Genomic DNA, 54,770 nt, shown 5'->3' with positions numbered 1-54,770 from the left:
CCCGGGCCCCGGCGCCCGCCGACCCCGCCCGCTGGCGCGGCTCGGTCAAGCCCTACCTGCGCCACCCGGGCCGCTTCCCCGGCCTCGCCCCCGGCACCTCGGCCTTCGGCGAGCTGACCCCGGGGCGGCGCGCGGCGGGCGTGGAGTACCCGCTGCTCGCCGACGGCGAGTTGGACTTCCTGCTGTACTGGCGCACCCTGCCCTGGGATCACGCCCCCGGTTCACTGCTGGTGCGCGAGGCCGGCGGCGTCTCGGCCCGGCTGGACGGCGCCCCCTACCGCGCCGACCCGCCGGGCGGCGAGGACGGCCTGCTGGTCGCCTGCGACCCGCAGACCTGGGAGCGGACCCGGGCGATCCTGCTGGGGCGTGTCTCGCCCTAGGCCTGCGGAACTGAGCCCGCCCCCGCCGGGACGGGCCCTAGTCCAGCTCCCGGCCGGTGCGGACCACCAGGTCGAGCAGCCGGGCCAGGTCCGCCTCTGTGGCCCGCGGGTTGAGCAGGGTGAGCTTCAGCCGCACCTGGCCCGCCGCCGTCCTCCCTCCCGCGCAGGGCAGTTCGGTGCGCCCCAGGACCGCCCGCCCGGTGGCCAGCAGCCGCCGGCGCAGCGCGGCGTTGAAGGCGTCGACGGCCGCCGGGTCGGCCCGCAGCAGCGGGTCGGCGGGCAGTTGGCGGAAGAGCACGGTGGTCAGCAGCGGGTCGCCGTGCAGCTCCAGCTCCGGCCTGGCCCGGATCCCGGCGGCCGCCGCCCGGGCCAGCTCGTGGCAGCGGTCGACCAGGCTGCCCAGGCCCGCGCGGCCCAGCGTGCGCAGGGTGACCGCGAGCGAGAAGGCGTCGGCCCGGCGGGTGGTGCGCAGCGAGCGGCCCAGCAGGCTCGGATAGCCCGCCTCCTCGTCGTCCGCCGGGTTGAGATAGGCCGCCCGGCGGGCCAGCGAGTCGTAGTTCTCGGCCCGCCGGACCAGGAACACCCCGGCGGCCACCGGCTGCCAGCCCAGCTTGTGCCAGTCCAGCGAGACCGAGTCGGCCCGGCCCAGGCCGTCCAGCAGCGGGGCCAGTCGCGCGGAGAGCAGCGCGCCGCCGCCGTAGGCGGCGTCCACGTGCAGCCATGCGCAGTACTCGGCGGCCAGGTCGGCGCAGGCGTGCAGCGGGTCGATCGCGCCGGTGTCGGTGGTGCCCGCGGTGGCGACCACCGCGAGCGGGCGCTGGCCCGCGCGCCGGGCGGCGGCCAGCGCCCGGGCCAGCGCCTCGGGGTCCATCCGCAGGTCGCGGTCGACCTCGATCGGCACCACCGCCCGCTCGCCGAGGCCGAGCACCGCGGCCGCGCGCTGGATCGAGAAGTGGGCGGCCCGGGAGGCGAAGATCCGCGGACGGCGGGCGGGGTCGACGCCGGTCAGCTCCGGCTGTCCGGGCAGCAGCCGGTCGCGGGCCAGCAGCAGGCCGAGCAGGTTGGACTCGGTGCCGCCGGAGGTGAGCACACCCGCCGCCCGGTCCGGCCGGTAGCCGACCAGCGCGGCCAGTTCAGCCAGCAGCTCGGTCTCCAGGACGGTGGCGGCCGGTGCCTGGTCCCAGGAGTCCAGCGAGGGGTTGAGCGCGCTGACCGCGAGGTCGGCGGCGACCGCGACGGCCAGCGGCGGGCAGTGCAGATGCGCGGCGCAGGCGGGGTCGGCGGGGTCGGCGGCGCCGTGGGCGAGCAGTTCGGTGAGCGCGCCCAGCGCGCCGGCCCCGCTCGGCGCCCGGACGGCCCGGGCCACCCGCTCGGCCAGCTCGCGCGGATCGCCGCCGGCCACCGGACCACCGCGACGGGCGGCGCCGGCGGCCAGCGCTTGCAGCACCTGCTCCAGCAGCGGGCGCAGCGCCGCCGGCCCGTCCTCCCCGCCGGCCAGCGCCGTCGGATCGAGGGCCAGTGCGAGAGTCTGACGATCCGTCAGCTCCGTCACGGCCTGGCCCCGGCCGCCGCCTCGATCGCCTCGGCCAGCCGCGTAAGGACCGCCTGCGCCTGTTCGTCGGTGATGGTCAGCGGCGGCAGCAGGCGCAGCACCGCGTCGTGCCGCCCGCCCAGTTCGACGATCAGCCCGCGAGCCAGGCAGGCCTCCCGGACCCGTACGGCCAGCGCCGGGTCCGGCGGGTAGGAGCCGATGGCGTCCGCCTGGCCGGCCGGGTCGACGAGTTCGACGCCGAGCATCAGCCCGCGCCCGCGCACATCGCCGATCACCGGCAGCCGCCCCTGAAGCGCCGTCAGCTCGGTCAGCAGCCACTGCCCGACCTGCTCGGCCCGGGCGGCCAGACCGTTCTCGGCGACATGGCGCAGGGTGGCGGCGCCGGCCGCCATGGCGAGGGTGTTGCCCCGGAAGGTGCCGGTGTGCGCGCCGGGCCGCCAGCCGTCGTACTCCGCACGGTAGGCCACCACCGCCAGCGGCAGGCTGCCGCCGATCGCCTTGGAGAGCACCATCGCGTCCGGGACGATGCCGCTGTGCTCGACGGCCCACATCGCGCCGGTGCGCCCGACCCCGGTCTGCACCTCGTCCACGATCAGCGGGATGCCGCGCTCGGTGGTGATCCGGCGCAGTTCGCGCAGCCAGGCGTCCGGCGCGGGCACCGCGCCGCCCTCGCCCTGCACCACCTCCACGATCATCGCGGCGGGCGGCACCACCCCGCCCGCCGGGTCGTCGAGCAGCCGCTCGGTGTAGACCGCGGCCAGCTTCTCGCCGGCCTCGCCGCCGACCCCGAACGGGCAGCGGTAGGAGTACGGGTAGGGCAGCCGGGTGACCTCGCCGCCGCTGGGCAGCGGTTCCTTGACGGCGACGTTGCCGGTCACCGCCAGCGCGCCCGCCGTCATGCCGTGGTAGGCGCCGGTGAAGGCGAGGGCGCCGCGCCGCCCGGTGGCGATCTGCATCAGCTTGAGCGCGGCCTCCACGGCGTCGGTGCCGGCCGGGCCGCAGAAGTGCACCCGGGCATCGGCGGCGAAGGCCGCCGGCAGGCTCTCCAGGAGCGCGGTGGTGAAGTCGTCCTTCTCCGCGGTGGCCAGGTCGAGCAGGTGCAGCGGGGCGCCGCTGTCCAGCGTGCGGCGGATCGCGGCCAGCACCACGGGGTGGTTGTGGCCGAGCGCGAGGGTGCCGGCGCCGGAGAGGCAGTCGAGGTAGCGACGGCCGTCGGCGCCCTCCACCGTCATGCCGCTGGCGCGCACCGGGACGATCGGGAAGGAGCGCGCATAGGTGCGGGCGGCGGACTCGCGGACCCGTTGACGGCGCAGGATCGCGTCGCCGACAGGGTGGGGGGACTCGGCTGTCAGGGTCACCGTGGACTCCAGGATGCGGGACGGTAAACTTAGGTTAGCCTAACCTAAGTTTACGATCCGTCAGTCACCGGCACGACGACGAGGGTCACCCTCCTGTCAACGACACTCCCGCCCGCAGGTCACGCCGACTTCTCAGTCGAGCAGGTCGAGCAGGTCGAGCAGCGGGGTCAGCCCGGCCGGGCGGCGCTCCACGGGCAGGTGGTCGACCAGCAGCAGCGGACAGCCGAGCGCCTCGGCGCCCGCATCCGCCACCCGGTGGTCGCCCACCATCAGCACGTCGGCCGGCGCCAGGCCGAGCCGGTCGCAGGCGGCCCGGAAGATCACCGGGTCGGGCTTCTGCACCCCGACCTCATAGGAGAGCAGGTAGGCGTCGACCAGCTCGTCCAGCCCGTGCCGGCGGAAGACCGGGCGCAGGTCCCAGCCGATGTTGCTCACCACCGCGACCGGCAGGCCGCGCCGGCGCAGCTCGCGCAGCACCGGCCCGGCGTCGGGGTAGGGCTGCCAGGCCTCGGGCGTCATGTGGCGGTCGTACAGCGCGTCGGCCAGCTCCCGCCCCGGCGAACCGGCCGCCCGGGCCAGCCCGGCGTACGCCGCCCGGTGCAGGTCGGCGCTCAGGTCCCTGGCCCCCCAGGCCTCGACGAGCTCGGGCGGCAGGGTCCGGGGCTCGGCGCCGCCGGGCAGCGCACCGTACTCGGTCAGCCGGGCCGCGCCCGCCGCCAGCTCCCCGGCCGTCAGCTCCCGGCCGGCCGCGGCCGCCACCGCGGCCAGCCACCGCTCGGTCGGCTCGACGCGGAACAGGGTGCCGGAGAAATCGAACATCACTCCCTTGATCATGCGGCCGATCCTGACGCAGCATCAGCTCCGCTGACAAGGCCACCGATCCCGGGCGCGGGAGGCGCCCGGCGAGGTGATGGCCGAGAGGCGCTCCCACCGATGAGCCGCCGTCAGGCGGCTCCGCCCGGGATCACCAGGCCGCTCTCGTAGGCGAGCACCACCGCCTGGGCCCGGCTGGACAGGTTCAGCTTGGCCATGGTCCGGTTGAGATGGGTCTTGACCGTGGCCACACTGACCACCAGCCGCCCGGCGATCTCCGGGTTGGACAGCCCCTGGCCGACCAGCCGCAGCACGTCCAACTCCCGGTTGGTCAACGGGTCCAGGCCGGACGGCGACGCGGCGGCCCGCCCGCCGGCACGGTGCGCGAAGGCCTCGATCAGCCGGCAGACCACACTGGGCGCGAAGAGCATGTCGCCGGCCGCCACCGTCTCGACCGCGGTCAGCAGGCGCTCCGGCGGGGTGTCCTTGAGCAGGAAGCCCGCGGCGCCGGCGCGCAGCGCGGAGTAGACGTACTCGTCCAGGTCGAAGGTGGTCAGGATGATGACCCGGGGCTTGGGCTCCGGCGCCTCGCTCAGGATCCGGTCGGTCGCGGTGATGCCGTCCATCCCCGGCATCCGGATGTCCATCAGCACGATGTCGGGGCGCTCGGAGGCGGCCAGCGCCACCGCCTGCGCGCCGTCGGCGGCCTCCCCGACCACCTGCATCCCCGGCGCCGCGCGCAGCAGCGCCGCGAGCCCGGCTCTGATCAGCATCTGGTCGTCCACCACCAGCACGCGCGTCACGCCCGGTCCCCCCATTCCGACCGCACACCTTGGCGGGCTCCACCCTAGAGGGTCCGCCGGCCCCCTACCGGCGGACCCTCTGAGAGGGTTGAGGTGTTGTGGGGCGGGGGGGGTCAGTCGTAGTCGCAGCCGCTGACCGCCCAGGCCAGGCCGGTGGCCGGGTCCTCCAGGGCGAGGTGCAGGTGCCAGACCTCGTCGGCGGGCTCGCACCAGGTGAAGCAGCGCAGCCGGGCCACCAGGGCGAGCAGTTCGGCGAGCGTGCAGTGCCCCGCCGGGTCGGCCATCGCCGCCAGCGCCTGCCAGACGGCGAGGCGGCCGCGGGCCGCGCCGCCGGAGCGGCCGTAGGCGCCGGCGCCCGAGCCGGCCCGGACCAGCGCGGGGTAGGCGGCGGCGAACGGGAGGTAGCCGGCGGTCGCCTCGGCGCGCAGCGCGGCCGGCGCGAGGAGTGCGGCCGCCTGCGGGGCGGTGCCGCGCAGGCAGCGCGCGTCCAGCCAGCCGCACAGGCCGCGCAGCGCGGCGGTGGCGGGCTGTTCGGGGCCGGGCAGCGGTGGCCCCGGCTCGGGCAGCCGGGTCGGGCCCAGGCCCTCGCGGCTGTCGGGCAGCGGGAAGTGCGGGGTGGCCGCGCCGTCCGCGCGGTAGGCGGTCACCCGGTCCACCGCCTCCCAGCCCGCCTGCTCCCAGGGCAGCAGGACCAGCGGCACGGCGGGCGGCAGGGCCTGCCCCGCACCCGGGTCACCGCCGGCACCCGGCGCCCCGAGCGGCCGTGGCACCGCCGGCCGCCCGCCGGTCAGATCCTCGCCGAGCAGCACCCGAGTGTGCGCCATCAGGGTGCGCACCGGCTCCGGCAGCTTCAGCCCGGCCAGCACCGCCCAGGGCTGACGGGCCGCCACCACCTCCCACAGCGGCCCCACCCAGCCGTCCGACTCCCCCGCCGCGCCGAGGCCGGCCACCGGGTCGAAGAGGGCGGCGGCCACCGGAGCCGGGGCGCCCAGGGCCAGTTCGTGGCCCAGGGCGGCGCTGCGCTCGACCGCCGCCCGCTCACCGCCGCACACGGCGGCGGCCGCGCGGGCGCGCCGGTAGCTGTCGAGCAACTCGGTCCAGCGGCGGTCGGCCCCCGGCGCGCGGCCCTTCGACTCCTCGTGCGTGATCATATTTGTCAGCGTACGGTCCATTCCGGGCCGACTCCTGACTTCGCGTCGGCCCGGTGCGTCGCCCCCACCGCACACCCGCCGCTACTCGTACTCCGTGCCGCCCTTGCGGGTCAGATACGCCCCGCTGACCACCTTGGCGATCGCCCGGCCGCCGAGCAGCGGGCTGTGCCGCTCCTGCTGCGGCCGCACCACCACACCCTCGCGCAGGTGCAGCGCCCGGCCCGAGACGGTCTCGCGGCCCTCGGCGTGGGCCAGCACCACGGCCGGGTCGAAGGGCCCGCGCCAGACCTCCGGCACCAGCGGCAGCTCGCCGGTGAGCAGCTCGGCGGCCGACAGCCAGCGCAGCTGACCCTCGATCAGGGCCGAGACGTCGAAGACCGCGTAGCCCGGCAGCTCGGTGCGCCCAGAGGCGCCGTACGTCAGGTCCTGCACGCCGGCGCCGAAGACCTCGCCGAAGACGCCGACGCTCTCGGCGCCCAGCTGCTCGGCCAGCCGCGCGGCCACCTCGGGCACGCCGTGTGCGCGCACCGCGCGCCAGTACAGGTTGCGCTCGTCCTCGCGCAGCGCCAGGTGCTGGGCGCCGATGCCCTTGGAGGAGACCTGCACCCGGCCGGTGGCGGCGTGGTAGGTGAGCAGGCAGCAACTGCCGTGCAGCTTCTCGGTCAGCACCACCGGCTCACCCGCCGCGAAGACTTCCGGGAAGCGCTGCAGGTTCTCGATGTCGACCCAGGGCAGCAGGTCGGGGGCCGCCTCGACCTCACCGTTCATCGCGGTCGGGATCGGCGGCTGCCACTTGGTGATGCCCAGGTGGCCGGCGAAGTCGCGGCCCTCGGCGGCGGCCGCGGCCAGGTCGGTGCCGGCCAGCGCGCGCGGGCGGCAGACGATGCCCTGGGAGAGCTCGCCGCGCAGCCGCACCGCGCGCACCCGGTCGGATGCGGAGCCGGCCAGCTTGCCGGCCAGGCCCAGCTCCTCGATCAGCGCGGCGGGCAGCACCGCCTGCTCGGGTATGTAGACGGCGTACTCGCCGGTGCGGTAGGCGCCCTTGGCGACGACCGCGCGGTAGAGGCCGACCTGGGCCAGCTCCAGTGCGTCGGCGTTCGGGTGCTCATGGATGGTCAGCCGCTCGACGGTGACCCGCAGTGTGGACATTGGGCAACTGTGCTGGTCGCGGGGGCCCGGCGGCCACCCGTTTTTCGGGTTCGCACAGCCAGGCGGGGGAACTTGGGGCAACCATGCTGTGCAAAGGCACAAGGGATTTCAGGCTTGCATCTGCGGCACTATGATCGCCACAACGACCGCAGATACGAGCACCGCAGACCCACCCGCAGCCTGGTCCAGGCCTCTCGGCAACCCCCGGCAGACCCCCGGCGAACGCGGCGGTGCCTGCCGCACGTGGCCGCAGGTCCAGGGTCGCCCCCTTCCGTCGCGCAGTGCGGCGGACCGGCCCGCACCTGACCGCACCGCCGGGCCCGCGTGGCCCGGCAGGAGGGGATTCCCGATGCAGTTCTCAAGCCGGACCCGCACCGCCGCCGTCGCCCTGGCCGCGCTCGCGCTGGCCGGGGGCCTGACCGCCTGCGGCAGCAGCGCGAAGTCGAGCGCGAGCGGCGGCTCCACGGGCTCCCCCGGCCCTGCCGTGAGCGGCACCATCAACGTCTTCGCCGCCGCCTCGCTGCAGGACACCTTCACCGATCTCGGCAAGAAGTTCGAGGCCGCCCACCCCGGCACCACGGTGAAGTTCAACTTCGGCGGCAGCTCCGCGCTGGCCCAGAGCATCGTCTCGGGCGCGCCGGCCGACGTCTTCGCCGCCGCCTCGCCGGCCACCATGAAGACCGTCACCGACGCCAAGGACAACGCGAGCGACCCCAAGGTCTTCGTCCGCAACACCCTGGAGATCGCGGTCCCCAAGGGCGACCCGAAGCACATCGCCTCGCTCAAGGACCTCGCGGCCCCCGGCGTCAAGGTGGCGCTCTGCGCGCAGCAGGTGCCGTGCGGCGCGGCCGCGGTGACCGCGCTCAAGGCGGGCAACGTCGACCTGAAGCCGGTCTCGCTGGAGCAGGACGTGAAGAGCGCGCTGACCAAGGTCGAGCTGGGCGAGGTGGACGCCTCGATCGTCTACCAGACCGATGTGAAGGCCGCCGGCGGCAAGGTGGACGGGGTCAACTTCCCCGAGGCCGCCCAGGCGATCAACGACTACCCGATGGCCGACCTGGCCAAGGCCCCCAACGCCACCGGCGCCAAGGCCTTCGTCCAGTACGTGGAGTCGCCCGAGGGCATCGCGGTGCTGACCGCCGCCGGGTTCCAGACCCCGGCCGCCGCCTCCTCCCCGGCGCCGTCCGCCTCGTGACGGCCCACCGGTGACGGGCGTGCGCCGCCGCGGTTCGGCCCGCATCCCGTTCGCCCTGCTGCTGCCGGCCCTGCTCGGGCTGCTCTTCCTGGTGCTGCCGCTGCTCGGGCTGGTGATCCGCGCGCCCTGGCGGGCGCTGCCCGGGCAGCTGGCCGGCGCCGAGGTCTGGCAGGCGCTGCGGCTCTCGCTGATCTGCGCCACCGCCGCCACGGCGGTGGCGCTGGTCCTCGGGGTGCCGCTGGCCTGGCTGCTGGCGCGCACCGAGTTTCCCGGGCGGCGGCTGATCCGGGCGCTGGTGACGCTGCCGCTGGTGCTGCCGCCGGTGGTCGGCGGCGTGGCACTGCTGCTGGTGCTGGGGCGCAACGGGATCGTCGGGCGCTGGCTGGACTCCGCGTTCGGCATCACGCTGCCGTTCACCACGCCCGGGGTGGTGGTCGCCGAGGCCTTCGTGGCGATGCCGTTCCTGGTGATCAGCGTGGAGGGCGCGCTGCGCGCCGCCGACCCGCGCTACGAGGAGGCGGCCGCAACCCTGGGCGCCTCCCGGCTGACCGCGTTCCGGCGGGTCACCCTGCCGCTGATCGCGCCCGGGGTGGGCGCGGGCGCGGTGCTGGCCTGGGCGCGGGCGCTGGGCGAGTTCGGCGCCACGATCACCTTCGCCGGGAACTTCCCCGGCACCACCCAGACCATGCCGCTGGCGGTCTACCTCGCGATGGAGAACGATCCCGAAGCGGCGATCGCACTCAGCCTGGTGCTGCTCGCGGTCTCGATCGCGGTCCTGGCGGGGCTGCGCGGACGCTGGATGAGCACACCGTGACCCCACAGCAGCCCGGCCCCGGCACGGGATCAGGTCTCGACGCCCACCTGCGGGTCGAACGCCCCGGCTTCACCCTCGATCTGGCACTGCGGGCCGCCCCCGGCGAGGTGATCGCGCTGCTCGGCCCGAACGGCGCCGGCAAGTCGACCGCGCTGCGCGCGCTGGCCGGCCTGCTGCCGCTGGGCGGCGGTCACCTGCACCTGGACGGCGCGGTGCTGGAGGACCCGGCCGCCGGGCGGCACACGCCCGCCGAGCGCCGCCCGGTCGGCGTGGTCTTCCAGGACTACCTGCTCTTCCCGCATCTGAGCGCGCTCGACAACGTCGGCTTCGGGCCGCGCTGCCAGGGCCGCTCGAAGCAGGAGTCGCGGGCCCAGGCGCGCGAGTGGCTGGAGCGGATGGGCCTGGCGGAGCACGCCGCCGCCCGCCCCGGCCGGCTCTCCGGCGGGCAGGCGCAGCGGGTCGCGCTGGCCCGGGCGCTGGCGGTGCGGCCCCGGCTGCTGCTCCTCGACGAGCCGCTGGCCGCGCTGGACGCCCGTACCCGGCTCGACGTGCGGGCCCAGCTGCGCCGGCATCTGGCCGAGTTCGAGGCGGTGGCGGTGCTGGTCACCCACGATCCGCTGGACGCGATGGTGCTGGCCGACCGGCTGGTGGTGATCGAGGACGGCGGCGAGGTGCAGTCCGGCACTCCGGCCGAGGTGGCGCGCCGCCCGCGCACCGACTACATCGCCCGGCTGGTGGGCCTCAACCTCTACCAGGGCACCGGCGAGGGCCACTCGGTGCGGCTGCCGGACGGGGTGGTGGTGGCGGTGGCCGAGGAGGTGTCCGGGCCGGCCTTCGTGGCCTTCGCGCCCGGCGCCGTGACCCTCTACCGGGAGCGGCCCACCAGCAGCGCCCGCAACGTCTGGGAGCTGACGGTGGCCGGGCTCGACCTGCACGGCGACCAGGTGCGCGCCGAGCTGACCGGGACGCTGCCGCTGGCCGCCGACCTCACCCCGGCGGCCGCCGCCGAGCTGGACCTCGGCCAGGGCGCGCGGGTCTGGGTCTCGGTGAAGGCGGCGCAGACCCACGCGTACCCGGCCTGACCAGGCCTCGGCGGCACGGCGGCTCAGCGGCTCAGCGGCCTCGGCGCAGCGCCGGGTGGTCGGCGACCACCGTGCACGAGCCCGGCGCGATCTCGGTGAACCCGGCGTCGCGCACCACCGGCAGGTCGCCGGAGGTCAGTTCCGCCCAGCGGTCGGGGTCGGCGGTGCGCACGGCGAGCGCGAAGCCGTTCGCGGCCCACTCCTTGCGCCGCGTCCCGTCCAGCTGCCACCAGGCGAGCTGGGCGGCGTGGCCGGTCTGCGCCATCGTCTTGCCGGCGCTCATCTCCAGCTCGGGGTTGAGCCAGAGCACCGGCAGCTCGGGGTCGGGGGCGGGCGGCTGCCAGTCCTCGGGGTCGCTCAGCTCGGTGCCGGAGACCTGGAGCTTGGCCAGCTCCTTGGGCCAGCCGTCCAGCGGGATCGGCGGGAAGACCCGCACCTCGGCGCTGCCCCCGGTGACGGTGATGCCGGGCAGCTCACCGGCCTTGCGCCACTCGCCGCCACGGGCCCGTCGCACCACCTTGCGGATCCGGGCGTCCTCCCAGGCCGCCACCGCCTCGGCCCACTCGCCGTCGCCGCTCACCCGCTCGTCGGCGAGGAAGGTGAGCACCGCGCGGGCCGAGGTCGCCAGGGCGTCGGTGCGGGCCGGCGGCTCGCTCTTCTCCAGCCGGACCACCAGCGGCAGTACGTACTGCGGCCTGGCGTCGCGGTCCACGGGGTCGGCGGCGGGGCTCGGGGCGTCGAACGGTGAAGTCACCCCGACAGGCTACCGGCGGTAGCCGCGGCCGGGCTCCCGCTCCTCGGCCTCCTCGTAGGGCAGGAACCAGCCCTCGGGGTGGGTGGCGGACAGCAGCGTCTCCAGCCGGGTGCCGCTGTCCTCCTCCGCCTCCTGGCCGGCCAGGTCGTAGACGCCGAGCAACTCGTCCGCGCAGCCGTCCCAGTCGTAGTCGTACAGGTCGGCGGGCAGGTCGCCCATCAGGTCGGCCACCGCCTGGGGCTGGGCACCCAGCAGCGAGCGGGCGTCGGCCAGCGCCAGGCGCAGCGCCAACTCCTCGCCCGGGCAGCGCGGCAGCGGCCACTCGCCGAGGCCGAGGTCCTCGGCGAGGTCGTCGAAGGCCCGGGCCATGGCCCGGCGCCAGGACCGGTGCATCCGCCAACTGCGCTGCGGCAGGCGGGCGAAGACGGCCCAGTCCTGGTCGTCCTCGTCGGTCACCGGCTCGTCGGTGTGCTCGTCCAGGTCGTCGTAGGCGGCGTCGGCCAGGGCGAGCAGCTGGGTGTGCAGCAGGCAGGCGGTACGCGGGGTGAGGGTCCAGTCGCCGGCCTCGCCGTCCTCGCCGTCCAGCGGGAAGAGCTCGGCGAAGTCCGGCGCGAAGTCCTCGGTGGCGCTGATCTCCAGCGTGCCGCCGAGCGCCTCGATGCCGGGCAGCGAGCCGACCAGCCGGTCCGGGTGCAGCAGGGCGCCGAGTGCGGCGTGCGGGTCCTCGGAGACCTCGCGCAGCAGTGCCAGGCGCTGGGCCGCCGGGTCGATCCCGGCGAAGTCGAGCTCCTCGACGGCAGCCATCGCGGCGGCGCGCAGCGCCGGCCAGTCGGTCACCCGGATCCCGAGGACCACGGTGGCCTCGACCTCCAGCGCCCCCGGATTGTCCGTCGCGCCCGGCCCTTGTGGATGATCACGTCGCTCGCCCATGCGCCTACGGTACGGCTTTTCGCGTCGCCGCTCACCGGTGCGGCTCCAGGTTTTCGGGCGCGGCTACCGGACACGGCCCAACCCGGCGTGCAGGATGACGAGATGAGCAACCTTGACGAATATGGCGGCGGCCCGCAGGCGAATGCGGATGTGCTGGTGGTGACGACCAATGAGGTGCCCGGCCACCGGGTGGAGCGGGTGATCGGAGAGGTGTTCGGCCTCACGGTGCGCAGTCGGCACCTGGGCACCCAGATCGGGGCCTCCTTCAAGTCGATGCTGGGCGGCGAGCTGAAGGGCCTGACCAAGACCCTGGTGGAGAGCCGCAACCAGGCGATGGAGCGGCTGGTCGAGCAGGTCAAGGCGCGCGGTGGGAACGCGGTGCTGGCGATGCGGTTCGATGTCACCGAGGCTGCTGATCTCGGAACCGAGATCTGCGCCTACGGCACTGCCGTGGTGATCGGTCCGGCCGCCTGACGAGGGGAACAACCGGTCACGCCCGTGATGTTTTACGGGCGTGACTGTTGATTCCGCAACCAAAGCGCCCGCCGAGGTCGACGTGGTCGTAGTCGGCGCGGGCCAGGCGGGCCTCTCCGCCGCCTACCACCTGCGCCGGCGGGGCTTCGCGCCGTACCAGGGCTTCGTCGTGCTGGACGCGGATCAGGCGCCCGGGGGTGCCTGGGCGCACCGCTCACCCTCGCTGCGGATGGCCACCGTGCACGGCTTCCACGATCTGCCCGACTTCGAGCTGCCAGCGCCCGACCCGGCCGCGCCGGCCCGCGAGGTGGTCCCCGGGTACTTCGCCGCCTACGAGGCGCGGCACGCGCTGCCGGTGGTGCGCCCGGCGCCGGTGCGGGCGGTGCGCGAGGGCACCGGCGGACGCCTGACGGTGGAGTCCTCGGCCGGCACCTGGTCGGCCCGCGCGCTGATCAACGCCACCGGCACCTGGACCAGGCCCTTCCTGCCGCACTACCCGGGCCACTTCGGCGGTCGGCAGCTGCACTACGCCGACTACCGGGGTCCGGCCGAGTTCGCGGGGCGGAAGGTGGTGGTGGTCGGCGGCGGGGCCTCGGCGATCCAGGTGCTCTCGGAGGTCGCCGAGGTGGCCGGGACGATCTGGGTGACCCGGCGCGAGCCGGTCTTCCGCGACGGCCCCTTCAGCCCCGAGGCCGGACGGGCAGCCGTGGCGCTGGTGGCGGAGCGGGTGCAGCAGGGCCTGCCGGTGCGCAGCGTGGTGAGCGTGACCGGGCTCGGCCCCTCGGTGGCGCTGCGCCGGGCCGAGCGGCTGGACGCGCTGCACCGGCAGCCGATGTTCGACCGTCTCACCGAGCACGGCGTGGCCTGGGGGACGCGGGAGGTGGCGGTCGACGCGATCGTCTGGGCCACCGGTTTCCGCCCCGAGGTCGGACACCTGGCGCCGCTCGGGCTGCGCGAGCCCGGCGGCGGCATCCGGCTGGACGGCACCGAGGCGGTGGCCGACGCCCGGGTGCAGCTGGTCGGCTACGGACCCTCGGCCTCCACCGTCGGCGCCAACCGGGCCGGGCGGGCCGCCGTCAACCGGATCGTCGCGTTGCTCGGCGCCCCGGCCCAGCCGGTGTCCCGGGCCTCGTTGTCCCGGGCGTCGTGGTCTCAGGCGTCGTGGTCTCAGGCGTCGTAGTCCACCGTCACCTTGTCGGTGACCGGGCGGGCCTGGCAGGTGAGCACGTAGCCGGCCGCCAGCTCCTTCTCCTCCAGCGCGAAGTTGCGGCGCATCGTCACCTCGCCCTCGGTGACCTGGGCCCGGCAGGTGCCGCAGACCCCGCCCTTGCAGGCGAACGGCAGGTCGGGGCGGGAGTGCTGGGCGCCGTCCAGCACGCTGCGGTCGCGCGGCAGCCGCAGCGTGCTGCGCCGCCCGTCCAGCACCACGGTCACCTCGCTGGTCCCCTCGGCGCCGAGCTCCTCCTCCGCGCGCTCGGAGATCGGCTCGTCCTCGGCGTGGAACAGCTCCTGGTGCACCGTCCCGGGCGCGACCCCGAGGCCGGCGAGCAGCGCGCGGGCCTCGGCGACCATCTGGAACGGGCCGCAGAGCCACCAGTGGCCCACCGCCGGCACGTCGACCAGCGCGGACAGCAGCGCCCGCACCCGCTCGGCGTCCAGCCGCCCGCTCAGCAGCTCGGCGTCCCGGGCCTCCCGGGAGAGCACGTGGACCAGCTCGAAGCGCTCCAGGTAGCGGTCCTTCAGGTCGGCCAGCTCGTCGGCGAACATCACGGTGTCGCTGCGGCGGTTGCCGTAGAGCAGGGTGACCGTGGACTCGGGGTGGGCGGCCAGCACGGTGCCGGCGATCGAGACCATCGGGGTGATGCCGGACCCGGCAGCCAGCAGCACGTGCCGGGCCGGGCTGTCGAGGTCGGCGGTGAAGGCGCCCGCGGGCGGCAGCACCTCCACCGTGTCGCCGGGGGCGGCGCGCCGCACCAGCTGCTCGGAGAAGAGCCCGCCGGGCACCTCGCGCACCGCGATCCGCAGCGGCCCGCCGACCGGGGAGCAGATCGAGTACGAGCGCCGTTCGTCGCCGCCGTCGCCGAGCTGGCGCAGGGTCAGGGTCTGCCCGGCCTGGAAGACGTACTCCTCGCCGAGCTCGGCCGGGACCTCGAAGGTGACGGCCACCGCATCGTCGCAGAGCCGCTCCAGGGCGGCGATCCGCAGGGGGTGGAACTGCGCACGGCGGGGCGCCATCAGATCTCCTTCATGCGTTCGAACGGCTCGCGGCAGGCGCGGCAACGCCAGAGCGCCTTGCAGGCGGTGGAGCCGAACCGGGACAGCTCCTCGGTGTCGGACGAGCCGCACTGCGGGCAGTCGACGGCGAGCCGGGTCCGCCCCAGGTGGAGCAGCCCCGAGGACGGCGGGGCGATCCCGGCGGCGGCGAGCTTGGCCCGGCCGGCCTCGGTGATCAGGTCGGTGCTCCAGGGCGGGTCCAGCCGCAGCCGCACCCGCACCTCGGTGAAGCCGGCCGCACGCAGCCGCAGTTCGACGTCGGCGGCCATCTCGGCGACGGCCGGGCAGCCGGAGTAGGTCGGGGTGAGCCAGACCGTCACGCCGTCCTCGTGCTGCTCGACGCCCGCCAGCACGCCCAGCTCGGCCAGGGTGAGCATGGGCAGCTCGGGGTCGGGGACGGTGCCCGCGATCCGGGCGGCGTCCGGCACGGCCAGGGTGCTCACCATGTCGCCCCCGGGTGCTCGCGGGCCACGCACTGCAGCTCGGCCAGCAGCGGGCCCAGCGCCTCGGTGTGCACGCCCTCCCGGCCGGCCCGGCCGCCGATCCGGGCCAGCGGCCCGGCGCTCGGCACGCTCAGCCCGGCCTCGGCGATCACGGCGGCGAGCTCGGCCAGCACCGGTTCGCGCAGGTCGGCCGGGTCCAGCCCGAGCCGCAGCTCGACCTCGTGCCCGGTGAACAGCTCGTCCAGCAGCGGCCAGACCGCGTCCAGGCCGGCCTGCATCCGGGCCGCGGAGTACGCGGTGCCGTCGCCCAGGCGCACCGTCCAGGCGGCGGCGTACTCCTGGTGGTAGGCCAGTTCCTTGACGCCGCGCGCGGCCACCGCCGCGAGCACCGGGTCGGGTCCGGCGGCCAGCCGCTGGTAGAGGGCGCGGCGGGCGGTGGCGAAGAGCAGCAGGCGGGCGATCGAGAAGCCGAAGTCGCCGTTGGCCAGCTCCACCAGGCGCACGTTGCGGAACTCGTGCTCGGCGCGCCAGTAGGCGAAGTCGTCCTCGGTGCGGCCGGTTCCGTCCGCCTGCCCGGCCCGGGTGAGCAGCAGGCGGGCCTGGCCGAGCAGGTCGAGGCCGAGGTTGGCGAGCGCCACCTCCTCCTCCAGCTCGGGCGCCCGGGTGCACCACTCGATCAGGCGCTGCGCCAGGATCAGCGCGTCGTCACCGAGCAACTGGCAGTAGAGCGAGAGGTCGGCTCCGTCGACTTCCGGCGGCACGGTGGTGTCGACGCCGAGCAGCGGGTCGGCGAAGCCGGTGCCGTAGGCCCAGCGGGCCTCGGCCTCGTGATCGCCTTCGGCGAGCGTCAGGTAGACGTGATCGTCCGTCATCGGGTCCCCCGTCAGATGTGCGGGACATCCTCGGGGATGTCGTAGAAGGTCGGGTGGCGGTAGACCTTGTCGCCGCTGGGCTCGAAGAACGGGTCGCGCTCGTCGGGCGTGGAGGCGGTGATGGCCTGCGAGCGGACCACCCACAGGCTCACCCCCTCGTTGCGGCGGGTGTAGAGGTCGCGGGCGGCGAGCAGTGCCATCCGGTCGTCGGGGGCGTGCAGCGAGCCGACATGGACGTGGTTGAGGCCGCGCCGCGGACGCACGAAGACCTCGTAGAGCGGCCAGGACTGGTCAGACATGGGACTCCTTGTGCTTGCTCGCGACGGCACGCTTCCTCGCATAGGCCACGGCGGCCTCGCGGACCCAGGCGCCCTCCTCGTGGGCGGCCCGGCGGCGGTCGATCCGCTCGGTGTTGCACGGCCCCTGGCCCTTGATCACCTGCCGCAGCTCGGACCAGTCGGGCTCGCCGAAGTCCCAGCCGCCGCGCGCCTCGTTCCAGCTCAACGCGGGGTCGGGCAGGGTGACGCCGAGGTGCTGGGCCTGCGGCATCGTCATGTCGACAAAGCGCTGACGCAGCTCGTCGTTGGTGTGCCGCTTGATCCGCCAGGCCATCGACTGCGCGGTGTTCGGCGAGTCGCCGTCCGGCGGGCCGAACATCATCAGCGAGGGCCACCACCAGCGGTCCACCGCGTCCTGGACCATCCGCCGCTGGTCCGGGGTGCCGCGCATCAGGGTCATCAGCAGCTCGAAGCCCTGGCGCTGGTGGAAGGACTCCTCCTTGCAGATGCGCACCATCGCCCGCGCGTACGGGCCGTAGCTGCAGCGGCAGAGCGGGACCTGGTTGCAGATCGCCGCGCCGTCCACCAGCCAGCCGATCACCCCGACGTCGGCGAAGCTCAGCGTCGGGTAGTTGAAGATCGAGGAGTACTTCTGCCGGCCGCTGATCAGCTTCTCGGTCAGCTCCGCGCGGTCCACGCCCAGCGTCTCGGCGGCCGCGTAGAGGTAGAGGCCGTGGCCCGCCTCGTCCTGGGCCTTGGCCAGCAGGATCGCCTTGCGGCGCAGCGAGGGGGCCCGGGTGAGCCAGTTGCCCTCGGGCTGCATGCCGATGATCTCGGAGTGCGCGTGCTGGGCGATCTGCCGGATCAGGGTGGCCCGGTAGGCGTCGGGCATCCAGTCGCGCGGCTCGATCCGCTGCTCGGCGGCGACCACCGCCTCGAAACGCTCGGCCGGCTCGCCGGACGCCCCGGGCTCGGCCGTGTCCACTGCCACCATGAGAAATCCTCCCGACTGACCGTTCGGTCGGTTCCATTGTGTAGCCAGTGACCTACGGATGACAAGCACGGACCTGGCCCGCACACACCCCGAGGGCGGGCCCGGTGGTCCGGACCCGCCCTCGGGGGTGTGTGGGGTGGTCGGTTCGGCTAGCGCGCGCCCAGCCGGGGCAGCGGCATCGCGAGCAGCCCGGTCAGCAGCGCGAGCCGCGGCGCCAGCTGGTCCAGCTCGATGTGCTCGTCACGGGCGTGCGGCCCCGCGCCGACCGCGCCCAGGCCGTCCAGGGTGGGCAGCCCCCGGGCGCCGGCCAGGTTGGTGTCCCCCGCGCCGCCCGCCGGGGCGCCGTCCAGCTGCTGCCCGAGCACGGCGGCCAGCGAGCGCACATGGTGCAGCAGCGCGTTGTCGCCGGCCCGCTCGGGCCAGGCGGGACGGCTGGAGAGCACCTCGGTGCGGACCAGCGCGCCCGGCCGCAGCGCGGTCAGGTGGGCCAGGCTGTCCAGCGTGCTGCGCTGGGCCTCGGGGGTGGAGAAGCGCAGGCCCAGCTCCGCCTCGGCCTGACCGGCCACCACGTTCGCCCGGGTCCCGCCACGGATCCGGCCGGTGTTCAGTTCGGTGCCCGGCTGGTGGGCCAGGTCGCGCACCGCGACCAGCTGGTCCACCAGCTCGTCCACCGCCGAGGTGCCGTCCTCGGGGTGGTTGCCGGCGTGCGCCTCATGGCCGGTGACCGTCAGCCGCACCCGGGTCGAGCCCCGGCGCGCGGTCTTCAGCCGACCGTCCTCGTGCGGCGGTTCCAGGCCCAGGACGGCGGCGGCGCCGGGGAGCTGGCGCTCCACCACACGGCGGCCGTCCGGGCTGCCGACCTCCTCGTCCGCGGTCACCACCACCCGCACCGAGTGGTACGGGCGCAGGCCGAGGTCGGCGAGGAGGGCGAAGGCGCCTTCGAGGAGGGCCAGGCCGGCCTTCATGTCGAGCACGCCAGGTCCGCTGAGCACGCCGTTGTGCTCGCTGACCGGCCAGTCCGCCAGCGTGCCGGCGGGCCAGACGGTGTCGTGGTGACCGACGAAGAGCAGATGCGGAAGGCTCTCGTCCTGGCCCCGCCAGTGCAGTTGGAGATGGTCGCCGGCCGCGCCCGGAACCCGGCCGACCTCGGCGCCGGTGGCCCGGTAGCCGGCCGACAGCTCCTCGGCCAGGTTGTTCAGGCGGGTCGCGTCGCCACTCGGCGACTCGATGGCGGCCAGCGCGGCACACCGGCGGCGGACACCGGCGGAGCGCGCCTTGGCCTGGGCGGCGAGGGTGCTCGGCAAGCCGGGCAGTGCCTCGGCCCTGGAGGCGGGGTCGGCCGGCGGCGTCGTCACGCGTTGGCTCACCGGGCACCTCCGCGGCGGCAGTCCGTACTCAGCGTGCCGCTGACCGACGTGGCACGCCGAGTGGTTGGTGGCCGAAGGACCCCTGGTGCGGCTGAGCAGTATGGTGCGGCGGAACGGCTGGTCGGCATACGTCCTCCTCGCTCGATCCGGCGGCCCCGCGTCTGCGGAACCCCCGTGGACACCGGCCTCCAGGCAGGGGAAGCCGAAGTGAGCCTAGAAGAACGCGTCGCTTTCCGGCGAGGTGGCCCTTACCTGCGGCCATCTCCCACGATGGACCCGCCGGGGCGCTTCGGCATGGCGAATCGCCAACGGCGCGGGAAAGACCGAGCGGGAGAGGCCGAGCGGAAAGGCCGAGGGGCCGGGCCACGGGGAAGTGGCTCGGCCCCCTGCTGCCGGACAGGCCCGCGGGCTTGTCCGACAAGCACTAGCCCACCGGCGCGAGTTGCCAGCCCTGGTTGCCGCCGCCGTTGGCCGGCCACTGGATCACCGGGGCGCCCATGGTCAGCGAGGCGCCCTGGACGTCGGTGCGGTCGCCGTCCGAGCGGGACTCCAGGGTGTAGCGGCCACCGCCGGCCGGGACCACCAGCCACTGCTGGCCGGTCCCGCCGTTCGGCGTCGACAGGTCGAGCTGGGTGCCCGGCACCGCGGTGCCGTTCGGCACGTCCAGCGCCTTGCCGCTGGCCACGCCGGTGATCGTGTAGTAGCCGTCCCCGGTGCCGGTCAGCCGCCACTGCTGGTTGGTGCCGCCGTTGCCGGGCCACTGGATCACCGGGGTGCCGTCGGCGGTGCCCTGGTTGGCGGCGTCCAGCAGTTGACCGCTGTAGCCGTTGACCAGGTGGTAGGTGCCGTCCAGCGGGGCGGCGGCGCCCGGAGTGATGGCGAGGTTGCTGAACTGCGCGTTGTAGTAGCCGCCGGTGCCGAGCGCGATCTGGCCGGCGCCGTAGGAGCCGTCGGTGACGGTGCCCAGGGTGACGCCGTCCAGTCGGGCGGTGATGGTGCTGCCCTGGAAGCTCAACTCGACGTGGTGCCAGGTGTTCAGGCCGAGCGCCGGGACGCTGCCGGAAGCCAGCGTGGTGAAGCTCCAGCCCTGGCCGTCCTTGAGGATCGTCCAGGCGCCGTTGTCGCCGACCCGCAGGTTGTAGGCGTTCAGGCCGCCGTTGTTGCGGCCCTGGGTGCCGACCCGGCCGAGCAGTTCGGCGGTGCCCGACTGTTCGAGCAGCACGTCGGCGCTGACCGTGTAGTTGGACCAGCTCAGATCGCCCATGGTGGCGTAGGGCTGGTCGCCGGTCTCGTCGGTCCACCGGATCGGGGTGGCCGGGGCCTGCTGGCGCAGGCAGCTGCCCGGCCGGCCGCCGGCGCACGGCGCGGTCTCGAAGGCGCCGTTCATGGCACTGAAGTAGCGGGCCTCCTGGCCGGTCCCGGTGCCGGCGAGGCTGTCGTGGTAGGGCAGCGCGAGCAGGCCGCGCTGGGGGGAGGCGGCGGTGCCGGCGCCCGCCGCGGCCGTGGTGGTCACGGTGTAGACGTGGCCGGGCTGGAGGGTCAGCTGGTAACCGCCGGCGCTCGGCGTGAGGTCCGGGCCGGGGACCAGGTGGTCGGTGGCGGCGTTGGACGAGAAGTCGGTGGACCAGACGTGCAGCGCGCCGGCCGGCAGGCCGCCGGTGACCCGAAGCGTGACGGTCTGCGGCGCGGTGGCGTCCAGCGCCTCGATGACGGTGCTCCAGGCGGAGCGGTCCGGGGCGGCGTAGCTGACGTAGCTGCCGTTCGCGCGGTCGCCGCCGAGATAGCCGGAGGCGGTGTCCAGGTACTGCCAGCCGGGCGCGGTGAACTGGGTGGTCTGGGCGATCGCCCAGGTGCTGCGGCCCACCGCGTAGGCGCCGGACCAGGGCTGGTTCGCCGTCACCAGGCCCATCGTGTTGAAGCCGAGGTTGGGGTAGAGGGCGGCGACCACCGGCCAGTTGATGAAGGCGGTGAGCTTGGCGTCCAGGTAGCCGCGGTTGATCCCGCGCACGATCGGGGCGGCTCCGGTGTCGGCGTCCTCGGAGCCGTTCTCGCTGGCCCAGAGCGGTTTGCCGGTGGCCAGCGCGTCGGCGGTGCTGCTGCAGCTGGTCATCGCGGACATGTAGCCGCAGGGGTAGTGGGTGCCGACGATGTCGACGGCGTTGTCCAGCGCGCTGTCGGAGCGCATCGAGGTGGCGATCGCCCAGGTGTCGTCGGCGCCGACCACCTGGGTGGTGCCGAAGCCGTGGGCGGCGAGGGCGGCGTGCAGGTTCTCGTACCAGGCGGCGTTGTAGCCGCGCTCGTTCCAGCCGCCGAGGTAGTCGATGGGCAGGCCGTGCTGTTTGGCGCAGCCGAGCCAGCTCATCAGGTAGTCGATCATGTCCTGCGACCAGAAGTTCCCGTTGCCGATCCAGCCGGGGGCGCCCCAGGAGAGGGCGTAGAGCTTGATCGCGGGGTTGCGGGCCTTGGCCTGCTCCATCAGCCACCACTCGTAGCCGTTGTCGCAGTCGACGGTGCCGCGGGTGTGCTCGATGGAGGACTCGGCGCCGTCGGTGGAGTTGGTGTCGCCACCGATCTCGGCCTTGAGGATCTGCAGGGCGGCGCCGTAGCCGGGCTTGAAGAGGTAGTCGAGGATCTGGCTGCGCTGGGGCTCGGGGTAGTCGAGCAGCAGCCGGGAGTTGCCACCGCCGCCGCTGATGGCGCCGACGCCGTCGAAGGTGCGCCCGGGCGAGGTGCCGTCCACGGTGATGTCGGTGGGAGACAGCGCGGCGCGGGAGCCGGGGGCGGCGGGCGAGGCCTGGGCGGTCGGGGCCCGGCCGACCAGCAGCGCGAGGCAGAGCGCGAAGCACAGGGCGAGGACGGCGGCGGGAGCGCCCCGCCTCAGAGGGCGCGCGAGGTGAAGGGGCGGGGTGCGGGGGTCGGTGCGCATCAGGTGCAGTCCTCCCGTGGTTCGCCGTGATGGATTGTGATCGCTGCTCGCGAAAAACCAAACGCGACCGAGCAAAAGCAAACGGTAGGGATGCGCCGACATGGCGTCAAGAACTGTGCGCCGATCGACAGTTCCGCATGTCGGGAGAACGGATGACGGACTCTGCCAAACAGATGACGGATGACAGATATTGAAATCTGTCATCCGTCATGCCAAAGTTGTCCTCGAAGGCACCACACAACCCCCCCGCACGACCGCCCCGGAGGCACCCATGACCGCCATCGCCACCCGCAAGCTCGGCCGCACCGGCCCCGTCACCTCCGCGCTCGGCCTGGGCGCGATGGGCATGTCCGACCTCTACGGCCCCGCCGACGAGGCCGAGAGCATCGCGACCGTCCACGCCGCGCTGGACGCCGGGATCACCCTGATCGACACCGGCGACTTCTACGGCATGGGCCACAACGAGCTGCTGATCAACCAGGCGCTGCGCGGGCGCGACCGTGCCTCGGTCGAGCTGAGCGTGAAGTACGGCGCCCAGCGCGGCCCGGACGGCTCCTGGATCGGCGTCGACACCCGCCCCGCCGCCACCAAGACCGCCCTGGCCTACACGCTGCGCCGCCTGGGCACCGACTACGTCGACGTCTACCGCCCGGCCCGGCTCGACCCGAACGTCCCGATCGAGGAGACCGTGGGCGCCATCGCCGAGCTGGTCGAGGCCGGCTACGTGCGCCACATCGGCCTCTCCGAGGTCGGCGCCGCCACCCTGCGCCGGGCCGCCGCGGTGCACCCGATCAGCGACCTGCAGATCGAGTACTCGCTGCTCTCCCGCACCCTGGAGGCCGAGGTGCTGCCCACCGCCCGCGAGCTGGGCATCGCCGTCACCGCCTACGGCGTGCTCTCCCGCGGCCTGCTCAGCGGCCACTGGAGCGCCGACCGGGCGATGGACGGCAGCGACTTCCGCGGCCACAGCCCGCGCTTCCAGGGCGAGAACCTGACCCACAACCTCACCTTGGTCGAGGCGCTGCGCAAGATCGCCGAGGCCAAGGGCGCCACCGTCGCGCAGGTGGCGATCGCCTGGGTCGCCGCCCAGGGCCAGGACATCGTCGCGCTGGTCGGCGCCCGGCGCCGCGAGCGGCTGACCGAGGCGCTCGGCGCACTGCGGATCGAGCTGGACGCCGCCGACCTCGCGGCCATCGAGGCGGCCGTCCCGGCCGGGGCCGCCGCAGGCGAGCGGTACGCTGCCGCACAGATGGCCTCCCTCGACAGCGAGCAGAGCGCGCCCGGCGCGCACTGAGTCGAACGGCGGGCCCCGGGGCGCCCCGCCCCGGGGCCCGGCGGCAGCGGCCACCGCCACACCCGCCGGACCCAGTAAGGACGTAGCACTCCGTGACCCCCGAGACCACCCTCACCCCCGAGCAGATCCTGAGCGCGGCGGAGGACGTGCTGCGCCGGTTCGGCCCGGCCAAGGCCACCGTGGTCGACATCGCCCGCTCGCTCGGGGTCAGCCACGGCAGTGTCTACCGCCACTTCCCCAGCAAGGCCGCGCTGCGCGAGGCCGTCACCCAGCGCTGGCTGGACCAGGCGCACGAGAGCCTGCACTCGATCAGCATCGAGTCCGGCCCGGCCGGGGAGCGGCTGCACCGCTGGCTGACCACCCTGTTCGCCGCCAAGCGCAAGAAGGCGCTGGACGACCCGGAGCTGTTCGCCACCTATCTGACCCTGGTCGCCGAGCACAGCAACACCGTGGACGCGCACCTGCGGACGCTCACCGAGCAGATCGCGCACATCGTCCAGGACGGCGTCTGGCAGGGCGAGTTCAGCCCGGTTCCGGTGGCCCCCACGGCCCGCGCGGTGTTCCACGCCAGCGCGCACTTCCACGACCCCGGCTACGCGGCCGAGTGGACCGACGAGCGCCGCTCGACGGCGGACTTCGAGGCGCTGTGGGCGCTGCTGCACGCCGGCCTGCGCGGCCCCTGGGGCACCCCCGAGCCGAAGCCCCGCACCACCGGCAAGTGACGGTCAGTCATCGAGTTGATCGCGAACTAGTCCATTTGGCACATGAGTTGAGCGTTTCAAGCAGGTAAAGGATGCTGCCCGCACCTTGCCGCTTGACGTGAACGCGCACTAGCGTCTGCCCCACACCAGCCCAGCCCTGACCGGCGGGACAGGTGTGGGGCCTTCTTCTGTCATGACCGTGCCACCGAGCTGACCTCGGTCGGACCGACCTGCGTCGGACCGCCCCCGGAGCGGTGTCCGGCGCCGGACGGTCGTCGGCCCCTCGTTTCGCGCGCTCACTGCCCCACCCACGTGCCCGGTCCGCGGTCGGCGGCCCGGTGCGTCGTCCAGATCAGCGCGTTGCTTCTCCTCTGCGCCGCACACGGCATGCGCCCGTGCGCGGCGTACCCCCGGCTCGCGGCCACGAGTCGTCGAGCCGTCCGCACGTGCCGAGATCCACCAGCACCGGGCCCGCCCAACCGCCAGTCGCACCCCGGACCGGCCGGGCGACGCCCCGACCCCCACGGAGGGTTCAATCTTGCGCACAAATCCCACGGCCGGTCCACGCCCGCGCAGGCTGCGCGCGCTGACCGCCCTGCTCCCGTCGGCGACACTGGTCGCCCTGGGCCTGCTCGCGCCCGCCGCCCACGCCGCCGCCCCGACCACCACGAGCGACAGCGCCGGGGTCAAGCGGGTCTGCGCCGCGCCGACGCACCCGGGCCAGATGGCCTGTCTCGCCCTGGCGCGCACCAACGTGGTCGAGCCGCACGCGATCTCCCCGAACGCGGCTCCCTCCGGCTACGGCCCCAGCGACCTGGCCAGCGCCTACAACCTGCCGACCAGCGCCGGCTCCGGCCAGACGGTCGGGATCGTGGACGCCCAGGACGACCCGAACGCCGAGTCGGACCTGGCCGCCTACCGTTCCCAGTACGGGCTGCCGGCCTGCACCACGGCGAACGGCTGCTTCAAGAAGGTCGACGAGAACGGCGGGACCAGCTACCCGACCGGTGACACCGGCTGGGCCGGTGAGATCTCGCTCGACCTCGACATGGTCAGCGCGGTCTGCCCGAACTGCCACATCGTGCTGGTCGAGGCCACCTCGGCGAACATGAGCGACCTGGGCACCGCGGTCAACCAGGCCGTCGCCCAGGGCGCCAAGTTCGTCTCCAACAGCTACGGCGGCTCCGAGGACTCCACCGACACCAGCTCGGACAGCCAGTACTTCGACCACCCCGGCGTGGCCATCACGGTCTCCGCGGGTGACGGCGGCTACGGCGCCGAGTACCCGGCCTCCTCGCAGTACGTGACCGCGGTCGGCGGCACCTCGCTGACCAAGGACTCCAGCGCGCGCGGCTGGAGCGAGAGCGTGTGGAACACCAGCAGCACCGAGGGCACCGGCTCCGGCTGCTCGGCCTACGACCCCAAGCCGAGCTGGCAGACCGACAGCGGCTGCAGCAACCGCACCGTCTCCGACGTCTCCGCGGTCGCCGACCCGGCCACCGGCGTCGCGGTCTACCAGACCTACGGCGGCTCGGGCTGGGCCGTCTACGGCGGCACCAGCGCCTCCTCGCCGATCATCGCCTCGGTGTACGCGCTGGCCGGCACTCCGGCCGCGAACACCGACCCGGCCTCGTACCCCTACGCGCACACCAGCGCGCTGAACGACGTGACCAGCGGCAGCAACGGCACCTGCTCGCCGACCTACCTGTGCACCGCGGGCACCGGCTACGACGGCCCGACCGGCTGGGGCACCCCGAACGGCACCGCCGCGTTCACCTCGGGCGGCAGCACCGGCGGCAACACGGTGACCGTCAGCAACCCGGGCAGCCAGTCCACCGCCACCGGCAGTGCGGCCGGCCTGCAGATCAAGGCCAGTGACAGCGCCTCCGGCCAGACCCTGAGCTACTCGGCCAGCGGCCTGCCCACCGGCCTGTCGATCAACTCCAGCACCGGCCTGATCAGCGGCACCGCGAGCACCGCGGGCAGCTACTCGGTGACCGTCACCGTCACCGACTCGACCGGTGCCAGCGGCTCCACCACCTTCGGCTGGACCGTCTCCACCTCCGGTGGCGGCTGCTCCGGCGCCGGCCAGCTGCTCGGCAACGCCGGCTTCGAGTCCGGCAGCGCCTCGCCGTGGACCGCCACCGCCGGTGTGATCAACAGCGACACCGTCTCCGAGCCGGCCCACTCCGGCAACTACGACGCCTGGCTCGACGGCTACGGCGCCGCGCACACCGACACCCTCTCGCAGACGGTGACCGTGCCGACCGGCTGCAAGGCCACCTTCAGCTTCTGGCTGCACATCGACACCGCCAAGACCGGCAAGACCGCGGCCGACAAGCTGACCGTCACGGCGGGCTCCACCACGCTGGCCACCTTCTCCAACCTGAACGCCAACAACGGCTACGTCCAGGAGAGCTACGACCTCTCCGCGTTCGCCGGCAAGAGCGTCACGGTGAAGTTCAGCGGTGTGGAGAACTCCTCCTCCGCGCAGACCAGCTTCGTGATCGACGACACGGCGCTGAACGCGAGCTGAGCCACGAGCCTGATCCGGCGCTGAGCCGGCGCTGAACTCCGTGCCGATCCGGCCTCGGCACGGCACCACCACGGCGCAGCGGGGGCGGGCCAACTGGCCCGCCCCCGCTGTTGTGCGTCGGCAACTCGCGCTTCAGTTGCGCGAGTTGCCGAACAGCAGCCGGTAGATGATCAGCAGCACCAGCGAGCCCGCGATGGCCGAGCCCCAGGTGGCCGGGTCGTAGAAGTGGTGGGCGACCGACCGGTGCAGGAAGCGCACGGAGAGCCAGCCGCCGACGAACGACCCGGCGATGCCGATCAGTGTGGTGATGATGAGGCCTCCCGGGTCGCGCCCGGGCAGCAGCAGCTTGGCGATGGCCCCGGCCACCAGACCCAGCACGATCCAACTGATGACGCCCATGTTCCTCTCCCCCTTCTGTCCTCGTACGCGGCAGTCTGCCCACCCAGACGCCGGGACACCCGGCTCCGGTTGCGTCCGGCCTTCCTGAGAACGCTCTCATGCTGACCTGCCACGCTGGGCGGTCGCCCGGGCAGCCGGGCAGGCGTGACGCAGCACGCAGCACGCAGCACGCGCGACTCACGAGGAGAACACCGATGGCCGGCGCCGAGCCCCTGGGAAGAGTGCTGGTGGTCGACGACGACGACACCATCCGCCGCTCGCTGGAGCGCGGTCTGCGACTGAGCGGCTTCGCGGTGCGCTCGGCGGACGGCGGGCTGCCCGCACTGGAACTGCTCGCCGCCGAACCGCCGGACGTGCTGGTGCTCGACGTCTCGATGCCGGACCTGACCGGCACCGAGGTCTGCCGCCGGCTGCGCGAGCGTGGCAGCGACATCCCGGTCCTGATGCTCTCGGCCCTGGACGAGCTGGCCGACCGGGTGGCCGGCCTGCAGGCCGGGGCGGACGACTACCTGGTCAAACCGTTCGCCCTGGAGGAACTGGTACTGCGGCTGCGCGCACTGCTGCGCCGCCGCCCGCCGGTGGCCGACGACGGCGTGCTGCGGGTCGGTCCGCTCGCCATCGCCCCGCACACCCGCGAGGTGCACCGCGACGGTGAGCCGGTGCACCTGACCCGCCGCGAGTTCGAGCTGCTGGAACACCTGGCCCGCAACGCCAACCTGGTCCTGACCAGGGACCAACTGCTCGACCGGGTCTGGGGATACGACTTCGAGGTGCGCACCGACGCGGTCGACACCTTCGTCAGCTATCTGCGCCGCAAGCTGGAGGACGGCGGCCGCCCGCGCCTGATCCACACCGTGCGCGGGGTCGGCTTCGTGCTGCGCGTGCCCGCGCCGGGCGACGGGACGGGGGCGGCGCGATGAGGCTCGCCACCCGGATCGCGATCTGGGCCGCCGTGCTGCTGCCGCTGCTGGTGCTGGGCACCAGCGCGCTGCTGCTCGGCCTGGTCACCCATGACCTGCGCAACGAGCAGGATGCGAAGCTGCGCGACCGGGCGCAGGTGGAGCTGCCCTACGTCCGCGCCTACCTCGACGCCGACCACCAGGGCCGGACCAGGGTCGAGCAGAACCAGCACCAGAAGGTCCTGGGGGCCGCGCTGGACGTCGGCATCAAGGTGGCCGACGCGAGCGGGGCCCAGCTGCTGGCGGAGGGCCGGCTGCCCTCCGCGGCCGCCCTGCCGCCGGCCACCACCGACACCGCGGGCCCGGTGACCGTGCGCGCCGCCGGCCAGGCCTGGCGAGTACTGGCCCGCCCGGTGAGCGGCGCCGACCCCGGCACACTCTGGGTGGCCGCCCCGGCCTCCGCCACGGCCGCGCAGGTCAGCGCGGTACGCGGGCGGATCATCCTGGTCACCCTGCTGGCCGCGCCGCTCGCCGGTCTGCTCGCCTACGGGCTGGCCCGCCGGGCCACCGCCCCGCTGAGCCGGCTCGGGCGCCGGGCGGCCGCGCTGGACCCGGGGGCCGGGGCGGCCGGCTTCGACCACCGGCACAGCGGGATCGGCGAGGTGGACGAGCTGGCCGCGGCGCTGGCCGGCGCGCTGGCCCGCTACGACGAGCAGGCGGCGCGCACCGCCCAGGCGCTGGAGACCGCGCGCTCGTTCTCGGCGGCCGCCTCGCACGAGCTGCGGACGCCGCTGATGAGCCTGCAGACCAACCTGGACGTGCTCAGCGCCCACCCCGACCTGCCGCCCGCCGACCGCGCGGAGATCCTCGCCGACCTGCGCGGCGACCACCGCCGGATGCTCGACCTGCTCACCGCGCTGCGCACGCTGGCCCGTGGTGACCTGGTGGAGCAGGAGGCCTTCGGGCCCTTGGATCCGGCCGACCAGATCACCGCCTCGGTGGCCGAACTGCGTCGGCGCCGCCCCGAGTTGGAGATCGTCACCGAGCTTCCCGACCCGGCCGGGCCGACCGGCACCCCGCGGGTGTTCGGCTGGGAGGCGGGGCTGCGGATCGTCTGCGACAACCTGCTCGCCAACGCCGTCGTGCACGGGCAGCCGCCCGGCCGCCCGGGGCGGATCGGGGTGGCGGTGCGGCGGGAGGCCGACCAGGTGGTGCTGACGGTGGACGACGCGGGCCCGGGCATCCCGCAGGCCGAGCGCGCGGCCGTCTTCGACCGGTTCCACCGCCGGCGGGACAGCCCGGGCTCCGGCCTCGGGCTGACCCTGGTGGCCCAGCAGGTGGCCCTGCACCGGGGCTCGGTGACCGTGACGACACCGCCCTCGGGAAGCGGCTGCCGGTTCGAGGTCCGGCTGCCGCTGCTGGTCTCCCCGGACGCGCCGACGCTGCCGCTGCCGGCCCGCCGGGACTGGATCGGCGCCACCGGCTGACCGGCCGGGCTCGCGGCTCACAAGGAATCCACAAAGAGCCCCTCTACCGTCCTGCTCAGCCGGGCCGCCCACGGGCCCGGCGCCACGCCATCCAGGACCTGGAGGACCACGTCATGCTCTCCTACCGCAAGGCCGGCGCCACCCTCGGCGCCCTCGCGCTCGGCGGCACGCTGCTCGCGGCCGCCGCCCCCGCCCAGGCCGCGAGCTCGGCGCCGAGCGGCGCCCCCACCGGCGACGGCGCCAAGGGCATCTGCAAGCGGCTGCCGAAGACCGAGCAGCGGGTCCAGAAGTCCCTGGACCGGCTGAACGGTCCGGCCACCGAGAACGGTTCGGTCGCCCGGCTCCAGCAGCGGGTGGACAACGCCAAGAACGCCGGGCAGACCGCGATCTACACCTACCTCAACGACCGGCTGACCTACCGCAAGAGCCTGCTGCCGACCCTGACCACCCGGCAGTCCGACCTCCAGGCGGTGGCCACCTGGTGCTCCTCGCAGGGCCTGGCCACCCCGAGCGGCACCGCCCGGTGAGCCGGCCGCCGACGGCCCGGGCCCGGGCCCGGCGCACCGCCGCGCTGGCGGCGGCCGCCGTGCTCGCCGTGCTCGCCGTGCTGACCCTGACCGCCTGCGGCGGCTCCGGCGCGAACGCGGGGTCCGGCGGCGGCGCTCAGGTGCCGGCCACACCCGCGCCCGGCGCGACGGCCGGCGGCGGCACCCCGGCCGATCAGCAGCTGAAGGACATGCGGCAGAAGCTCGACGCGGCCGAGAGCGCCGTCTCCGCCGCCGACTCGGATGCCGCGCAGAACAACTGACCACCACTCAGCGCCCAGCCCCCGTTCACCGGGGCTGGGCGCCGGCGGCACATCAGAAACCGCTCACCCGGGTCAGAAGTTGATCGTCCCGTTGAAGTCGCGCCCCTGGATCAGCTTCGCCACCCTGGCGTTGCCCGACACCACGTTGGACACGCTGCTGTGGTCCTCGCTCCGGTCGTAGTGCACCGTCACGTGGAGCGCCGCGGCGTGCTCGCGGGCCCAGCCGGCCAGGTCGGCCGCGAGCCCGGGGTCCTGGCGCTGGTGCTCGACCAGGGTGGTGATCAGCTCGCGCACCTGCGGCTCGCTGGCCGGGTCGACGGGCAGCGGGACGACCGGCGCCAACTCGGCGGTCGCCGATTCGCCCGCCGCCGGCTCGACCGCGCCGCGGTGGCGGACCCGGCGGGCCACGGTCAGCAGCGCCTCCCAGGCCTGCCGCCCCACGGCGGTGCCGGCCGCTCCGGCGGCGGCGGTGATCGCCTCGGTGATGGTGCCGGCGGAAACGATGTCCACGGGAGTCCCCTCCTCGTCGCGAGCTCGGCCGCGTCGCACGGCGTACTGACACGATAGCCGTCCGCCATCGTCGGCGACCGTCCGATCGGGCAGGTCCATCTGTCAGGACCCGCCGTCCGTCGGCTTGACGTCCCGGTGGGCGATCTACCACTATCTCGGGCATGGACCACGGCACCGAGCTCGTCTGCCGCCTGCACGTCGATCTGCGACGCCAGGCGAGCGACATGTGTGCCTGCTGACCTGACGAGCCCGCGTTCCGGCGCGCTCCGCTTCGCCGCATCCAGCCCCGTGACCAGTTGCCGGGGTGTGCGGCCCACCACTCATCACCGTCATCGGGCCCGTCCCGCTCGTCCGTAGCCGCACCTTGGGCGGCCGCGGCTGCGGGTGCCGGCCGCCGCGCGCACCCCGAGCTTCCGTGAGGACTCCCCATGAGTGTCGAACTCGTGAGCACCGATCCCCCGTCCGCCCCGGCCGCCCCACCGACGGGCGAGCCCACCGCACTCGGCCCCATCGCACTCGACCCCGCCCCGCTCAGCCCCGCCGCGCTGCGCGCCATCGTCACCGAGCTGGCCGAGCGGCCGCAGGAGTGGATCCACAAGGTCCGCCTGTCGGTCGAGGAACGCTGGTACGAGCGGCTGAGCCTGACGGAGGACCACGAGGTCTGGCTGATCAGCTGGCTGCCCGGCCAGTCCACCGGGTTCCACGACCACGGCGGCTCGCGCGGCGCGTTCACCGTGGCGCTCGGCGAGCTGGAGGAGCTCTCGATCGGCGGCGCGGACGGTGAGCTGCGCACCCGGAGGCTGCCGACCGGCACGGCCCGCGCGTTCGGGCCGGAGTTCCTGCACGACGTGCGCAACACCGCGGGCGGCCCGGCTGTCACTCTGCACGCGTACTCTCCACCGTTGGACGAGATGTCCCGTTACGAACTGCGGGCAAGCGGCCTGCGGCTGACCGCACGGGAGGGGAAGGAGCAGTGGTGACGACCGTCGACGATCTGGTGGCCAGGGCCCGTGAGGGCGTGCACCGCCCCGGGCCCGAGGAGGCCCACCGCGCCTGGCAGCGCGAGGAGGCGCTGCTGGTCGACATCCGCCCGGCCGCCCAGCGGGCCCGCGAGGGCCGGCTGCCCGGCGCGCTGGTGATCGAGCGCAATGTGCTGGAGTGGCGGCTCGACCCGGCCGGCAGCCACCGGATCCCGGAGGCGACCGGCTACGACCTGCCGGTGGTGCTGGTCTGCTCCGAGGGCTACGCCTCCTCGCTGGCCGCCGCCTCGCTGCGCGAGCTGGGCCTGCACCGGGCCACCGACCTGGCCGGCGGCTTCGTCGCCTGGGCCGCCGCAGGACTGCCCACGGTGTCGGAGCCGGATGGAACGTAGCCCATCCGGTCAGAACCTGTGCCTCTTCCGTCCTGGATCGGCCGAATCTTGTCGCGATTCTGACATCGCGCCAGGTCCGGACGGCGTGTCGGATCCGTCACCGATCACCGTTCAGGGTTTCCCTTGGTGCAGTCGGGGGCAGGCAGCCACGGGTGTCCGCCCTGACAACGCCGCACTCGCCCCACCGACGACGGTGCCCCGGCACCCCAGCTAGGAACTTCTCGTGATCAGATTTGACGGCGCCGGCAAGCGCCATCCCGACGGCACCATCGCCGTGGCGGGCCTGGATCTCACCGTGCCCGCCGGGCAGACCACCGTCCTGGTCGGGCCCTCCGGCTGCGGCAAGACGACCATCCTGCGCATGGTCAACCGGATGGTCGAGCCCACCTCGGGCCGGGTGCTGCTCGACGGGACCGACGTCGCCCAGCTGGAGGCCGCCAAACTGCGCCGCGGCATCGGCTACGTGATCCAGCAGGCCGGTCTCTTCCCGCACCGCCGGGTGCTGGACAACATCGCCACCGTGCCGTACCTGCTCGGCTGGGACCGCAAGCGGGCCCGGACCCGGGCGATGGAGCTGCTCGAACTGGTCGGCCTGGCCCCGGAGACCGCCAAGCGCTACCCGTTCCAGCTCTCCGGCGGCCAGCAGCAGCGGGTCGGGGTGGCCAGGGCGCTGGCCGCCGACCCGCCGCTGCTGCTGATGGACGAGCCGTTCAGCGCCGTCGACCCGGTGGTGCGGGCCGGGCTGCAGGAGGAACTGCTGCGGCTGCAGGCCGAGCTGAACAAGACCGTGCTCTTCGTCACCCATGACATCGAGGAGGCGGTGCGGCTCGGCGACCAGATCGTGGTGCTGCGCGAGCACGGCCTGATCGGGCAGGTGGCCGACCCGGCCACCCTGCTCAGCGCGCCCGCCGACGAGCTGGTGGCCGCCTTCCTCGGCCGGGACCGGGGCCTGCGGGCGCTCGGACTGCGCCCGGCGGAGGGGATCACCCTGGTACCGCACACCCTGCCGTTCGAGGGCTGGACGCTGACCGTGGACGCGGACGGGCGGCCCGCCGGGTGGCACCCGTCCGGCCTGGGCGACACCGCCGAGCAGCCCACCGACGCCGCCGACGGCCGCCACCAGGTCGCCGTCTACCGGCCGGGCGTGGACACCCTGCGCACCGCGCTGGACAGCGCCGTGCTCTCCCCCGCCCGTGCGGCGGTGGCGGTGGACGCGGCGGGCCGGGTGCTGGGGCTGGCCCCGCGCGCGGCCGTGCTCGACGCGCTCGACGCGGCCGGGCCGCAGGCGCCCGCGCTGACCGACAAGGCCGGCCCGGCGACTGCCGAACCGGCCGCCGCCGACGCGGCCCCGGGCGCCGGCGGCATAGCCGCCGACCCGGCCACCAACAGCGGAGCCGGCCATGGACGGTGAGCCCCTGGTCCGCTGGAACTGGATCCGCGACCACCTCGGCTACCTCTGGGACCTGCTGCGCGACCACGCGGTGATCTCGCTGGTCCCGGTGCTGCTCGGCCTGCTGATCGCGCTCCCGCTCGGCCTGCTCTGCACCCGCTTCCCGCGGCTCTACCAGCCGCTGGCCGCGGTCTTCAACGTGGTCTACGCGCTGCCCTCGCTCGCGGTCTTCGTCGTGCTGATCCCGTACACCGGGCTGGCCACCCAGGCCACCGTGATGATCCCGCTGACCTGCTACGCGCTCGCCGTGCTGCTGCCCACCACGGTGGACGGGCTGCGCGCGGTGCCCGAGCCGGTCCGGCAGGCGGCCACCGCGCTGGGCTACGGCCCCTGGCGGCGACTGGCCGCGGTCGAGCTGCCCGCCGCCGTGCCCTACCTGATGGCGGGCCTGCGGGTGGCGGCGGTCTCCAGCATCTCGCTGGCCAGCGTGGGCGCGCTGGTCGGGCGCGGCGGGCTGGGCTACCTCTTCATCGACGGCTTCCAGCGCACCTTCCCGACCCCGATCGTGGCGGGCATCGTGCTGGTGGCGGTGCTGGCGCTGGTCACCGACGCGGTGCTGCTGCTGGCCCGCCGGCTGCTCGCGCCGTGGGCGGTCCGGGACCAGGCGGTGGGCCGATGAACTGGGGCGGCTGGCTGTCGAAGTTCTTCACCGATCCGGACCGGCTGCACGGCCCGGACTCGATCGTGCACCGGGTCACCGAGCACCTGCTGCTCTGCGGCGAGGCGCTCGGTCTCGCCTTCCTGATCGCGGTGCCGCTGGGCCTGCTGCTCGGCTACACCGGGCGGGCGGCCGCGCTGGTGACCGCACTGACCGGGGCGGCCCGCGCGCTGCCCACCCTGGGCCTGGTGACCCTCTCGGTGCTGGTGGCCGGGGTCGGCGACACCGCCGTGCTGGTACCGCTGGTGGCACTGGCCGCGCCGGTGCTGCTGGTCGCCGCCTGCGAGGGCGTGCGCGGCACCGACCCCGACCTGCGCGACGCCGCCCGGGGCATCGGCCTCACCCACCCCCAGGTGCTCTGGCAGGTCTGCGTGCCGTGGGCGCTGCCCGCGCTGCTGGCGGGCCTGCGCACCGCCACCGTCCAGGTGATCGCCACCGCCACGGTGGCCGCCTACGTGGGCCTGGGCGGCCTGGGCCGCTACGTGGTCGACGGGCTGGCCACCCAGGACTTCCCGCAGACCCTGGGCGGCGCGCTGCTCGTGGTGCTGCTCGCGGTGGCCGCCCAGCTGTTCTTCGCGGCGCTCGGCCGCTGGGCGCTGCCCGCCGGACTGCGGCGGCGCTGACCACCGCTCCTTCTCTCTTCTCCTGTTCCTGAAAGGACCCTTTTCATGCGTTCGCGTTCGCGTGCCGTCAGTTCCGTCGTCCTGCTCAGCGCCGTCGCCCTGGCCGCCGGCGCCTGCTCCAGCTCGTCCTCGAACAATCCGCTCGGTGGCGGCTCCAAAGCCTCCGGCGATGGTTCGAGCGTGGTGGTCGGGTCGGCGAACTACCCGGAGAACGTACTGCTGGCCTCGATCTACTCGCAGGCGCTGCAGGCCAAGGGCGTCAAGGTGACCGAGAAGTTCAACATCGGCAGCCGCGAGCTGCTCTACGGGCAGATCAAGGACGGCAAGCTGACCGTGCTGCCCGAGTACAACGGCGCACTGCTGGCCTATGTGGACAACAAGTCGACCGCCGCCACCGAGGCCGACGTCAACGCCGCGCTGACCAAGGAACTGCCCGGCAGCCTGGGCATCCTCGACTCCTCGGCCGCCGAGGACAAGGACTCGCTCACGGTCACCCAGGACACCGCGGCCAAGTACAACCTGAAGAGCATCGCCGATCTGGCCACGCAGGCCCCGAACTTCACCGTCGGTGGCATGGCGGAGTTCAAGTCCCGCCGCGAGCAGCAGTTCAAGGACGTCTACGGGCTGAACTTCAAGGACTGGAAGCCGACCGCCGACGCCACGCCCAACGCGATCAAGGACGGCACGATCCAGGTCGGCGACGTCTTCACCACCGACCCGAAGCTGCTACAGCTGGGCCTGGTCTCGCTGGCCGACCCGAAGAACGTGTTCGGCGCGCAGAACGTGACCCCGCTGGTCTACAAGGCGGGGGTGAACGACACCGCGAGCGCGGCGCTGAACGCGGTCTCGGCGAAGCTGGACACGGCGACGCTGGTCGCGCTGATGAAGAAGGTCTCCATCGACAAGGACGACCCGCAGGCGGTGGCCAAGGACTGGGTCAAGACCAGCGGGCTGGGCTGACCCCGGAGCGCACACGGCGCGGGCCCGGGACGGATCGCTCCGTCCCGGGCCCGCGCCGTGTCGTGCTCGTGCTCGTGCTCGTGCTCGTGCTCGTGCTCGTGCTCGTGCTCGTGCCGCTGGTGGCTCAGTACCAGTGGTGGGACTGCCAGAACGACCAGGCGGCGTTCGGGCTGCCGTAGCGCTCGTTCATGTAGTTCAGCGTCCACTTGATCTGGGTCACCGGGTTGCTGCGCCAGTCCGAGCCGGCCGAGGCCATCTTGCTCGCGGGCAGCGCCTGGCCCAGGCCGTAGGAGCCGGAGGACGGGTTGGTGGCCTGGAAGTTCCAGCTGCTCTCGTGGCTGACGATGTTGGCGAACGAGGCCCACTGGTTGGCCGGCACCATGCTCTGGGCCAGCGCGCGGATGCCGCTGGGGCTGGTGTCGGTGGCCACCACGGGCTGCGGGGCCGGAGCGGGGGCGGGGGCCGGCTGCGCGGCGGGCGCGGGGGCCGGGGCGGGCTGCTCGGCCGGGGCCGGCTGCTGCTCGACCTGCTGCTCTGGCTGCGGCTGCTCCTGCTGCGGCGGGGCCTCGCCGGTCGGGGCGGCCTGCGGCTGCTCGGGGGTGCTGAACGGCTCGGCGGTCAGCAGGTAGCCGCCCTGCGGAGCGTTCGGCTTCAGGTAGGACGCGGCGTCGATCTTGCCGGTGTCGCCGGCGGCGGCCAGCGGCGCGACGGCGGCGGGCGCCGCCTTGGTCGAGAGGTCGAGCGAGGCACCGGCGACCTCGGCGGCCTGGGTGCCCACGGCCGGCGCGGCCGTGGTGGCGGCGTCGGAGGGGAGCGCGAAGGCCACGGCGGAGGCGGCACAGGTGGCGGCGAGGCCGGCCGAGGCGAGGACCACGGAGGATCGTCGACGCACGGTGGACATCAGGGCGCTGCGCATGCTGGTTCTACCTCGTTCGTGTAGCCGGTCCCGGGCGCACGACAGCAGCGCGGCGGCAGGCCGCAGGCTGTTGCGGGCACATCGGAACCGTGGGCACCCCGGTGTCGGTCGGTGCCGTACGGAAGCGCTCCACCACGGAAGGACGGCACCGGAACCGATCGGCCCGGTGCGGGCGGCGCGCTTGGCGACTCGTCCAGGTTTAACCCGAGCGCTCCGGGGGCGGCAAACCCCGGACCTACGACGGTCGATCGTAGGTCGGCCCGCCGCAGGGCCGTGTCGGCCCCGTGTCGCCGCCGTGCGGGGCCACGATGCCCGACCGTAGTCCCGATCGGCCTGTGGTCGTTGTCACCAGTGCGGTCACCATGAGTGCCCGGGCGGGCGCTGTACGGAGTCGCTCAGCCCCGCGGCGAGCGCCGTGGCCCGACGGCCGGTCAGGCACCGTATGCGCACCAGCCGGTCATGGGACGCCGATCTCCCTGAGGGACGGTCAGCACTCTTGACAGCACAGTGGTCTAGTCCAACCATAAGGTCTGTCCATCCGACCGGGATGCACTGTGGGGGTGTGACCACCGGCCGGCAGGGCTTGCCCTGCCTTGATCTGCCCACCGCCCCCTATTCGTTCACAGCACCTTCTGGCTCGCGGCTGTTGCCCGGACGCCGGTTGTTGTCATGCACAAATCCCTTTTGTCCCGCCCTTTCCGTTACGTCTGCTGGAGCACTGATGCGACTTCACAGATCCGTCCAGGCGGTGCTGACCGCCGGAGCCACCCTGGCCGCCTCGGCCGGCCTGATGGCCGGTGTCGGCACCGCCGCCACCGCCGCGCCCGCCGCCACCCCGCTGCCGGCGCACGTCTTCGCGCCCTACTTCGAGGCCTACAGCAGCGACAACCCGGCCACCCTGGCCGGCCAGTCGGGCAACAAGTACCTCTCGATGGCGTTCGTCCAGGCCGCCACCAAGGGTTCCTGTACCGCCTACTGGAACGGTGCCACCAGCACCCCGATCGCCGCCTCGGCCTACGGCAGCCAGATCAGCTCGATCCAGGCGGCGGGCGGCGACGTGATCCCGTCCTTCGGTGGCTACGCGGCCGACAACGGCGGCACCGAGATCGCCGACAGCTGCACCGACGTCAACCAGATCGCGGCGCAGTACGAGTCGGTCATCACCACCTACAACGTCAGCCGGATCGACCTCGACACCGAGGACAACTCGCTGACCAACACCGCCGGCATCGACCGCCGCAACAAGGCGGTCAAGCTGGTCGAGGACTGGGCGGCGGCGAACGGACGCACCGTCCAGTTCTCCTACACCCTGCCCACCACCACCAGCGGGCTGGCGGACAGCGGGCTGGCGGTGCTGCGCAACGCGGTGACCAACGGCGCCCGGATCGACGTCGTCAACATCATGACGTTCGACTACTACGACGGCGCCAGCCACGAGATGGGCACCGACGCCGAGAACGCGGCCAGTGGCCTGTACAGCCAGCTGGCGAGCCTGTACCCGAGCAAGACGCCTGCCCAGCTGTGGAGTTCGATCGGCATCACGATGATGCCGGGCATCGATGACTTCGGCGCGGGCGAGACCACCACCGTCGCGGACATGGCCAACGTGCAGAGCTGGGCCACCGCGAAGGGCGTCAACACCCTGTCCTTCTGGGCGCTGGAGCGCGACAACGGCGGCTGCGTGGGCACCGCCGGCTCGGACACCTGCTCCGGCATCGCGCAGAACACCTGGGACTTCAGCCACGCCGGTGAGCCCTTCACCTCCGGCGGCGGCGTGGTGACCAACGACTTCTCGCTCTCCGCCTCCCCCGCGAGCGGCTCGGTGCAGCCGGGCTCCGCCACCAGCGCCACCGTCAGCACGGCGGTCACCTCCGGCAGCGCGCAGAGCGTGGCCCTGGCCGTCTCCGGCGCCCCCGCCGGCGTCACCGCCACCCTCAGCCCGGCCACCGTCACCGCCGGCGCCGGCTCCACGCTGAACATCAGCACCACCGCCGCCACCCCGGCCGGCAGCTACCCGCTGACCGTCACCGGCACCGCCGCCTCCGGCAGCCACACCGCCATTTACACCCTGACCGTCACCGGTGCCACCACCAGCGGGCTGGCCAACGGCGGCTTCGAGAGCGGCAGCCTCAGCCCGTGGACCTGCCAGGCCGGCAGCGCCGTGGTCGCCGCGCCGGTCCACTCCGGCAGCCACGCCCTGCAGGTGACGCCGAGCGCGAGCCAGACCGGCGAGTGCGACCAGAGCGTCACCCTGCTGCCCAACCACGCCTACACGCTGACCGGTTGGGTGCAGGGCTCGTACGCCTACATCGGGGTCAGCGGCGGCGCCACCGGCTCCGCCTGGACCAACAGCAGCAGTTGGACCCAGCTGAGCGTGCCGTTCACCACCGACGCCACCGGCAAGGCCACCGTGTACGTGCACGGCTGGTACGGCCAGGCGAACGTCTACGCGGACGACTTCGCGATCAGCTGACCCCGCTCCCCGGCTGAACCCCCGTGGCCCCGCCCCGCCGTCCGCCGGTGGGGTGGGGCCACGGGCGTCGATGCGGCATGATCGGGGACACCCGGCCCTGCCCTGACCAGATACCAGGAGTAGCCATGCGCAAGGTCCTGATCACCGGTGCGACCGGCACCGTCGGCCGGCCGCTGGCCCGCCTGCTGGTCGAGCGCGGCGACGAGGTGCGGGCGCTGGTGCGGGATCCGGCGCGGGCCGCGCGGCTGCTGCCCGAGGGCGTGACGGCGGTGGCCGGCGACCTCACGGAGGCGGCCTCGCTGCGGGCGGCCATCGCCGGGTGCGACACCGTCTTCCACACCGCCGGGCTGGCCGAGCAGTGGCTGCGCGACAAGAGCGAGTTCCACCGGGTCAATGTGGCCGGGACCGAGCAGCTGGTGGCGGCCGCGCTGGCCGAGGGCGTCGAGTGCTTCGTCCACACCAGCACCATGGACGTCTTCGAGCGGCCGCACGACCGGGCCTTCGACGAGTCGGTGCTCGCCACCGAGCCGCTGGGCACCGCCTACGAGCGCTCCAAGCAGGAGGCCGACCGGCTGGTGACCGCGGCGGTGGCCGAGCGCGGGCTGCCCGCCCGGATCACCCACCCGGCGGCGGTCTTCGGGCCCGGCCCGGCCCGACCGGCCGCGCTCAACCGGATGCTGGTCGACCTGGCCAGGGGCCGGGTGCCGATGCTGCCGCCGGGCGGCATGGCGGTGGTCTTCAACGAGGACCTGGCCCGCGGGCACCTGCTGGCCGCCGAGGCGCCGATCGGCTCGCGCTACCTGTTCAGCGACCGGTTCCTGGAGCTGCCGGCCATCGCCGAGCTGGTGAAGTCGGTGCACCCCTCGGCCCGGGTGCCGATGACGCTGGGCGCCCCGGTCGCCTGGGTCTACGCGGCGATGGGCGAGCTGACCGCGAAGGTCACCGGCACCGCGCCGCAGATCTCCTTCAGCGAGCTGCACTTCCTCACCTCGGAGGTCAACCCGGACGCGCGGCTGGCCCGGCAGGCGCTGGGCTGGCAGGTGACCGACCTGGCAGCCGCCGTTGAGCTGACGCTGCGTCACTACCGGGCGCTCTGAGGAGGTTCAGGGGAGCAGCTTGCCCGGGTTCATGATCCCCTGCGGGTCGAGCGCCGTCTTCACCGTGCGCAGCAGGGCGAGTTCCAGTGGCGAGCGGGCGGCGGCCAGCGCCTCGCGCTTGAGTACGCCGATGCCGTGCTCGGCGCTGACGCTGCCGTGGAACTCGCCGACCAGGCGGTGGACGATAGCCGAACTCCCGTCCCCGGCGAGAACGTTGAAGTGCACATTGCCGTCGCCGACATGCCCGAAGGCGTTCACCACCGCTCCCGGGCAGGCCGCTGCCACCGCCTGCTCGGCGGCCTCGATGAACGCGCCGATGGCACCCAGCGGCACGCTCACATCGTGCTTGACCGCGCCGCCCGCCCGCTTCTCCGCCTCCGGCAGTGCCTCGCGCAGCGCCCAGAGCGCCCGGGCCTGGGCCGGGTCCAGGGCCGGGACGGCATCCGTGGCCAGGCCGCGCTCGATCGCCTCGGCCGGCAGCGCCTCCAGGGCGGCGGCCAGCGCGGCGCCGTCCCGGGTGGCGGTGGCCTCGACCAGGACGTACTGCGGGTGCGGTCGGTCGAACGGGTCCTTGGTGCCGGGCAGTTCGGCGAGCACCAGGCCAAGTCCGGTGCGGCTGAACAGCTCCAGCGCGCTGAGCCGCTCCTCCAGCAACTCGCGGGCGAGGGCGAGCAGTCCGGGCAGCACGTCGAGTCCGGGCAGCGCGAGCAGGGCCACCGCGCGGTGCCGGGGCCGGGGGAACAGGCGCAGGGTGGCGGCGGTGACCACGCCGAGGGTGCCCTCGGAGCCGATCAGCAGCTGCTTGAGGTCGTAGCCGGTGTTGTCCTTGCGCAGGGTGCGCAGCCCGTGCCAGATCCGGCCGTCCGGCAGCACCGCCTCCAGGCCCAGCACCAGCTCCCGGGTCATGCCGTAGCGCAGCACGTTGCTGCCGCCCGCGTTGGTGGCCACCACCCCGCCGATCCGGCAGCTGCCCTCGGAGGCGAGGCGGAGCGGGAAGAGCAGCCCGGCCTCGGCGGCGGCCTGTTGCACGTCGGCCACCACACAGCCGGCCTCGGCGGTGAGTGCGAAGTCGGGCACGTCGACGCTGCGGATCCGGTTCAACTCGCGCACGCTCAGCACCACCTGGGTGCCCTCACCGAGCGGGATCGCGCCGCCGACCAGACCGGTGCCGCCGGCGAACGGCACCACCGGCACCCGGTGGCGGGCGCAGACCGAGACGGCCGTGGCCACCTCGGCCGTACTGCGCGGACGCAGCACGGCGGCGGGGTGGGCCGGCAGCAGGCCGCGCTCGTCGCGCACGAAGCCGGCCGCCGCGTCGTCCGGCGCGAGCACCCGGTCGGGGCCGAGCGCGCGGCGCAGTTCGGCGAGCGCGAGGGCGAGCGCGGCGGGGGCAGGGTCGGGGGTGGCGGGAGGCGTCACGGGGCAACGGTAGCCGGGCCCTGCCCTCCCGCACCCGATTCCGCTAGCGTGGCCGGGCTTGATCAAGTTCTCACGCCATGAAAGCGGGTTCCGCATGTCCGACAACGTCCATGTGCTCGCGCCCGCCGGGGTCGCGCCCGGCAACGGCTACAGCCAGGTCGCCTGGGGGACCGGCCGGCTGGTCGCCGTCTCCGGGCAGATCGCCCTGGACGAGCACGGCGAGCTGGTCGGCGTCGGCGACCCGGCCGCCCAGGCCGCGCAGGTCTTCGAGAACATCCGCCGCTGCCTGGCCGAGGCCGGGGCCGGCTTCGACGACGTGATCAAGCTGACCTTCTTCCTCACCGACCTCGCCCACCTGCCCGCGATCCGCGCGGCGAGGGACGCCGTGTTCGACGCCGAGCGGCTGCCGGCCTGCAGCGCGATGGTGGTGACGGCGCTGGTCCGGCCCGAGTTCCTGTTCGAGGTCGAGGCGCTGGCCGTCGTGCCCGCGACGGCCGGTCAGGGCTGAGGCGGCCGGCCGCGGTGTCGCGGCGGCCGGCCCTCAGGCCTGGTCGGCGGGTGCGGGGACGGTGAAGAGGCTGCGGAAGTACGCCGGGTCCACGCCCTCGTCCACCATCCGCCCCTCGGCCTCCACCCAGGCGTGCGCGCCGAACGGCGGCCGCGCCCGGACCCCCACCACCCAGGTGGGCCAGGTGCCGCGGGCCCGGCAGATCAGGATCGTCGCCAGTGAGCGCGGCAGGCAGCCCTCGAAGGCCGCGCAGCGCAGGCTGACCGCGACGACGGCGTTGCGCGCCGCCTCGGCCTCGGCGTAGGTGGCAGGGCGGGCGCCCTTGCTCAGCCGGGTCAGCAGCGCGCGGATCTTGGCGGGCGGCTTGCGGGCCAGCAGCCGGGCGAGCCCCACAGCCGTTCTGGCGCCGAGTTTCTGACTGACCGTCAGAGCCTTACCGGTCCGCGCGGGCACCACCGCATTGCTCACGCCGCCACCACCTTGACCGCCACCAGCTTGGCCACCAGCTGCTCGACGTCCTGCCTGGCCCGGTCGAGTTGCACGTCGAAGGAGGCCGTCAGCCGCTCGGCGGCCTGCTCGACGGTCCCGCCGTCGAGCAGCGCCTGGAACGCCGCGGCCGCGGTGCCGTTGAGCTGGAAGTAGCGGCCGTCCCGGCCGTCCAGCAGCACGATCCCGTACTCGGTGTCGGCGGTGGACACCTCCGGATGAAGCTTGAAGGTCATGCTGCTCTCTCTCCTCGTGGTCGAGCGCGTTCCGGCGGGCCGTCGGGGGTCCGGCAGCTCAGGCGAGCCGGTCCCTGGCCCAGAGCTCGGTGCTCAGGGCGACGGGCATCCGCCCTTCATGCGAGGCGGCCGCGTACGGGCGACGGGACAGCTCGCGCAGCGGGGCCGGGTCGATCAGCCCCAACTCGGCCAGCCGGGAGGTCTGCCAGAGCTGGTCGAGTTCGAGCCGGTGCCGGACGAACCCCTCGGCGGCGAGCATCGAGCCGTCCGCCTTGGTCCGCCGCTCCAGCAGCCGCTGGGGCAGCACGCCGGCCATGGCGCTCTTGATCAGCGGCTTGAACTCCCAAGGCGTCACCCGCTCTTCGGGACGGACCGCGAGGCAGGCCGCGATCACCCGGTCGTCCAGGAACGGCGAGGAGGCGCTGTAGCCCGAGGCGGCCACCACCTGGTGCAGGGAACGGACGAGCTGACCGGCCTCCCGGATCGCCGCCAGGTCGCCGTGGCGACCACGCCTGGGGTCCAGCGGCTGGGCGCGCTCGGCGGCCGCACGCAGTTCGGCGACCACCAGCTCCGTCGCCTCGGCGGTCAGCCAGTGCGGGATGGCCAGCCCGCCGGCCCAGTCGAAGACCCGGTTGCGACGCCGGACCTGACCGGAGGTCAGTGTGCGGACCTCTGCGGCGAACCAGGACCGGTAGGAGGAGCCGTCCAGCAGAGTGCGCAGCGAGGATCCGAGGTCCATCCGGCTCAACAGGCGGATGGTCCGCAGCCGTTGGACGGCCATCACCGGATTGCGCCGCAGCATGTCGTGGTAGTAGGCGTAGTGGCCGGTCAGCATCTGGTCGCCGCCCAGCCCGTCCAGGTGCAGGGTGGAGCCGTGGCCGACGGCCAGCTCCCGCATGGCGCGCAGCCGGGGCATGCTCAGCAGGGCGAGGCTGGGTTCGTCGGTGACCGCCGGGAGGCCGGTCAGGCTCTCGAAGAAGCCCGGCACCTCCTGGCGCGCGAAGATGACGTGTTTGAGCTGGGGCATGTCGGCGGCGGCGATCTTGGCCCAGTGGACGTCGTCGTCCGCCTGGTCGTCGCTGGCCATGGTGAAGCCGACGACCGGCACATCCTGGTGCGCGGCCAGGGCGACCAGTGAGGTGGAGTCCAGGCCGCCGGAGAAGTCGCCGGTCAGCTGTGTGGTCAGGGCGGACCGCGCGGCGACAGCGGCTGCCAGCTCGGCGCGCAGCGCTACCGCGGCCTCGGCGACGGAGAGTTCGCCCTGGGGCGGCTCCCACCAGCGGTGTACGGTGCCGCCCCGTCCGTCCGCCGGCACGGCCAGGTAGCTGCCGGGCGGCACGGTCTCGACTCCCTGCCAGAGGGAGCGTTCGGGCAGCGGGTGCGGCAGGCTCTCCAGCAGGCGCACCGCGAGAACACCCAAGTCCGGCTTGGGTCCGATCAGTTGAGCCAGCAGGTCGGCGCGGTCGGCGGCGATCGTCAGCCCGTCCAGGCTGCCGTGGCTGATCCGGCGCAGGCCCGAGGCGGTGCCCTGGATCCGCAGCCGTCCCTTGATCGAGGCGATCAGGTGGTAGCTGCCCGACCAGCGCAGCGACACCGCGTCCAGCTGGGCCGGATCGGTGATCCGCGCGGCCTGGGCGGCCAGTTCGGCCTGAGTGGCGGAACAGACCCCCACGACGGCGAGGACGGTCTCCCCCGCCTGCGCCACCAGGAGCTGTCCCGCGGCGATCCGGCCGACCAGGCAGGGCCGGCCGGATCGGTGCGACATGAGTGGCGTGGCATCCGGAGGAATCCGGTCGGCGGCGGCGACTGCCCTCTGCTGGTCCGGAAGGACCACGAAGTACTGCTCACCAAAATCCACCGACCCAGCCTCCCCCTTAACGGACTACCACGCCGAACTCATACCTGTCGCGGATTTACCACCAGCTGGACGGGATCGACGGCAGCCACGGCTCGCCGCCGACGGTGCCGATGTAGCCGGTGTCCTCGCGGAAAGACCCGACCTCGAAGACCTCGGGGGTCTCGTAAGCCTGGAGCTCCAGGGTCTCCACGGACTTGTTGTTGTCCATGACAGTTCCTCCCTCGTTATGTGAAACACGTCCGGGCAGGACAGAACACTCGGAGAGTGTTCCTTGTTTTACGGGGGGTCAGCGTTGCGACGACCGAGGTCAGGGGCGGAACAAGGCGACATCGACTGAACGCGCCTGGCGATACTCACCCGAAGACCGGAGCCGACGACAATCTGATGTCCAGTCAGCTCGTGCGAAATGCTTGAATGACCATGAATTCACCCCCGTGACGGTCTCCCTGACGCAGGTCCCGACACTACCCACGCGATCATCGGCAGGCAACCCTCGACTTTGCGGGCGAACCGGACGAAGCACGAGCAAGAACCACGGATCGGGCGCTCGCCATTTCTTCACCGTGCACACACCTGGTGCCTTTCATACAAAAAGAGTTGACCGATCATCGCTTCCCGGTGCACCTGTTCCCGGCCGCCGCTCATCGGCGCGCGCGGCACCGCCGCCGGACAGGGGCGCGGAGTATCTAGGATGCGAGACAATCCGTAACCGGGGAGTCACCATCGAGGCAAGGAGGCATATCAATGAATGCCGGACTGGATGTCGGTTTCATCGGACTGGGTTCCATGGGACGGGAGATGGCCGCCCAGTTGGTCAAGGCCGGCCATCGGGTGCGGGTCTGGAACCGCTCCCCCGCGCCGGTGGCCGCACTGGTCGAGCTGGGCGCCGCGGCGGCGGCGACACCGGCCGAGGCAATGGATGCCGAGGTGGTGGTCTCGATGCTCGCGGACGACGCGGCGGTGACCGATCTGCTGCTCGACGAGCGACTGCTGGCGGCGGCGAGCGCGACCGTGCACGTCAACATGGCAACCGTGTCACCGGAGTTGGCCCGCCGCGCCGCCGAGCTGCACCAGCGGCACGGGATCGGCTACCTCGCGGCGCCGGTGCTGGGCCGCACCGACGTGGCCGCCGCCGGGAACCTCAACATCCTCGCGGCGGGCGAGAGTTCGCTGATCGACCAGGTGGCGCCGCTGTTCGAGGCGATGGGCCGTAAGACCTACCGACTCGGTGAGCGACCGGAGTTGGCGAACATCGCGAAGATCAGCGCCAACTTCCTGCTGGTCTCCGCCATCGAGGCCCTGTCGGAGGCAACGGCGCTGGCCGAGGCCAACGGCCTGGCGGCGGACCAGTTGGTGGAACTGCTCGCCGGCACGCTCTTCCCCGGCCCGGTCTACGCCGGCTACGGCTCGATGATCGCCGAACGGCGGTACGACCCGGCGGCTTTCCGACTCGTGCTGGGCCTCAAGGACGTGGGCCTGGCCCTCGACGCGGGCGCCGCCGCCCACGTTCCGCTGCCGATCGCGGGCGTGCTGCGCGAGGCCCTGCAGGAGAGCATCGCCCACGGCGACGGCGAGCGCGACCTGGCCGCCCTCGGCGAGACGGCACGGCGTCGGGGTGGCGTGGGGCAGGGCTGAGGCCCCGCCGGGCAAGCCAAAAGTCCGTGCACCTCTGCCGTCGATCCCGTCGGCAGAGGTGCCGTGGCGTCAGGGCTGCAGGCGGCCCGCGAAGCGGCGGGCGAAGGCGTCGCCGGTGTCGGCTGTGACCGTGCAGTCGTAGCGGCCGGCAGGGGTGGGGGCGAGGCGGGACCGGACACTGCCGCCGGGCGCCACCGTGAGCGTGGACGGGGTTGAACCGCTGGCGCCGAAGGCCGAGTTGGCGCCGATGGTGAAGACCACGGGCTTGCCACCCTGGTTGCTCAGGGTGAGGTGCACGCCGTCGGGCGCCTCCACCGAGGCCACCTCGGGGTGGCCCTTCGCCGGGTCCGTCCAGGTGCGCACGTCGCCCTGGTAGCCGCGCAGGAAGCCGTCGGGGCCGTGCGCGTCGATGTCGTAGGGACCGCCGCTGACGCCGAGTGCGCTGAAGAAGTCGCTGACCGTGCCGCCGACCGGCAGGGTGTAGCGCCAGGCGCCGAACTGGCGGAAGTTCACGGTGTACATCGAGATGCCCGCGCCCAGCGCGCCCAGGTTGTCCAGGGTGATCCAGAGCTGTCCGGTGCCGGTGTCGGTGCGCGAGGAGGAGCCGAAGCGGTAGCCGGTCGGCAGCGCGGGCCGGTCGCCGGGCTCGACCTGGGGGGCGTGCTGGATGATCGGCGGGAAGAGCGGCGGAAGTACCTTCTTGTCCTGCTCCGCCAGGTCGGCCAGCAGTTGCTTGGTGTCGGGCAGCGCGGGGAAGGTGCGGTTGCTGGTGCTGAAGTCGAAGGCCGACATCAGGTCGCCGCAGACGGTGCGGCGCCAGGCGGAGATGTTGGTCTCCTTCACGCCGGTCCAGTTCTCCAGGAAGCGCAGCACCGAAGTGTGGTCGAACACCTCGGAGTTGACCCTTCCGCCGCGGCTCCACGGCGAGATGACGATCATCGGCACCCGCGGGCCGAGGCCGATCGGCACGCCGCCGATGAACTCGTCGGGGGTGCCGTCGGGTGCCACCGGTGGCACGACGTGGTCGAAGAAGCCGTCGTTCTCGTCGTAGTTGAGCAGCACCACGGTCTTCGCCCAGACCTCCGGGTGGGCGGCCAGCGCCTGGAGCACGTACGCGGAGGTGAAGTCCGCGCCTTGGGCGGGCGGGTAGTTGGGGTGCTCGGACTGCGCGGTGGGGGCGACCACCCAGCTGACCGCCGGCAGGGTGCCCGCCGCCACGTCGTTCGCGAAGTCGTCGGCGCCGGCCCGGGCCATGCCGCGCTGGTGGAGCGGGGAGTCCTGCGGGGCGGTCTGGAAGCTCTTGAACCAGGCCAAGGCGTTGTCGTCGAAATTGTCCTGCTGCTGGTAGACCTTCCAGGAGATGCCCGCGGCCTGCAGCCGCTCCGGGTAAGTGGTCCAGGTGAAGCCGGACTTGCTGTTGTCGGTGGCCGGGCCGCCGGCGCTGCCGTTCGGGTCGATCGTCCCGGACCACAGGTAGAGCCGGTTCGGGTCGGTGGAGGTCATCGCGGAGCAGAAGTACTGGTCGCAGACGGTGAAGTTGTCCGCGAGCGCGTACTGGAAGGGGATGTCCTGGCGGGTGTAGTAGCCCATGGTGTACCAGGTCTTGGCCGGGACCCAGTTGCTCCACTGCCCGTTGGCCCAGGCGCTGTGGGTACCGCCCCAGGAGTGGTCGAGGTCGAAGATCCGCTGGGCGTCGCTGGTGGAGGTGTCCAGGTGCCAGGGCAGCAGGTCGGTGCCGCCGGCGGTGCCGAGCAGCTTCTGGCGCAGCACGTCCGAGCCGCCGGGGAACCGGACTCTGGAGGTGTCGCCGTAGCCGCGCACGCCGTTCAGGGTGCCGAAGTAGTGGTCGAAGGACCGGTTCTCCTGCATCAGCACCACGACGTGCTCGACGTCGTCCATGGTGCCGGGCGCGACCGGCGTGGCCAGCGCCTGCTGGACGGTCCCGGGCAGCGCGCCCAGGCCGAAGGCGGCACCGGAGGCGGCGGCCGAACCGAGCAGGGCGCGGCGGGAGAGCGGGGACACGGGTCCTCCTGAAGGCGGGGGCGCGGCGGGCTGCTTCGCGGCGGGCTACTTGCGGGTAGGGGGATGATTCCAGCGGAGGATGAACGGCGGAAGACCCGGGGACAGCGAAAAAGGTGTCCATACATGTCCGGCCCGCATTGCGCGCACTTGCCACACAAACGGCAGCTGATCAATCATCAGTTCCCAAACTGTCGGCTCCACTTCGGCCCCCGGGAGAAGCGCGCTCATGTCCCTGAACGGCACCGCCCTGCACGACGCCCCGAGCTCCGCCATCGAGCTGCCGCCGCTGGTCCGCCACGCCCTGGCGGCGGCCCGGGCGCACGGCTTCGAGAACTCCTGCCGCCCCGAACAGGGCCTGTTGATCAGCGCGTTGGCGCACGGTGCGGCCACGCTGATCGGCGAGAGCGGCACCGGGTGCGGCGTGGGCCTGGCCTGGCTGGCGAGCGGGGCCAAGCCAGGGGTGCGGCTGGTCAGCGTCGAACGGGATCCGGCCCGGGCCGCCGTCGCGGCCGAGGTCTTCGCCGACCAGCCGCAGGTGGAGGTGGTCACCGGCGACTGGAGCGAGCTCTACCGGCGCGGGCCGTTCGACCTGCTGGTGCTGGACGGCGGCGGCCAGGGCAAGGGCGCCGAGGCCCCGGCCGACCCGGCCCGGCTGCTGGCCCCGGGCGGCACGGTGACGGTGGACGACTTCACGCCCTGCGCCGATTGGCCCCCGCTGCACGAGGGCCGGCCGGACACCGCGCGCCTGCACTGGCTGGAGCACCCGGCACTGCGGGCCACCGAGGTGCGCCTGGCCGCGGACCTGAGCACCGTGGTCGGCACGCTGCGCGGCTGATCAGCGGAGCAGCAGCGCCCGCGGTTCCGGAACGGCTCAGTACCAGACGGTGATCCGCCGGGCCGGGCCGTCCACCCGGATCCGGCCGCCGCAGGGCAGGATCAGCTGCGGGTCGGTGTGCCCGAAGTCGACGTCGAAGACCGCCATCGTCTGCGGCGCGTACTCGGCCAGCGCGCGCAGCACCGCCGCCCGCTGGTCCTTGCGGTACTCGACCTTGGCGGCCGGCTCCAGGCGCTGGTCGAAGCTCCAGCTCTTGGCCCGGGCCATCAGCAGCGCGGGGAACTGGCGCAGCAGCCCGCGCTCGCCCAGGTTGCGCAGGATCCGGTAGACCTCCTCCGCCCGCGGCAGCTCCTCGGAGGTCTCCAGGTAGAGCACCTGGCCGGCGTACTGCTCCGCCGGGCCGATCTCCCGGTCGGCCATCGCCATCCAGGAGAGGATCTCCAGGTTGCCGCCCCAGCCCAGGCCCTCGACCACCCGGTCCGCGTTGTGCCAGCTCCAGCCCTCGCCCGCCTCCATCACCGGCTCGCCCGCCAGCAGCTCGGGCTCGGTCCAGGGCAGCTCCACGTCGCCGACCTCGGCGCTGGGCCGCAGCTCGTACTCACCGGAGCCGAGCAGCGCCGCGCGCAGCGACTCGGCGGTGGCCGGGTTGACCGCGCCGCCACGGCCCAGCTGCACCATCACCGAGCAGCCGTGATAGCTGACGATGCCCAGGTTGCGCAGGAAGAGCAGCAGGTTGGTGTTGTCGCTGTAGCCGAAGAACGGCTTGGGGTTGGCCCGGATCAGCTCCCGGTCCAGGTGCGGCAGCACGGTGATCTGGTCCTCGCCCCCGATGGTGGCGATCACCGCCTTGATGCCCGGGTCGGCGAAGGCCGCGTGCAGATCGGCCGCGCGCTCCTCGGCGGTGGCGCCGAGCTTGCGGGTGCCCGGGTACTCCACGGGTTCGAGGCCGAACTCCTCGCGCAGCCGGCGCAGCCCCAGCTCGTAGGGGTGCGGGAAGAGCCCGGGCAGCGCGGCGGAGGGCGAGAGGATCGCGACGCGGTCGCCGAGCCGGGGCTTGGCCGGGTATACGGGTACAGGTGCGGGTACGGGTGCGGGTGCCGTCATGGCGCCGATCCTATGAACGCCCGGTGTCCTGCGCCCAACGCATTTCCACTGCCGGACGGTCTCGGTCCAGCGCCGCCAGCTCCGCCGCGCGGCGCAGGTCCTTGGGCCGGCCGATCGCCCGCCGCATCGCGATCAGGTCCGCCCGGGTGAGGTAGCGGATCACCGTGCCGTCCGGGCCCGGTGCGGTCAGCGCGCGGGCGGCGAAGGCCGAGACGTCCAGCTCGCCCCAGGGCAGCGCCGGGGTGCAGCAGTCGCCGCTCGCGTTCACGGTGGCGAAGTCGATCTTCGGCAGCCGGAAGGCGGCCGCCGTGCAAGGCAGTTCGGCGCCGTCGTCGTCGGTCAGCCGCGCCCCGACGGCGGCGAAGGCAGCGGCCATCGCCGCGGCCCGCTCGGGCGCGCCGTCCCAGAGCAGGTCCAGGTCGCCGGTCAGCTCCTGCGAGCCGTGCAGGATGCCGGCCACCTGCCCGATCACCACGACCTCGGCGCCCCGGCAGTCGAGTTCGGCCAGCAGCGGCAGCGGGTCGAAGCCGATCGCGTCGTCGGTGGCGACGGTGCCCTGCTGGTCGTCGGCGTCGTCATGGGTCAGCCCGGTGGCGGCCCGGCCGTCCACCAGCGCGGCGGTCCTGGCCACGGCCAGTCGCAGCCGCTCCACGGGGGTCGTGGTCATCAGGTTCTCCTCTGTCCGCGGTGCCGACGCAGGAGTCGATCACGAGGCGGCCGCCAGCGTCCACCGGGTTTCCGGGCCCACCCGGACACCCGACCCCCAGAACGAACGACCAGCAGAACGAACGACCACCGGAACGAACGACGGCGGGCCGGACCCCCGAGGGGATCCGGCCCGCCGTCACTGCCTACGACGCCGCGTCAGCGCTCCTGCCGCGCAGGCGTCAGTGCGCCATCACCGGGATGTCGACGACCTCGCCGTCGGCGTCGGCGGTCACCAGGTTCGCCTTGCCGCCGCCGTTGAGCAGCGCCGTGGCGATCACCGCGGCCGCCACCAGGATGCCGAAGGAGAACCAGATCGCGGTGGCGAAGCCGTGCACCGCGGTCTGCGCGTGCACCAGCATCTGCAGCTGGAGCGGCGACTTGGGGTCGATCGGGTGCGACGTGGCGAAGGCCTTGGAGGCGCTGGTGGCCACCGTGCTCAGCGCCGCGGTGCCGATCGCGCCGCCGACCTGCTGCGAGGTGTTGACCATCGCGGAGGCGACACCGGCGTCCTGCGGCCGGACCCGGAAGGTGGCCAGGCTCATCGCCGGCATGAACGCGGTGCCCATGCCCAGGCCCATCAGGACCAGACCGGGCAGGATCAGCCAGTACGAGGAGTCCACCTTGATCTGGGTCAGGATCAGCATGCCCATCGAGGCGACCAGGAAGCCGGGGCCCATCAGCGCCCGGGCCGGCAGCCGGTTCATCAGCCGGGCGCCGATCTGGGTGGAGCCGGTGATCATGCCGGCCACCATCGGCAGGAAGGCGACGCCGGTCATGACCGGGGAGTAGCCCAGCACGGTCTGCATGTAGTAGGTCAGGAAGAGGAAGAGCCCGAACATCCCGATCACGGCCAGGCCGAGCGCGAGGTAGGCACCGCCGCGGTTGCGGTCGAGCACCACGCGCAGCGGCAGCAGCGGCGCGCTGACCTTGCTCTCGACGAGGACGAACGCGGTGAGCAGCACGACGGCGGCGGCGAACAGGGCCAGCGTCACGTGCGAGGTCCAGCCGTCCTCCGAGGCCTTGGTGAAGCCGTAGACCAGGGAAACCAGGCCGGTGGAGACGAGCAGCACGCCGGGGATGTCGAGGCGGTTGCGGTTACGGGTGCCGGCCGGCTCCCGGATCACCAGGACGGCGCCGGTCACCGCGATGATCGCGAACGGCACGTTGATGAAGAAGGTCCAGCGCCAGTTCAGGTACTCGGTGAGCACGCCGCCCAGGATCAGGCCGATCGCGCCGCCACCGCCGGCCACCGCGCCGAAGATACCGAAGGCCTTGGCCCGCTCCTTCGCCTCGGTGAACGTCACGGTCAGCAGCGAGAGGGCGGCGGGGGCGAGCAGCGCGCCGAAGAGGCCCTGCAGGGCACGGGCGCCCATCAGCATCCCGGTGCTCTGCGCGGCGCCACCGAGCGCCGAGGCCAGGGCGAAGCCGATCAGACCGGTTATGAAGGTGCGGCGGCGACCCCACAGGTCGGCGATCCGGCCGCCGAAGAGCAGCAGGCCACCGAAGGCCAGCGCGTAGGCGGTGATCACCCACTGGCGGTTGGTGTCGGAGAAGCCGAGGCTGCGCTGGGCCGAGGGCAGGGCGATGTTCACGATGGTGGCGTCCAGCACCACCATGAGCTGAGCCAGGGCGATGAAGCCCAGTGCCTTCCAGCGCCTGGGGTCGGCCTGCGGGACGGTTTGAGACATGGTTGTACACACCTAACGGCAGGAGTAGCTGACGGCGGGGCACGAGGTGCCGCGTCCGCGGGAAGCTGGGGTGTTCAGCCGGCTTGAGCGTTCAGCGGGCTTGGGTGTTCAGCGGTTCAGCAGGTCAGTGGTCGAGCAGGGCGGTCACGCGCGCCGCAGGTCCTCCATGGTGGCGGGGCGCCCGGGCAGGATGGACGGCGCCGGGGCGCGCATCCCGTCCAGGAAGAGCTGGAGGTGCCGATGGACGAACATCTCGTCCTCCAGGCACTCCTTGCCCGGCAGCGGACGGGTCAGCCGGGCCAGCGCGACGAACAGGTCGCCGGGACCGACGTCGGGCCGCAGCCGGCCGGCCCGCCGGGCCCGGTCGAGCAGCTGCTCGACCACGCGTTCCAGCTCGGCCCGGGTGGCGAGCAGCTCCTCGTCCTCGTGGAGCTTCAGGTGGTCGGACAGGAGCGAGCAGAGCGCGCCGATCCGTTCGCCGGCAGCCGCGTGCACGTAGCGGCTGATCGCCTCGAAGGGGTCGCCTTCGTCGGCCAGCGCCTGCTCGGCGTGCTCCAGTACGCCCCTCAGTACGGAGAGCACGACCTGGTGGATCAGGGTCACCCGGTCCGGGAAGTTACGGTAGAGGGTCGCGTTGCCGACCGCGGCGCGCTTGGCGATCTCGTCCAGCGGGACCAGTGCGCCCTCGTCGGCGAAGAGCTCGCGGGCCGCGGCCAGGATCCGCTCGCGGTTGCGGGTGGCGTCCGCCCGGAGCCGGGGCGCGGCGGCACGGGCACACGGCGACGTGTCGGGGGTGCATGTCCCCGCCTGCAGGGTGTCCATGGCTGCGCTCCTTTCCGGGGAGTCCGTCCCCACTTCCATCGACTGTACGGCAAACGGGGAGAACCTCCCCGGATATTTCCGCCCGGGCGGCTGTTCCGTGAGATGTGAGACAGCTCACCTCACCCGGTTGCCCGACCTGACCAGCGGGAATCCATGGGTTACGGCCCGAGCGCCGGGCAGTGCCGTATGGGCCGCCGCAGACTGGGCAAGAACACCAGGTTGTCGTGAGCCCGATGACGAGGACGGTGAACAACGTGAACCTCGCACGACCGTCGAGCCTCTCACTCGACACCGAACCGCAGGCGCCACCGACGGTGACACCGCTGACCGAATCGTCCGCCGAGGCGTACGTGGCCAGCACCTGCTTCAAGATCGGACCTCCCGGACGGGTCGGGGTCGAGCTGGAGTGGTTCGTCCATGACTCCTGTCGACCCCACACCGCCCCCGACCCCGCGCGGGTGCGCGCCGCTCTCGACGCGCTGCACCTGCCCCCCGACCACCCGTTCCTCCCCAACGGCTCCCGACTGACCCAGGAGCCCGGCGGCCAGGTCGAGCTCAGCTCCCCGGCCGCCGCCGACCTCGCCGGCTGCGTGGACACCACCCACCAGGACCTGACCGCCCTGCGCGCCGCCTTCGCCGCCCAGGGCCTGGACCTCGCCGGCTACGGCACCGAACCCCACCCCAAGGAACGCCGGGTGACCCTGCGTCAGCCGCGCTATCTGGCGATGGAGGAGTTCTTCGGCCGCACCGGCCCCTGGGGCAAGATCATGATGTGTGCCACCGCCTCCACCCAGGTCTGCCTGGACGCGGGCACCGACACCGGCGGCCCGGACGGCTTCCGCGCCCGCTGGCGACTGGCCCATCTGCTCGGCCCGGTCCTGGTCGCCGCCTTCGCCAACTCCCCGCTGCTGGACGGGCGGCCGACCGGCTACCGGTCCACCCGGCAGGCGGTCTGGGCCCGGATGGACCCCAGCCGCACACTGGCCCCCGGCGGCGTGCACGGCGCCGGCGCGGACGGCGATCCGCGCGCGGCCTGGGCCCGCTACGTGCTGGAGGCGGCGGTGCTGTGCGTGCGCCGGCCCGAGGGGCGGCCGTGGAACGCGCCGGTCGGGCTCACCTTCCGCGCCTGGCTGCGGCGGCCCGAGGCCGAACGCCCGAGCCTGGCCGATCTCGACTACCACCTGAGCACGCTCTTCCCGCCGGTGCGCCCGCGCGGCTATCTGGAGCTGCGGATGATCGACGCGCAGCCCGGCGACGGCTGGGTGGTCCCCGCCGCACTCACGGCCGCCCTGTTCGCCGACTCCCGGTCCGTGGACGCCGCGCTCGCCGCACTGGAGCCGCTGGCCGCCACCGTCACCGCCGCCGAACCGGGCCCGCGCGGACCGGCCTGGAGCCGGGCGGCCACCCGCGGCATGGACGATCCGGTGCTGCGCCAGGCCGCGCTCGGCTGCTTCGCCGCCGCCGACGCGGTACTCGCCGACCGGCCCGGCGAGGGCCGACTGCGGGCCACCGTGAGCGAGTTCGCCGACCGCTACACCGCCAGGGGACGCTGCCCGGCGGACGACCTGCTGGAGGCGGCCGCTGCGCCGCGCGCCGCGACGCACCGGCCCGAGGGCTCCCCGCAGTCCGAGGAGGACACACCGTGCTGAACGCCGAA

General features: G+C 73.6%; 53 protein-coding genes (1 of these 53 running past the window's edge). 25 read left to right on the top strand and 28 right to left on the bottom strand.

The genetic code is table 11. From position 1 onward, the window contains the following. On the top strand, positions 1-380 hold the final stretch of the coding sequence (locus ACFZB9_RS17485; protein ID WP_391448084.1) for an inositol monophosphatase family protein. Its footprint begins 427 nt before the window's first position; 380 of the gene's 807 nt are visible here — the last part of the coding sequence; its start codon lies beyond the left edge, outside the window; its stop codon occupies positions 378-380. Positions 381-417: 37 nt separating this feature from the next. Here ACFZB9_RS17485 and ACFZB9_RS17480 read toward each other — a convergent pair whose 3' ends face one another. The 6 genes from ACFZB9_RS17480 to ACFZB9_RS17455 all read right to left on the bottom strand — a co-directional run bounded on the left by ACFZB9_RS17480 (position 418) and on the right by ACFZB9_RS17455 (position 7,206). Further along, on the bottom strand, positions 418-1,932 hold the full coding sequence (locus ACFZB9_RS17480) for a pyridoxal phosphate-dependent decarboxylase family protein (RefSeq protein ID WP_391447981.1): 1,515 nt from the start codon (positions 1,930-1,932) through the stop codon (positions 418-420). Further along, on the bottom strand, positions 1,929-3,284 hold the full coding sequence (locus ACFZB9_RS17475) for a diaminobutyrate--2-oxoglutarate transaminase family protein (protein WP_391448082.1): 1,356 nt from the start codon (positions 3,282-3,284) through the stop codon (positions 1,929-1,931). Before ACFZB9_RS17475 ends, ACFZB9_RS17480 begins: the two co-directional genes overlap by 4 nt. 138 nt (positions 3,285-3,422) lie before the next feature. Beyond that, entirely contained in the window at positions 3,423-4,124 is a 702-nt protein-coding gene (locus ACFZB9_RS17470; RefSeq protein ID WP_391447980.1) for an HAD family hydrolase, read from the bottom strand. A gap of 110 nt (positions 4,125-4,234) precedes the next feature. Further along, positions 4,235-4,921 carry a response regulator gene (locus tag ACFZB9_RS17465; RefSeq protein WP_391447978.1) on the bottom strand — a complete coding sequence of 229 codons (687 nt, stop codon included), beginning with the start codon at positions 4,919-4,921 and terminating at the stop codon, positions 4,235-4,237. A gap of 98 nt (positions 4,922-5,019) precedes the next feature. Then, the gene (locus tag ACFZB9_RS17460; RefSeq protein WP_391447976.1) at positions 5,020-6,057 is read right to left on the bottom strand and encodes a hypothetical protein; all 1,038 of its coding nucleotides are present in this window, start codon (positions 6,055-6,057) and stop codon (positions 5,020-5,022) included. An 81-nt stretch (positions 6,058-6,138) separates the two neighbouring features. After that, positions 6,139-7,206: an RNA ligase (ATP) gene (locus tag ACFZB9_RS17455; protein ID WP_391447974.1), complete on the bottom strand. Its 1,068-nt coding sequence runs from the start codon at positions 7,204-7,206 to the stop codon at positions 6,139-6,141. Between the two features lie 349 nt (positions 7,207-7,555). On the opposite strand from ACFZB9_RS17455, the gene modA reads away from it, so the two are divergent. From modA to ACFZB9_RS17440, 3 genes are read left to right on the top strand one after another with little or no spacing between them, the layout of a single operon-like run. Continuing rightward, on the top strand, positions 7,556-8,401 hold the full coding sequence (gene modA / locus ACFZB9_RS17450; protein ID WP_391447972.1) for a molybdate ABC transporter substrate-binding protein: 846 nt from the start codon (positions 7,556-7,558) through the stop codon (positions 8,399-8,401). Positions 8,402-8,411: 10 nt separating this feature from the next. Next, entirely contained in the window at positions 8,412-9,215 is an 804-nt protein-coding gene (gene modB, locus ACFZB9_RS17445; protein WP_391447970.1) for a molybdate ABC transporter permease subunit, read from the top strand. Next, positions 9,212-10,297: an ABC transporter ATP-binding protein gene (locus ACFZB9_RS17440; RefSeq protein WP_391447968.1), complete on the top strand. Its 1,086-nt coding sequence runs from the start codon at positions 9,212-9,214 to the stop codon at positions 10,295-10,297. The genes modB and ACFZB9_RS17440 overlap by 4 nt, the downstream gene beginning before the upstream one ends. Positions 10,298-10,328: 31 nt before the next feature. Here ACFZB9_RS17440 and ACFZB9_RS17435 read toward each other — a convergent pair whose 3' ends face one another. After that, positions 10,329-11,051 (bottom strand): aminoacyl-tRNA hydrolase, encoded by a 723-nt coding sequence (locus ACFZB9_RS17435; RefSeq protein WP_391447966.1) that lies wholly within the window; start codon positions 11,049-11,051, stop codon positions 10,329-10,331. Positions 11,052-11,060: 9 nt separating this feature from the next. After that, positions 11,061-11,981, bottom strand: a complete 921-nt coding sequence (locus tag ACFZB9_RS17430) for a hypothetical protein (RefSeq protein WP_391447964.1) — start codon at positions 11,979-11,981, stop codon at positions 11,061-11,063. 102 nt (positions 11,982-12,083) lie between these two features. On the opposite strand from ACFZB9_RS17430, the gene ACFZB9_RS17425 reads away from it, so the two are divergent. Continuing rightward, positions 12,084-12,455, top strand: a complete 372-nt coding sequence (locus ACFZB9_RS17425) for a YbjQ family protein (protein WP_391448080.1) — start codon at positions 12,084-12,086, stop codon at positions 12,453-12,455. A 40-nt stretch (positions 12,456-12,495) separates the two neighbouring features. Beyond that, a complete protein-coding gene (locus tag ACFZB9_RS17420) occupies positions 12,496-13,635 on the top strand; it encodes an FAD-dependent oxidoreductase (protein WP_391447963.1) in 1,140 nt (379 codons plus the stop codon). On the opposite strand, the gene paaE is transcribed toward ACFZB9_RS17420, so the two are convergent. From paaE to ACFZB9_RS17385, 7 genes are all read right to left on the bottom strand, one after another. Continuing rightward, positions 13,623-14,690: a 1,2-phenylacetyl-CoA epoxidase subunit PaaE gene (gene paaE / locus ACFZB9_RS17415; protein WP_391447961.1), complete on the bottom strand. Its 1,068-nt coding sequence runs from the start codon at positions 14,688-14,690 to the stop codon at positions 13,623-13,625. The genes ACFZB9_RS17420 and paaE overlap by 13 nt on opposite strands. Then, a complete protein-coding gene (paaD, locus tag ACFZB9_RS17410) occupies positions 14,690-15,175 on the bottom strand; it encodes a 1,2-phenylacetyl-CoA epoxidase subunit PaaD (RefSeq protein WP_391447959.1) in 486 nt (161 codons plus the stop codon). The genes paaE and paaD overlap by 1 nt, the downstream gene beginning before the upstream one ends. Further along, positions 15,169-16,044, bottom strand: a complete 876-nt coding sequence (paaC, locus tag ACFZB9_RS17405) for a 1,2-phenylacetyl-CoA epoxidase subunit PaaC (protein WP_391447957.1) — start codon at positions 16,042-16,044, stop codon at positions 15,169-15,171. Before paaC ends, paaD begins: the two co-directional genes overlap by 7 nt. Positions 16,045-16,055: 11 nt before the next feature. Further along, complete coding sequence (gene paaB / locus ACFZB9_RS17400) at positions 16,056-16,343, bottom strand: 1,2-phenylacetyl-CoA epoxidase subunit PaaB (protein WP_391447955.1); 288 nt, start codon at positions 16,341-16,343, stop codon at positions 16,056-16,058. Next, on the bottom strand, positions 16,336-17,316 hold the full coding sequence (gene paaA, locus ACFZB9_RS17395; RefSeq protein ID WP_391447953.1) for a 1,2-phenylacetyl-CoA epoxidase subunit PaaA: 981 nt from the start codon (positions 17,314-17,316) through the stop codon (positions 16,336-16,338). The genes paaB and paaA overlap by 8 nt, the downstream gene beginning before the upstream one ends. Positions 17,317-17,465: 149 nt before the next feature. After that, complete coding sequence (locus ACFZB9_RS17390; protein ID WP_391447951.1) at positions 17,466-18,671, bottom strand: M20 family metallopeptidase; 1,206 nt, start codon at positions 18,669-18,671, stop codon at positions 17,466-17,468. A gap of 436 nt (positions 18,672-19,107) precedes the next feature. After that, complete coding sequence (locus ACFZB9_RS17385; protein ID WP_391447949.1) at positions 19,108-21,609, bottom strand: RICIN domain-containing protein; 2,502 nt, start codon at positions 21,607-21,609, stop codon at positions 19,108-19,110. 271 nt (positions 21,610-21,880) lie between these two features. Here ACFZB9_RS17385 and ACFZB9_RS17380 point away from each other — a divergent pair, with 271 nt between their 5' ends. From ACFZB9_RS17380 to ACFZB9_RS17370, 3 genes are all read left to right on the top strand, one after another. Next, positions 21,881-22,903 carry an aldo/keto reductase gene (locus ACFZB9_RS17380; RefSeq protein ID WP_391447947.1) on the top strand — a complete coding sequence of 341 codons (1,023 nt, stop codon included), beginning with the start codon at positions 21,881-21,883 and terminating at the stop codon, positions 22,901-22,903. A gap of 92 nt (positions 22,904-22,995) precedes the next feature. Next, positions 22,996-23,625, top strand: a complete 630-nt coding sequence (locus ACFZB9_RS17375) for a TetR family transcriptional regulator (protein WP_391447945.1) — start codon at positions 22,996-22,998, stop codon at positions 23,623-23,625. A 517-nt stretch (positions 23,626-24,142) separates the two neighbouring features. Continuing rightward, on the top strand, positions 24,143-26,140 hold the full coding sequence (locus tag ACFZB9_RS17370) for a putative Ig domain-containing protein (RefSeq protein ID WP_391447943.1): 1,998 nt from the start codon (positions 24,143-24,145) through the stop codon (positions 26,138-26,140). Between the two features lie 132 nt (positions 26,141-26,272). Here ACFZB9_RS17370 and ACFZB9_RS17365 read toward each other — a convergent pair whose 3' ends face one another. Continuing rightward, positions 26,273-26,539 (bottom strand): GlsB/YeaQ/YmgE family stress response membrane protein, encoded by a 267-nt coding sequence (locus tag ACFZB9_RS17365; protein WP_391447941.1) that lies wholly within the window; start codon positions 26,537-26,539, stop codon positions 26,273-26,275. Positions 26,540-26,733: 194 nt separating this feature from the next. Between ACFZB9_RS17365 and ACFZB9_RS17360 the strand changes: the two genes are divergently transcribed. The 4 genes from ACFZB9_RS17360 (at position 26,734) to ACFZB9_RS17345 (ending at position 29,733) form a co-directional block, all read left to right on the top strand. Beyond that, entirely contained in the window at positions 26,734-27,459 is a 726-nt protein-coding gene (locus ACFZB9_RS17360) for a response regulator transcription factor (RefSeq protein WP_391447939.1), read from the top strand. Then, positions 27,456-28,925, top strand: a complete 1,470-nt coding sequence (locus ACFZB9_RS17355; RefSeq protein WP_391447937.1) for a sensor histidine kinase — start codon at positions 27,456-27,458, stop codon at positions 28,923-28,925. The genes ACFZB9_RS17360 and ACFZB9_RS17355 overlap by 4 nt, the downstream gene beginning before the upstream one ends. 113 nt (positions 28,926-29,038) lie before the next feature. Then, the gene (locus ACFZB9_RS17350; RefSeq protein ID WP_391447935.1) at positions 29,039-29,452 is read left to right on the top strand and encodes a hypothetical protein; all 414 of its coding nucleotides are present in this window, start codon (positions 29,039-29,041) and stop codon (positions 29,450-29,452) included. Next, positions 29,449-29,733 (top strand): hypothetical protein, encoded by a 285-nt coding sequence (locus ACFZB9_RS17345; protein WP_391447933.1) that lies wholly within the window; start codon positions 29,449-29,451, stop codon positions 29,731-29,733. The genes ACFZB9_RS17350 and ACFZB9_RS17345 overlap by 4 nt, the downstream gene beginning before the upstream one ends. A 72-nt stretch (positions 29,734-29,805) precedes the next feature. Here the strand turns inward: ACFZB9_RS17345 and ACFZB9_RS17340 are convergent, their stop codons facing one another. Then, on the bottom strand, positions 29,806-30,243 hold the full coding sequence (locus ACFZB9_RS17340; RefSeq protein WP_391447931.1) for a hypothetical protein: 438 nt from the start codon (positions 30,241-30,243) through the stop codon (positions 29,806-29,808). A gap of 428 nt (positions 30,244-30,671) precedes the next feature. On the opposite strand from ACFZB9_RS17340, the gene ACFZB9_RS17335 reads away from it, so the two are divergent. The 6 genes from ACFZB9_RS17335 (at position 30,672) to ACFZB9_RS17310 (ending at position 35,306) form a co-directional block, all read left to right on the top strand. Further along, positions 30,672-31,223: a cysteine dioxygenase gene (locus tag ACFZB9_RS17335; RefSeq protein WP_391447930.1), complete on the top strand. Its 552-nt coding sequence runs from the start codon at positions 30,672-30,674 to the stop codon at positions 31,221-31,223. Next, on the top strand, positions 31,217-31,615 hold the full coding sequence (locus ACFZB9_RS17330; RefSeq protein WP_391447929.1) for a rhodanese-like domain-containing protein: 399 nt from the start codon (positions 31,217-31,219) through the stop codon (positions 31,613-31,615). Before ACFZB9_RS17335 ends, ACFZB9_RS17330 begins: the two co-directional genes overlap by 7 nt. Before the next feature lie 223 nt (positions 31,616-31,838). Next, a complete protein-coding gene (locus tag ACFZB9_RS17325; protein ID WP_391447927.1) occupies positions 31,839-33,026 on the top strand; it encodes an ABC transporter ATP-binding protein in 1,188 nt (395 codons plus the stop codon). Continuing rightward, positions 33,016-33,684, top strand: coding sequence for an ABC transporter permease (locus ACFZB9_RS17320; protein WP_391447925.1), 669 nt, complete (start codon positions 33,016-33,018; stop codon positions 33,682-33,684). The genes ACFZB9_RS17325 and ACFZB9_RS17320 overlap by 11 nt, the downstream gene beginning before the upstream one ends. Beyond that, positions 33,681-34,346, top strand: a complete 666-nt coding sequence (locus ACFZB9_RS17315; protein WP_391447923.1) for an ABC transporter permease — start codon at positions 33,681-33,683, stop codon at positions 34,344-34,346. Before ACFZB9_RS17320 ends, ACFZB9_RS17315 begins: the two co-directional genes overlap by 4 nt. A gap of 45 nt (positions 34,347-34,391) precedes the next feature. Beyond that, on the top strand, positions 34,392-35,306 hold the full coding sequence (locus ACFZB9_RS17310) for an ABC transporter substrate-binding protein (RefSeq protein WP_391447921.1): 915 nt from the start codon (positions 34,392-34,394) through the stop codon (positions 35,304-35,306). A gap of 124 nt (positions 35,307-35,430) precedes the next feature. On the opposite strand, the gene ACFZB9_RS17305 is transcribed toward ACFZB9_RS17310, so the two are convergent. Beyond that, complete coding sequence (locus ACFZB9_RS17305; RefSeq protein ID WP_391447919.1) at positions 35,431-36,222, bottom strand: transglycosylase SLT domain-containing protein; 792 nt, start codon at positions 36,220-36,222, stop codon at positions 35,431-35,433. A gap of 721 nt (positions 36,223-36,943) precedes the next feature. Here ACFZB9_RS17305 and ACFZB9_RS17300 point away from each other — a divergent pair. Beyond that, entirely contained in the window at positions 36,944-38,695 is a 1,752-nt protein-coding gene (locus ACFZB9_RS17300) for a carbohydrate binding domain-containing protein (RefSeq protein ID WP_391447917.1), read from the top strand. A gap of 125 nt (positions 38,696-38,820) precedes the next feature. Next, positions 38,821-39,792 (top strand): NAD-dependent epimerase/dehydratase family protein, encoded by a 972-nt coding sequence (locus ACFZB9_RS17295; protein WP_391447915.1) that lies wholly within the window; start codon positions 38,821-38,823, stop codon positions 39,790-39,792. Between the two features lie 6 nt (positions 39,793-39,798). Here ACFZB9_RS17295 and ACFZB9_RS17290 read toward each other — a convergent pair whose 3' ends face one another. Continuing rightward, a complete protein-coding gene (locus tag ACFZB9_RS17290; RefSeq protein ID WP_391447913.1) occupies positions 39,799-41,211 on the bottom strand; it encodes an FAD-binding oxidoreductase in 1,413 nt (470 codons plus the stop codon). A 94-nt stretch (positions 41,212-41,305) separates the two neighbouring features. On the opposite strand from ACFZB9_RS17290, the gene ACFZB9_RS17285 reads away from it, so the two are divergent. Next, a complete protein-coding gene (locus ACFZB9_RS17285; RefSeq protein ID WP_391447911.1) occupies positions 41,306-41,719 on the top strand; it encodes a RidA family protein in 414 nt (137 codons plus the stop codon). Between the two features lie 33 nt (positions 41,720-41,752). Here the strand turns inward: ACFZB9_RS17285 and ACFZB9_RS17280 are convergent, their stop codons facing one another. The 4 genes from ACFZB9_RS17280 to ACFZB9_RS17265 form a co-directional block, all read right to left on the bottom strand. Then, positions 41,753-42,187 (bottom strand): lasso peptide biosynthesis B2 protein, encoded by a 435-nt coding sequence (locus ACFZB9_RS17280; RefSeq protein WP_391447909.1) that lies wholly within the window; start codon positions 42,185-42,187, stop codon positions 41,753-41,755. After that, a complete protein-coding gene (locus tag ACFZB9_RS17275) occupies positions 42,184-42,441 on the bottom strand; it encodes a lasso peptide biosynthesis PqqD family chaperone (protein ID WP_391447908.1) in 258 nt (85 codons plus the stop codon). Before ACFZB9_RS17275 ends, ACFZB9_RS17280 begins: the two co-directional genes overlap by 4 nt. Positions 42,442-42,499: 58 nt before the next feature. Then, positions 42,500-44,206: an asparagine synthase-related protein gene (locus tag ACFZB9_RS17270; protein ID WP_391447907.1), complete on the bottom strand. Its 1,707-nt coding sequence runs from the start codon at positions 44,204-44,206 to the stop codon at positions 42,500-42,502. Positions 44,207-44,354: 148 nt separating this feature from the next. Continuing rightward, a complete protein-coding gene (locus ACFZB9_RS17265; protein WP_391447905.1) occupies positions 44,355-44,507 on the bottom strand; it encodes a keywimysin-related RiPP in 153 nt (50 codons plus the stop codon). 536 nt (positions 44,508-45,043) lie between these two features. Here ACFZB9_RS17265 and ACFZB9_RS17260 point away from each other — a divergent pair. Continuing rightward, entirely contained in the window at positions 45,044-45,934 is an 891-nt protein-coding gene (locus ACFZB9_RS17260; RefSeq protein ID WP_391447904.1) for an NAD(P)-dependent oxidoreductase, read from the top strand. 69 nt (positions 45,935-46,003) lie between these two features. Here ACFZB9_RS17260 and ACFZB9_RS17255 read toward each other — a convergent pair whose 3' ends face one another. Next, positions 46,004-47,956 (bottom strand): phosphocholine-specific phospholipase C, encoded by a 1,953-nt coding sequence (locus ACFZB9_RS17255; protein WP_391447902.1) that lies wholly within the window; start codon positions 47,954-47,956, stop codon positions 46,004-46,006. Between the two features lie 226 nt (positions 47,957-48,182). Here ACFZB9_RS17255 and ACFZB9_RS17250 point away from each other — a divergent pair, with 226 nt between their 5' ends. Continuing rightward, positions 48,183-48,791, top strand: coding sequence for an O-methyltransferase (locus ACFZB9_RS17250; protein WP_391447900.1), 609 nt, complete (start codon positions 48,183-48,185; stop codon positions 48,789-48,791). Between the two features lie 36 nt (positions 48,792-48,827). Here the strand turns inward: ACFZB9_RS17250 and ACFZB9_RS17245 are convergent, their stop codons facing one another. The 4 genes from ACFZB9_RS17245 to ACFZB9_RS17230 all read right to left on the bottom strand — a co-directional run bounded on the left by ACFZB9_RS17245 (position 48,828) and on the right by ACFZB9_RS17230 (position 53,113). After that, positions 48,828-49,895: a S66 peptidase family protein gene (locus tag ACFZB9_RS17245; protein WP_391447898.1), complete on the bottom strand. Its 1,068-nt coding sequence runs from the start codon at positions 49,893-49,895 to the stop codon at positions 48,828-48,830. Between the two features lie 10 nt (positions 49,896-49,905). Continuing rightward, on the bottom strand, positions 49,906-50,562 hold the full coding sequence (locus ACFZB9_RS17240) for a hypothetical protein (RefSeq protein WP_391447897.1): 657 nt from the start codon (positions 50,560-50,562) through the stop codon (positions 49,906-49,908). Positions 50,563-50,782: 220 nt separating this feature from the next. After that, complete coding sequence (locus tag ACFZB9_RS17235; protein ID WP_391447895.1) at positions 50,783-52,291, bottom strand: MFS transporter; 1,509 nt, start codon at positions 52,289-52,291, stop codon at positions 50,783-50,785. Positions 52,292-52,435: 144 nt separating this feature from the next. Next, positions 52,436-53,113 (bottom strand): TetR/AcrR family transcriptional regulator, encoded by a 678-nt coding sequence (locus ACFZB9_RS17230; protein ID WP_391447894.1) that lies wholly within the window; start codon positions 53,111-53,113, stop codon positions 52,436-52,438. A gap of 254 nt (positions 53,114-53,367) precedes the next feature. On the opposite strand from ACFZB9_RS17230, the gene egtA reads away from it, so the two are divergent. Further along, positions 53,368-54,762, top strand: coding sequence for an ergothioneine biosynthesis glutamate--cysteine ligase EgtA (gene egtA / locus ACFZB9_RS17225; protein ID WP_391447893.1), 1,395 nt, complete (start codon positions 53,368-53,370; stop codon positions 54,760-54,762). Positions 54,763-54,770 lie beyond the last annotated feature (8 nt).

The organism is Kitasatospora sp. NPDC008050, from assembly GCF_042957465.1.
Taxonomy (GTDB): domain Bacteria; phylum Actinomycetota; class Actinomycetes; order Streptomycetales; family Streptomycetaceae; genus Kitasatospora.
This window is presented reverse-complemented; position numbering and strand designations above follow the sequence as displayed.

What these genes read in the sequence shown, in the direction of transcription:
- ACFZB9_RS17270 (WP_391447907.1), bottom strand. Translation starts at nt 44,206, where the DNA reads ATGTCGCACCGATCCGGCCGGCCCTGCCTGGTCGGCCGGATCGCCGCG.
- ACFZB9_RS17365 (WP_391447941.1), bottom strand. Translation starts at nt 26,539, where the DNA reads ATGGGCGTCATCAGTTGGATCGTGCTGGGTCTGGTGGCCGGGGCCATC.
- paaA (WP_391447953.1), bottom strand. Translation starts at nt 17,316, where the DNA reads ATGGTGGCAGTGGACACGGCCGAGCCCGGGGCGTCCGGCGAGCCGGCC.
- ACFZB9_RS17470 (WP_391447980.1), bottom strand. Translation starts at nt 4,124, where the DNA reads ATGATCAAGGGAGTGATGTTCGATTTCTCCGGCACCCTGTTCCGCGTC.
- ACFZB9_RS17310 (WP_391447921.1), top strand. Translation starts at nt 34,392, where the DNA reads ATGCGTTCGCGTTCGCGTGCCGTCAGTTCCGTCGTCCTGCTCAGCGCC.
- modA (WP_391447972.1), top strand. Translation starts at nt 7,556, where the DNA reads ATGCAGTTCTCAAGCCGGACCCGCACCGCCGCCGTCGCCCTGGCCGCG.
- ACFZB9_RS17305 (WP_391447919.1), bottom strand. Translation starts at nt 36,222, where the DNA reads ATGCGCAGCGCCCTGATGTCCACCGTGCGTCGACGATCCTCCGTGGTC.
- ACFZB9_RS17295 (WP_391447915.1), top strand. Translation starts at nt 38,821, where the DNA reads ATGCGCAAGGTCCTGATCACCGGTGCGACCGGCACCGTCGGCCGGCCG.
- ACFZB9_RS17460 (WP_391447976.1), bottom strand. Translation starts at nt 6,057, where the DNA reads ATGATCACGCACGAGGAGTCGAAGGGCCGCGCGCCGGGGGCCGACCGC.
- ACFZB9_RS17245 (WP_391447898.1), bottom strand. Translation starts at nt 49,895, where the DNA reads ATGACGGCACCCGCACCCGTACCCGCACCTGTACCCGTATACCCGGCC.
- ACFZB9_RS17350 (WP_391447935.1), top strand. Translation starts at nt 29,039, where the DNA reads ATGCTCTCCTACCGCAAGGCCGGCGCCACCCTCGGCGCCCTCGCGCTC.
- ACFZB9_RS17265 (WP_391447905.1), bottom strand. Translation starts at nt 44,507, where the DNA reads ATGGACAACAACAAGTCCGTGGAGACCCTGGAGCTCCAGGCTTACGAG.
- ACFZB9_RS17300 (WP_391447917.1), top strand. Translation starts at nt 36,944, where the DNA reads ATGCGACTTCACAGATCCGTCCAGGCGGTGCTGACCGCCGGAGCCACC.
- ACFZB9_RS17385 (WP_391447949.1), bottom strand. Translation starts at nt 21,609, where the DNA reads ATGCGCACCGACCCCCGCACCCCGCCCCTTCACCTCGCGCGCCCTCTG.
- ACFZB9_RS17455 (WP_391447974.1), bottom strand. Translation starts at nt 7,206, where the DNA reads ATGTCCACACTGCGGGTCACCGTCGAGCGGCTGACCATCCATGAGCAC.
- paaC (WP_391447957.1), bottom strand. Translation starts at nt 16,044, where the DNA reads ATGACGGACGATCACGTCTACCTGACGCTCGCCGAAGGCGATCACGAG.
- ACFZB9_RS17320 (WP_391447925.1), top strand. Translation starts at nt 33,016, where the DNA reads ATGGACGGTGAGCCCCTGGTCCGCTGGAACTGGATCCGCGACCACCTC.
- ACFZB9_RS17235 (WP_391447895.1), bottom strand. Translation starts at nt 52,291, where the DNA reads ATGTCTCAAACCGTCCCGCAGGCCGACCCCAGGCGCTGGAAGGCACTG.
- ACFZB9_RS17315 (WP_391447923.1), top strand. Translation starts at nt 33,681, where the DNA reads ATGAACTGGGGCGGCTGGCTGTCGAAGTTCTTCACCGATCCGGACCGG.
- ACFZB9_RS17230 (WP_391447894.1), bottom strand. Translation starts at nt 53,113, where the DNA reads ATGGACACCCTGCAGGCGGGGACATGCACCCCCGACACGTCGCCGTGT.
- ACFZB9_RS17425 (WP_391448080.1), top strand. Translation starts at nt 12,084, where the DNA reads ATGAGCAACCTTGACGAATATGGCGGCGGCCCGCAGGCGAATGCGGAT.
- ACFZB9_RS17465 (WP_391447978.1), bottom strand. Translation starts at nt 4,921, where the DNA reads ATGGGGGGACCGGGCGTGACGCGCGTGCTGGTGGTGGACGACCAGATG.
- ACFZB9_RS17360 (WP_391447939.1), top strand. Translation starts at nt 26,734, where the DNA reads ATGGCCGGCGCCGAGCCCCTGGGAAGAGTGCTGGTGGTCGACGACGAC.
- ACFZB9_RS17380 (WP_391447947.1), top strand. Translation starts at nt 21,881, where the DNA reads ATGACCGCCATCGCCACCCGCAAGCTCGGCCGCACCGGCCCCGTCACC.
- ACFZB9_RS17250 (WP_391447900.1), top strand. Translation starts at nt 48,183, where the DNA reads ATGTCCCTGAACGGCACCGCCCTGCACGACGCCCCGAGCTCCGCCATC.
- ACFZB9_RS17240 (WP_391447897.1), bottom strand. Translation starts at nt 50,562, where the DNA reads ATGACCACGACCCCCGTGGAGCGGCTGCGACTGGCCGTGGCCAGGACC.
- paaB (WP_391447955.1), bottom strand. Translation starts at nt 16,343, where the DNA reads ATGTCTGACCAGTCCTGGCCGCTCTACGAGGTCTTCGTGCGTCCGCGG.
- ACFZB9_RS17335 (WP_391447930.1), top strand. Translation starts at nt 30,672, where the DNA reads ATGAGTGTCGAACTCGTGAGCACCGATCCCCCGTCCGCCCCGGCCGCC.
- ACFZB9_RS17275 (WP_391447908.1), bottom strand. Translation starts at nt 42,441, where the DNA reads ATGACCTTCAAGCTTCATCCGGAGGTGTCCACCGCCGACACCGAGTAC.
- ACFZB9_RS17260 (WP_391447904.1), top strand. Translation starts at nt 45,044, where the DNA reads ATGAATGCCGGACTGGATGTCGGTTTCATCGGACTGGGTTCCATGGGA.
- paaD (WP_391447959.1), bottom strand. Translation starts at nt 15,175, where the DNA reads ATGGTGAGCACCCTGGCCGTGCCGGACGCCGCCCGGATCGCGGGCACC.
- ACFZB9_RS17355 (WP_391447937.1), top strand. Translation starts at nt 27,456, where the DNA reads ATGAGGCTCGCCACCCGGATCGCGATCTGGGCCGCCGTGCTGCTGCCG.
- paaE (WP_391447961.1), bottom strand. Translation starts at nt 14,690, where the DNA reads ATGGCGCCCCGCCGTGCGCAGTTCCACCCCCTGCGGATCGCCGCCCTG.
- ACFZB9_RS17285 (WP_391447911.1), top strand. Translation starts at nt 41,306, where the DNA reads ATGTCCGACAACGTCCATGTGCTCGCGCCCGCCGGGGTCGCGCCCGGC.
- ACFZB9_RS17430 (WP_391447964.1), bottom strand. Translation starts at nt 11,981, where the DNA reads ATGGGCGAGCGACGTGATCATCCACAAGGGCCGGGCGCGACGGACAAT.